Here is a 57671-nt window from a genome sequence, read left to right as displayed (position 1 = left end):
CGATAAACGCAATAATGCCTAACATAAGGATGTTGTTCCAACGTCTACGACGTGAAGGGGAAACTCGCATAGTGTCTGACTTCTCTGCCTTTAACTGACTCAAAAGTAGCAGAAAAGGGGTAGATAGGCGAGAGCTGTAGAGCTAACGTTGATTGACAATGGTTAAGGTGTCAACTCTAGCTACTCGCAGGGCGAAGCCCGAACTCGGAACGCAGTGCTCTAGAGGACGAAGTCCGTTCCCGGAGGGCGTAGCCCGTTCCTTCTCTCCAAAATAAAAAACCCAACCATATTGCTATGATTGGGTTTCTAATTCACGCTTCCCAGAGGAAGTTCAAAAAAGCATCAATTACTTGATTTTCGCTTCTTTGTACATAACGTGCTGGCGAACTACTGGATCAAACTTTTTGATCTCAAATTTGCCTGGCATGTTACGCTTGTTCTTATCAGTCGTGTAGAAGTGACCAGTACCTGCAGAAGATACTAGACGGATTTTCTCACGTACGCCTTTCTTTGCCATTGTCTATTTCCTCTTAAACGTTTACGCCGTTTGCACGGATATCAACAAGAACAGCATCGATGCCTTTCTTATCGATGATACGCATACCTTTAGCAGATAGGCGTAGTTTAACAAAACGTTTTTCGCTCTCTACCCAGAAACGATGAGTTTGTAGGTTCGGCAGAAAACGACGCTTAGTAGCATTGCGTGCGTGTGAACGGTTGTTACCCGTTACTGGACGCTTACCAGTTACTTGGCATACTCGTGACATGAATGTCTTCTCCAAAATCGTTTCAGCTCGATATCAACCTTGGTGGCCGAACCTCTCTAGTTCTCAAAGAAGCTATTCTCAAAAGAATTTCGAGGTCTTATACCGCTATGGAAACCCATACAAGGCTATCAAAGGTCGCGCATTATACTAACTTGAGTAGCATTGCTCAAGACCCGAACAGATCCTTTTTACAGGTTTTCGTGATCTTTTTTAGGCAGAGCTGATAATAGTTCAAAAAAATGTCGGGCGATTGTAGCAGAATTCGGCGTTCCCACAACCAAAACTTAAACAAAATCACAGAAAGTGATAGTCACTAGCGACGAGATACGAGTTGCGAGTAAACAGCTTAGGGCTTTCAGGTGCTAATTTTGAGCGAGAATGTGTCGATAGATGAAGAAGATAACTCAATTCTATCGTTACTCGTTACTCGTTACTATAATCAAATCCATCCACGCTCCGCAAAGGACACCACCTCTCCATCTCCAACGACAAAATGATCGAGGAGACGAATGTCCACCAGCGCGAGTGCATCTATGATTCGCCGGGTGATCCGGCGGTCACTCTGACTCGGCTCGGCGATACCCGATGGGTGATTGTGTGCGACAATGATGGCGGCAGCATTATGCTCTAGGGCGCGCTTTACCACTTCTCGTGGATAAACAGAAGCGGCGTCGATTGTGCCTTGAAACAAGGATTCACCACAGATCACCCGATGTTGATTATCTAAAAACAGGACGTAGAACTCTTCACGCTGTTTGTCACGTAAAAGCCCACACAAATACAGCTTAGTTTGTTCGGGGCTGGTCAATACACTGCCTCTCTTAAGGGTTTCACTTAAATAGCGTTGAGTCAGTTCCAGCACGGCTTGAAGCTGAACATACTTGGCTGCACCCAAACCTTTTTGTTGACAAAAACTGTCCAAGTCGGCGGCAAACAAGGCTCGCAATGAACCAAACTGGTGAATTAAATGTTCAGAAAGTGCCAATACATTCATTCCTTGCGTGCCTGTGCGCAGAAAAATAGCCAACAACTCAACATCGGTCAGAGCTTGTGGACCATGAGAAAGCAGTTTCTCACGCGGCATAGACGCCTTAGGTAGCCCTTTCATACTTCCTCCAATCGGCATTTTCAGTTGGCGTTGACGCTATCAAACTCCTTGTTTAAAAAAGTATGCTTTTAGAGTGAAAAGGAGTTTCTAGAAAAGAGCAGTACCTAGAGAAAAGCAGTTCCTAGTGCCTAGATAAAACAGTGCCTAGTTCCTAGAAATCGACCTCTAGGAACTAGGCACTAGAAAACTAGGAACTCAACATTCAGCCGTGATATCTTACGGGCAGAATTTTTAAGGAAGATCATCATGCAAACACTCGCAGGTAAAAAGATCCTTTTAGGCATCAGCGGCGGTATCGCGGCTTATAAATGTGCCGAACTCACCCGTCGCTTGATTGAGCGCGGCGCTGAAGTTCAAGTGGTGATGACCCACGCGGCTAAAGAATTTATTACCCCGCTCACCATGCAGGCGGTGTCGGGTAAACCGGTCTCAGATAGCTTACTTGACCCTGCTGCCGAGGCCTCTATGGGCCATATCGAGCTGGCAAAGTGGGCCGATTTGGTTCTATTAGCGCCAGCCACCGCCGACCTCATTGCGCGTACAGCGGCCGGTATGGGCAACGACTTACTCACAACCCTTATCTTAGCGACCGATTCACCGGTTGCAGTCTCACCAGCGATGAATCAGCAGATGTATCGCAATGTCGCGACACAAGAGAACATAGCGACACTTGAGCGTCGTGGTATGCATATTTGGGGCCCGGCAGCCGGTGAGCAAGCTTGTGGCGATGTAGGCCCGGGTAGAATGCTTGAACCAATGCAGTTGGTAGAACGATGTGAACAATTTTTTGCTGACAAACCTCTCAAGGGCCAATCTGTGGTGATCACCGCCGGGCCAACCCGAGAAGCCATCGATCCTGTGCGTTACATTTCAAATCATAGTTCAGGGAAAATGGGCTTTGCTTTAGCACAAGCAGCCTATCAGCTGGGCGCTGAGGTAACACTTATTGCAGGGCCCGTCTCTTTAGCCACGCCCTATGGCGTCAAACGCATCGACGTAAATAGCGCGCAAAGCATGTATGATGTGGCCATGCAGCTGGCAAGTAAAAGCGATGTTTTTATCGGCTGCGCTGCCGTTGCCGACTATCGCCCAGCCACAGTCGCAGAGCAAAAAATTAAGAAAACCGATGATAGCGATCAAATGACCATCACTATGGTGAAAAACCCAGACATCATCGCTGCTGTAGCTGCTCTGAGCGAAAATAGACCCTTTACCGTTGGCTTTGCGGCTGAGACCCAAGAGGTCGAAAGCTACGCGCGCGGTAAGCTGGTTAACAAACGACTGGATCTCATTTGTGCTAACGATGTCTCTGTTGCAGGTCAAGGCTTTAATAGCAACGACAATGCAATCACCTTATACTGGAAAGAGGGTAAGCAATCACTTACTCTTGCATCAAAGCAACAAATTGCGCATCAAGTAATGATGACAGTCGCGGAAAAACTAGACGCATAAAGCGCACACTAAGCTCAATCGAGAATAGAATACTGCGACAAAGGATATGTCATATGTTCAGGTTTGAGCACTCCAGAGCTCAAACCCTTTTTATTCAGAATGGTAACAAAAGGAACAGGTTCATGGCCGGAACAAGAAAAACCAACCGCCGAGATGAAATTTTGCAAGCCTTAGCAGAAATGCTCGAGTCCAACGAAGGCGCTTCACGTATTACTACTGCAAAACTGGCGAAACAAGTTGGCGTTTCTGAAGCGGCGCTCTATCGTCACTTTCCAAGTAAAGCGCGTATGTTTGAGGGGCTGATCGAATTCATCGAAGAGTCGCTGATGTCGCGCATTAACCGCATTGTCGATGAAGAGAAAGACACCTTAACTCGGATTCGCCTGGTACTGCAGCTAATCCTAGCCTTTGCAGAGCGCAACCCTGGCTTATGTCGTATCTTATCGGGCCATGCTCTGATGTTTGAAAACGAACGTCTACGTGAGCGCATTAACCAACTGTTTGAACGCATCGAAACCTCGCTGCGCCAGATCTTACGTGAGCGCATGCTGCGTGAAGGTAAATCCTTTCCTGTCGATGAAAAAATCCTCGCCGCACAACTTCTCGGCCAAGTGGAAGGCAGCCTAAACCGTTTTGTCCGCAGTGACTTTAAGTATCAACCTACCGCGAACTTTGAAGAGTATTGGGCGCTATTGAGCGCACAAATTAAGTAATCGTTATGAATAAAGATCAGTACAAACAAGCCCCTCCATTTTCCATCTCGCTACTCCACCCTAAGTATTGGGGCGTGTGGCTCGGCTTTGGCTTACTTGCTCTGATTGTCAATGTTTTGCCTTACAGGCTACTGTATAAGCTGGGCCGCGGCCTAGGGCGCGTGGGGATGCGTTTCGCTAAATCGCGCGTCAAAATAGCCCGCCGAAATCTCGAGCTTGCTTTTCCTGATATGAGCGACGTTGAGATTGAGCGCATGGTGGAAGAGAACTTTAAAAACACCGGTATGGCTCTGTTCGAAACGGGTATCACCTGGTTTTGGCCGACTTGGCGCTTCAAGCGCATTTTGATAGCCAAAGATATCGAGGTGATGCACCAACTCGAACAACAAGGAAAAGGGGTGTTGGTGTGCGCTGTACATGCACTTAATCTTGAGATTACTGCGCGCGCTTTCGGGGCACTTGGCCTGCAAGGATACGGGGTGTATCGTCCGCATAGTAACCCAGCGTATGAATTCATCCAGTATCGTGGTCGTAGCCGTAATGGCAACAAATTGGTCTATCGTACCGACATCACCCGGATGATACGTGTGCTGCGCCAAGGACACCGTCTGTTCTACCTGCCGGATCAAGATTACGGCCACAACAAATCGGTGTTTGTGCCTTTCTTTGCCGTAGAGCAAGCATGCACCACTACTGGCACCAGCATTCTGGCCTACACCAGCAAATGCGCAATCGTACCGGGCTCAGGGTTTAGAAACTCAGAGGGTAAGTACGAGATTATCGCTGATAAAGATATTTCAGCCGACTACCCGAAAAAAGATGAGGTCGCAGCAGCGGCTTATATGAATAAATATGTTGAAGAGATTATCATGCGAGCGCCAGAACAGTGGATGTGGCTGCACAAACGATTTAAATCACTTCCTGACCACAGTCTGACCAACTCTCGTTACCAATAAAATAGGCGTCGCTGAATGAGCACCACAGAAAAAAACAGCACCGACAAATATCTCCACAACCCAAAGTTTGAATGGTCGTTTCTCCATCCTAAGCACTGGGGTACCTGGCTTGGCATCTTTTTCGCTGCGCTATTTTCTTTTATGCCCTATCGTTGGCGTGACGCCTTGGCACGCAAGCTGTCGGTGTTTGCAGTTAAGAAGAACGGCCGGGTGGTACGCCGTGCTCGAGTCAACTTAAAGTACTGCTTTCCCGAAAAAAGTGACCAAGAACGTGAAGCGATCCTTGCCGAAACATTTGTCAAGGCAGCGCAATACCTACTAGGTTACTCAGAGTTTTTAGTTCGCTCGACCAAACACAACCAAAACCGCGGTGTGATGTTGGGAGAGGAAAACCTGCTGCCTCTGCTTGAAGCAGGAGAGAACGTGATCATCTTGGCACCTCACGCCTGGGCGGTCGACTATCCAGGGGTCATGTTGGCCGCCAAAGGTTACAAAGTCACCACCATCATGAAGCCGCAACGTAACCCAATCGGTGACTGGTTGATGCAAGTTCAGCGGATGCAATACGGCGGGCGGATTTTCGCCCGCGAAGCTGGAGTTAAGCCATTTGTGCGCTCGATAAAAGATGGCTACCTCGGCTACTGGCTACCTGACGAAGACTTTGGCGCAGCCAATTCGGTATTCGTGCCGTTCTTTGCCACCGAGAAAGCGACCCTAAAAGGGTTTGGCAAGATGGCAAGACTATCCAAAGCCAAAGTCGTGCCCATTCTTCCTGCGTACAACGATCAAAGCGGCAAGTATGAAGTCCACATTTTACCGGCGTTAGAAAACTTCCCAACCGGAGACGAAGAAACCGATGCGCGTGCGATGAACCAAGCGATTGAAGACTTGGTACGCCCTCGCCCAGAGCAATATATGTGGAATCTATCGCTGTTAAAAACGCGCCGAGATGGTCGTGAGATTTACGATAACTCGCACTATGGTGATCGGGATGATATAGAGAGCTAGCGAGCGACGAGAGACGAGAGACGAGAGACGAGAGACGAGAGACGAGAGACGAGAGACGAGAGACGAGAGACGAGAGACGAGAGACGAGAGACGAGAGACGAGAGACGAGAGACGAGAGACGAGAGACGAGAGACGAGAGACGAGAGAAAATTTAAGGGTTGACGAATAAACGTCAACCCTTTTTTAGGCTCGCACAAAATGGGAGACAACTTTCAATTCACTCACCACGAGTACCTCTCGAAGCAAGCGTTATTTGCCGTTAAATCCCATACTGAGCGCGGTAAGCTTTCACTGCTTGCAAATGCTCAGGATCGGTTCCTTTCTCTTCCAAGAAGGTCACCAAGTCCGTCAAGCTGACAATCGAGATAATCGCGCAGCCGAAATCGCGCTCTACTTCCTGAATCGCCGACAATTCACCTTTACCTTTTTCTTGGCGGTCGATTGCCACCAACACACCGGCAAGGTCAGCACCATTGGCTTGGATAATTTCCATCGATTCACGAATCGCAGTGCCCGCAGTGATCACATCATCGACCAGCATGATGCGCCCTTCTAGTGCACTGCCGACGAGGTTGCCACCTTCACCGTGATCTTTCGCCTCTTTACGGTTGAAGCAGTAAGGCGTGTCGATATCATGGTGATCGGCGAGTGCCACTGCAGTGGTCGTCGCGATTGGGATGCCTTTGTAGGCAGGGCCGAACAACACATCAAACTCAATCCCAGAATCCGCTAAAGCCGCTGCGTAAAAGCGGCCTAAGCGCGCCAAATCACGACCGGTATTGAAAAGACCAGCGTTAAAGAAGTAAGGGCTCTTACGGCCTGATTTCAAAGTAAACTCACCAAATTTTAGGACTTGTTTCTCTAAGGCAAACTCAATAAATTCACGCTGGTATGCTTTCATTATTCTCTCTCTTGATAGTGGTTACTAGAAGCTAATCCCTAGTTCCTAGAATTTCGTCTCTAGGCGCTCGAAACCAACTCCTTGCATCATTACAACAGATTCTGAATCTCGCTCGTGCCTCGCTGTTCAGAATGACAATATTGAACTCGTCATTCCAGAAGTGAGGCTCGCGCTATCTGGAATCTGGGTTACAACTGCCCCTAGGAACTAGGAACTAGGAACTAGGAACTAGGAACTTAAAAAAATAGCCCCCAATTGGGAGCTATCTAAATCAACTTTCTAACGCCGCCTTCTGCGCTGCGACGATCGCGCTAATGCCGACTGTCGCCGACTCCAGCATTTTCATTAGGTCATCGTGGGTGAAGGGTTCGCCTTCTGCGGTGCCTTGCACCTCGATCATGCGACCATCTTCAGTCATCACCACATTCATATCGGTGTCGGCTGCTGAGTCTTCGACATATTCAAGGTCACACAGAATCTCTTCGCCAAGCTGGCCCACAGACACTGCTGCCACATGACCTTTCATTGGGTTAGCTTTAAGCTTGCCGTTGTCTACTAAGTATTGGAACGCATCGGCCATTGCCACACTGGCTCCCGAGATAGACGCGGTACGTGTACCACCGTCGGCTTGTATCACGTCACAATCAACCGTGACCATAATCTCACCCATGGCTTCCAAATCCACCACAGCACGCAAACTGCGCGCGATCAGGCGTTGGATTTCCATGGTACGACCACCCTGCTTACCACTCGACGCTTCACGACGCATGCGCGAGTGAGTCGAACGTGGCAGCATCCCATACTCTGCGGTGACCCAACCCTTGCCCTGGCCTTTCAACCAACGCGGAACATTCTCTTCTACCGTGGCATTACACAGTACCTTAGTGTTGCCAAACTCAACCAATACTGAGCCTTCAGCATAGGCAGTGTAGTTGCGAGTGATTTTAATCGGGCGAATCTGATCCGCCGCGCGGTCGTTTGGACGCATGGGTATCTACCTTATTAATAGGGGGAGACGTTTTGATTGGAGCAAGATTATAGCGAAGTTTGCCTAGCAAAGCTATCGGCCTTAGAACTGTGCTACTATTGGCAAGCGTTATTTTCACAGATGATAAACAGGAAAATTCGATGATCTATAGTATGACGGCCTACTCACGCAAAGAAGTGAAAGGCGACTGGGGCAGCGCTGTATGGGAAATCCGCAGTGTCAATCAACGCTACCTTGAAACTTACTTCCGCCTGCCAGAACAGTTTCGTGGCTTAGAGCCTGTGCTGCGTGAGCGTTTTCGCAAGCGCCTGGCGCGCGGCAAGGTAGAATGTGCTTTACGTTTTGAAGCCAACCCTGCAGCCAAAGGCGAACTGACCATTAACGAAACCTTAGCCAATCAGGTGATCAAAGCCGCCGAACAGGTGATGCACATGACCGGCGAGTTGAGCCGTATCAACCCTTTCCAAGTAATGAATTGGCCTGGGGTGATGGAAGCGCAAGAGCAAGATATGGATCAGGTCAACAAAGACTTGCTGTCAGCCTTCGATGACGCCATCAGTGACTTTATTGAAGCGCGCGGTCGTGAAGGAGAAAACATGAAAGCACTGATAACCCAGCGCCTTGATGCGATTAGTGCAGAAGTGACCAAAGTGCGCGCCCGTATGCCTGAAATCCTAGAGTGGCAACGTGAGCGTCTATTCTCTAAGTTCGAAGAAGCCAAAGTTGAGCTCGATCCTTCTCGTGTTGAGCAAGAGCTGATCTTGTTGGCACAAAAGTCGGATGTGGCTGAAGAGCTGGATCGCCTCGATTCACATGTGAAAGAAGCCAACAATATTCTCAAAAAAGGTGGAGCTTGTGGCCGCCGCCTTGACTTTATGATGCAAGAGTTCAACCGCGAATCGAACACGCTCGCTTCAAAATCGATCAGTACCGACATCACCGCCTCAGGGGTTGAGCTTAAAGTGCTGATTGAACAAATGCGTGAACAGATCCAAAACATTGAATAAGCACTTTATGCATCGACAAGAGCCCACTTGGGCTCTTGTCCCAGAATGTAAATTTATGCTACTCTTCGCGTCCACTTTTCTGACCTAAAATCACCAACTCAGGTAAAACCATAGGTCAGTGCTATCTTTATATAAGTCAGCACCCCTTGCCGACTGTCATCAAACCAACTGTGAGAATGTCCCTATGGGTAAAGGCACTCTATATATCGTTTCTGCACCGAGTGGTGCGGGTAAATCGAGTCTGATTTCAGCCATGCTAGAAACCAACCCTACCTACGCGATGAAAGTGTCGGTCTCTCATACAACCCGTGGTATGCGCCCTGGTGAACAAGATGGTGTTCATTACCATTTTGTCCAGAAAGAGCACTTTGAAGATCTGATCGAGAAAGGCGAGTTTCTTGAGTACGCCGAAGTGTTTGGCAACTATTACGGCACCTCACGTGTTTGGATTGAAGACAATCTCAACAAAGGCATTGATGTGTTCTTAGATATTGACTGGCAAGGCGCCCGTCAAATTCGTCAGCAGATGCCACAAGCGAAAAGTTTGTTTATCCTACCGCCGTCGAATGGTGAGCTTGAGCGCCGTCTTAATGCTCGCGGCCAAGACAGTGAAGCGGTGATCGCCAAACGTATGGCTGAGGCAAAATCAGAAATCTCTCATTACAGCGAGTACGACTACGTGATCGTCAATGATGATTTCGATAATGCTCTAATGGACTTTAAAGCCATCATCCGCGCCGAAAGATTGAAGCAAGACAAGCAAGCTGCTAAATATAAAGGCATGCTGGATGCGCTTTTAGCGGAGTAAGTTCTAGACACTTGGAACTGACACCCTGTATAATTTCTCGTCATTCAAAATTTTTTGTTAACTAATTTGGAGTTCTCATGGCACGCGTAACTGTTCAAGACGCTGTTGAAAAAGTCGGCAACCGTTTCGACCTAGTTCTCATTGCGGCACGCCGCGCTCGTCAAATGCAAACTGGCGGCAAAGATTCACTAGTGCCAGAAGAGAATGATAAGCAAACCGTTATCGCTCTACGCGAAATCGAAGAAGGGCTTATCACTAAAGAGATCCTTGATGCACGTGAGCGTCAAGAGCAGCAAGAGCAAGAAGCCGCTGAACTGGCCGCAGTAAGCAGCATCGCTCACAACCGCTAATCAGACCTTCTCTTTGATCACTATCTTCCGGGCCTAAAGTTTGTATCTATTCGATAGCCTAAAAGACGTTGCCCAAGAATACCTAACAGAGCCTCAAATTGAGGCTCTGCGTCAATCTTATGTGGTAGCGAAAGATGCCCATGAAGGGCAAACCCGCTCAAGCGGCGAACCCTATATCATCCACCCTGTTGCTGTTGCTCGTATTCTGGCCGAAATGCGCCTAGATATTGAGACCTTACAAGCAGCGCTACTGCACGACGTTATTGAAGACACTGAAGTCACCAAAGAAGAGCTTGAAGCGCAATTTGGCAATACGGTGGCAGAGCTGGTGGATGGCGTTTCTAAGCTGGACAAGCTTAAGTTTCGCGATCGCAAAGAAGCTCAGGCAGAAAACTTCCGTAAGATGGTGCTTGCCATGGTACAAGACATCCGCGTTATTCTGATCAAACTGGCTGACCGCACCCACAACATGCGTACGCTTGGCGCCCTGCGCCCAGACAAAAAACGCCGTATTGCCCGTGAAACCTTAGAAATCTATTCACCACTGGCACACCGCCTAGGTATCCACAACATCAAAACTGAGCTTGAAGAGCTAGGTTTTGAAGCTCTGTATCCAAACCGCTACCGCGTACTAAAAGAGGTCGTTAAGGCCGCGCGTGGTAACCGTAAAGAGATGATTCAGCGTATCCACAGTGAGATTGAAGGTCGTCTTGAAGAGGTCGGCTTGAAAGCACGCGTGGTCGGCCGTGAGAAGAACCTGTTCTCCATCTACAACAAGATGAAAACCAAAGAACAGCGTTTCCACACCATTATGGATATTTACGCGTTTCGCGTGGTGGTTGAAGATGCTGATACCTGTTACCGAGTGCTCGGCCAGGTTCACAGCTTGTATAAGCCACGTCCTGGGCGAATGAAAGATTATATTGCGGTACCGAAAGCCAATGGCTATCAATCGCTACATACTTCGATGGTAGGCCCTCACGGTGTGCCAGTTGAAGTGCAGATCCGTACCGAAGATATGGATCAGATGGCTGACAAAGGTGTCGCTGCGCACTGGTCGTACAAAGGCAATGGTGAGCGAACCGGTACTACAGCGCAAGTTAAAGCTCAGCGTTGGATGCAAAGCCTACTTGAGTTGCAACAAAGCGCAGGTAACTCATTCGAATTCATAGAAAACGTAAAATCGGATCTATTCCCAGACGAAATTTACGTATTCACGCCGAAAGGTCGCATCGTTGAGCTCCCGGTTGGGGCGACTGCGGTCGATTTTGCTTACGCGGTCCATACCGATGTGGGTAACACTTGTGTAGGTGCACGTGTTGACCGCAACCCATACCCGCTGAGTAAATCACTCAAGAATGGTCAAACTATCGAGATCATCAGTGCACCAGGCGCTCGTCCGAACGCGGCATGGCTTAACTATGTGGTGACATCGCGCGCACGTACTAAGATTCGTCAAGTGCTGAAAACCATGCGTCGTGAAGAGTCGATTACCCTTGGCCGTCGTCTCCTCAATCACGCTTTAGGTGAACTGTCGCTGTCTGATATCAGTGAAGGCAACGTCAATCATGTTCTGGCCGATCTCAAAGTCAAATCTGTCGACGATCTGTTAGCAGCGATTGGTCTCGGCGAGTTGATGAGTATTGTGATTGCTCGACGCTTGCTTGGCGATGCGGATGAACTCACTGAGACCGAAACCACCAACGCGGATGGTACACCGAAGAAGAAGCTACCGATTCGTGGCGCAGAAGGTATCTTGCTAACGTTTGCTAACTGCTGTCACCCAATTCCAGACGATCACATCATCGCCCACGTCTCACCAGGCCGTGGTTTGGTCGTACACCGGGAAATGTGCCCGAATGTGCGCGGTTATCAGAAAGAGCCTGACAAGTACATGGCGGTCGAATGGTCAGACGATTACGACAAAGAGTTTATTACCGAAGTCACCGTCGATGTGCAAAATCGTCAAGGGGCTCTAGCTGAGTTGACTAACGTTATCTCTAAGACCGGCTCAAACATTCACGGTCTATCGACGGAAGAACGCGATGGTCGGTTGTATACCGTCACCGTACTACTCACCACCAAAGATAGGGTTCACCTTGCGGGTATTATGCGCAAAATTAAAGCCATGCCTCAGACGTTAAAAGTCCGTCGCCGCAAAAACTAAATCTTCTTTGTCTCCGTATAACAATGTCCTTGAGGCCTCAGGCTTCAAGGGCATTTTTAAATCAATACCTTAGCGTCATCTACATATCGCATTACCATTATGAACTTAGAACGTTACAACCGAATTCAGCAAGTCCTGAAAGCACGTCAAGCAGACCTCACTCTGTGTCTGGAAGAGGTACACAAGCCAAACAATGTCTCTGCGGTGATCCGCTCCGCTGATGCCACCGGGATTCATAAGATTCACGCCGTTTGGCCAAACGAAATGCGCACCCTCAGTCACACCTCGGCAGGTGCTCGCAACTGGGTCGAAGTAGACACTCACGACAGCATCGAAGACGCGATTGCCGAATTGAAAGCCCAAGGTATGCAAGTGCTGGTGACCAACCTTTCTGATACAGCGGTCGATTTTCGTGACATTGACTACACCAAACCGACGGCCATTATTCTAGGCAGTGAAAAAGTGGGCGCCTCTGAGCAAGCGAAAAAGCTGGCCGATCAAGATATTATCATTCCTATGGTCGGTATGGTGCAGTCGCTCAATGTGTCGGTCGCCAGCGCTGTCATTCTGTATGAAGCGCAGCGTCAACGCCAAGCGGCTGGCATGTATGACAACGAAGTGAGCTCAGTCGACCCAGAAACCATCCACCGCCTGCTGTTTGAGCGCGGTCACCCGGTGCTAGCCAAAGTCGCCAAGCGCAAAAAACTGCCCTATCCACCGCTTGATGAGCAAGGACAGATCATTGCCGATGATGATTGGTGGGCGGAGATGCAGAAGAAGTAAAGTGGCGAGTGGCGAGTGGCGAGTGGCGAGTGGCGAGTGGCGAAAAACTTTGAACGACAAACTTCCATAGTCAAATAATCATTTCTCGTAACTCGCAGCTTCATACTCGAAGGGCGAAGCGCGAGCTCTCCCCATTTTTCCCTGTACAAAAACACAGCTCAATGGTTAACTATCACTAACTTAGTGAATGACTTATCGAGCGTTTTTATGTCCCAACTGCTGTCTGCTATTCCTTTAACGTCATTGACCGGCGTTGGTGCCAAAGTGGCCGAGAAATTAGCAAAAGTTGGGCTAATGACTGTTCAAGACCTGCTTTTTCACCTTCCTCTGCGTTACGAAGACCGTACCCGTATCTATCCGATGGTAAAACTGCACGCTGGTTTATGGGCTGCGGTTCAGGGCAAAGTGATGAGCGTCGATACCCTGTTTGGCAAACGAAAAATGCTGACCGTCAAAATCAGTGATGGTAACGGCACTATTACGCTGCGCTTTTTCAACTTTACCGCCGCGATGAAAAACAACTTTGTCGAGGGTAAAACGGTCCACGCCTATGGCGAAGTCAAACGCGGCAGCTATGGGTTGGAAATCGTTCATCCTGACTACAAATTCTATGCACCACACCAACAGCCAGACGTCGAGCAAACCCTGACGCCAGTGTATCCAACCACCGATGGGCTTCGCCAAGTGACGCTGCGCAATTTAACTGACCAAGCCTTGGCGTTACTCGATAAAGCGGCGGTACAGGAGCTGCTGCCCCATGGGCTGTATGACAATCAGATTACTCTTGCCGACGCCTTACATACCATTCATCGTCCACCACCAAGCTTAGACTTAGAGCAGTTTGATAACGGCAAACATCCGGCGCAAGTGCGTTTGATTATCGAAGAGTTACTGGCGCAGAACTTATCCATGCTCGCGGTGCGCAGTAAAGGCCAGCGAGACAGTGCCTTACCCTTGGCAGCGCGCGATACGCTCAAACAGCAGCTCCTCAATAGTCTGCCCTTTACTCCAACGCAAGCTCAAACTCGCGTAGTCCAAGAAATAGAGCAAGACTTAGCGAAGCCTCATCCTATGATGCGTTTGGTTCAAGGCGACGTTGGCTCGGGCAAAACCTTAGTCGCCGCGCTAGCCGCACTGCGCGCATTGGAGCATGGTTATCAAGTGGCGTTAATGGCGCCAACAGAACTACTGGCCGAGCAGCACGCTATTAACTTCTCTGCGTGGCTAGAACCGATGGGGATGAAAGTCGGCTGGCTGGCGGGAAAACTCAAAGGCAAAGCAAAGCAGGCCCAGCTAGAACAAATTGCCAGCGGTGAGGCACAAATGGTCGTCGGTACCCATGCGCTGTTCCAAGAGCATGTGGAATTCCACCATCTGGCGCTGGTCATTATCGATGAGCAGCACCGTTTTGGTGTCCATCAGCGGCTTGAGCTGCGCGAAAAAGGCGAAAAACAAGGCGCTTTTCCTCATCAGCTGATCATGACCGCCACCCCCATCCCACGCACCTTAGCCATGACCGCTTACGCCGATTTGGAAACGTCAGTAATTGACGAGCTGCCGCCAGGGCGCACCCCAATCCAAACCGTCGCCATTCCCGACACCAAACGTGACGAGATTGTCGAACGGGTACGTCATGCCTGCTTAAATGAAGGTAAACAGGCGTACTGGGTGTGCACCTTAATTGACGAGTCGGAAGTGCTGGAAGCACAGGCAGCGGCCGATACCGCTGAAGAGCTGCAACGCAAACTGCCGGATGTAAAAATCGGCTTGGTTCACGGGCGAATGAAACCTGCCGAAAAGCAAACAGTGATGCAGGACTTTAAAGACAACAAGCTGCATTTATTGGTCGCTACCACTGTGATTGAAGTTGGGGTAGACGTGCCCAATTCGAGCTTGATGATCATCGAAAACCCAGAACGACTTGGTCTGGCGCAACTGCACCAGCTTCGTGGCCGAGTGGGTCGAGGCAGTGTCGCCAGCCACTGTGTGCTGCTCTATCACGCTCCGCTGTCTAAAACCGCACAAAAGCGACTAGGCGTTCTACGTGAGAGCAACGATGGGTTTGTGATTGCGCAGCGCGATTTAGAAATTCGTGGACCAGGGGAGTTACTTGGCACTAAGCAAACCGGGATGGCCGATTTTAAGATTGCCGATCTAGTACGAGATCAGAGCCTAATCCCCGAAGTTCAACGTATTGCACGCCATATTCACGACCGTTATCCCGACAGTGCCGCTGCTATCATCGACCGTTGGCTCGGCGACCGGGATGTGTATTCGAAGGCATAGCGAGTGGCGAGTGGCGAGTGGCGAGTGGCGAGTGGCGAGTGGCGAGTGGCGAGTGGCGAGTGGCGAGTGGCGAGTGGCGAGAAAATCTTGGAAGGTTGACATTAAGGCGTCAACCTTTTTCCGCATTTAAGACGTAAGTCCCTAACAACAAACTCTGTATCAGATACCTACTCAGCAGTTATAACGTGCACCTCTCGAAGGGCGAAGCCCGATCTCGAAGCGAAGCGCTCTAAATTCTCGCAGGGCGGAGCCCGCTCTCAATCCTTAACCTGCAAAATCCCATCCCATGGCAGGTTTTCATCACCTAACACAATAAAGTTTGGGTTCTCCAAAGTATCGCGCTCGTTGTAAGACAAAGGGTCGAGGTGAGTGCTAAGAATGCGCCCCCCCGCTTCTTCGACAATACATTGCGTCGCGGCCGTATCCCACTCCCCGGTCGGGCCAAGGCGTAAATAGCAATCGACCGCACCTTCGGCCACTAAGCACGCTTTAAGTGCAGCTGAGCCGAGTGGGACGAGATCGTAATTCCACTCACTGCTCAAACGGCGGGTAATGCGGTTAATGTCTTGACGGCGACTGATCGCCATCGCGATTGGGCTGGATTGACCATCATGACTGTGAGTTTTGATCCGCACATTTTGGTCAAGATCCGGTATCTTCCAGGCGCCTTTACCATGATAAGCGTAGTAAGTAACCCCAGACACAGGCCCGTACACTACCCCCATCACTGGTTTGTTGTTTTCCACCAGCGCGATAATGGTGGCAAAGTCGCCACTGCGAGCAATAAATTCTTGAGTGCCATCGAGTGGGTCCACCAACCAGTAACGACGCCATTGAGAGCGCTGCTCTAAGCTAATATCTGCATCTTCTTCAGACAATACCGGGATCTCGGGTGCCAGCTCAGAGAGCTTTTCCGTTATCAACTTGTGGGCTGCGATATCAGCACTGGTGACCGGTGTTTCGTCACTTTTGGTATACTCTTGGTACTCTTTTTTCTCGTATATTTCGAGGATAAGTTGCCCTGCGGAGCGGGCAATTTCTATCACAGCGGGTAAATGATGAGAGAGATCTTTGGTTATTGGCATAAACATTCCTTATTGCGCTGCGCAGTGACCTCTAGCGGGTCTGATTCGATGTAAGATTACGCAAGGCAAGCAGCAGCGCGGTAATACTGCGCGCTTCACTAAAATCTAGGTGCGTTAGCAACTCTTCTGCCTGAGCAAGGGGCCAACGGACCACGTCTAACGGCTCAGGCTCATCACCTTGTAATTGTTCTGAGTATAGATCTTGAGCGATAAATAGGGTCATTTTACTCGAGAAATAAGACGGCGCTAAAACCACTTCTTTTAGTGGTGTCAGCGTGTGTGCGCCGTAACCGATTTCCTCTTTCAGCTCACGCACTGCCGCTTGTTCGGCGCTCTCACCTGGGTCTATCAGCCCTTTAGGAAACCCCAACTCATAACGCTCAGTGCCAGCGGCATATTCTCGAACCAGCAACAGATCACCTTGTTCGGTCACCGGCACCATCATCACCGCATTGCGACCACTCGGTTTCATTCGTTCATAGGTTCGTTGCTCACCATTGCTAAAACGCAAATCGAGCGCTTCAATCGCGAACAATCGAGATTGCGCGACCGTGTGTTTGGCCAGAATATCTGGTGGAGTCCTTTTTGCCACAAGTTTGCTCCTTAGCACCGAGAGAGTTCTTAATATATGAGAAAACAACCGGGTTTGAAATCAAAAAAAAGGGTTCGCCTTGAAGCCAACCCTATGTATTTCATTCGGTTAAATGAAGTATACCAAACAGCATAAATATCTGGTCATTCTTGCTGGTTAAAATCGCTGATAGCGTCGTTATAGATTTTGTAGGTAGGTCAACTAGCTAGCTGCAATCTATGCCTTGCTCTCAGCAATTTTTCCTGCGCAATTATCTGCTCACCTATTTATCCCGTTTGGTATTAGTAATAAGAGTGCTCACCACGGTCGTGCTCGGTTGCATCACGTACCGCTGTTAGCTCGCCGGCAAACTGTTGCAGCAGCTCTTTTTCGATGCCCTCTTTCAGCGTAACGTCGACCATAGAACAACCGTTACAACCGCCGCCAAACGCAACAATCGCCACACCGTCATCCGTGATTTCGACCAGATTTACGTGACCACCATGACCAGCTAACTGAGGATTGACTTGAGTTTGGATCGCATATTCAACGCGCTCAACTAAAGGCGCATCATCAGCGACTTTGCGCATTTTGGCGTTCGGTGCTTTCAATGTCAGCTGTGAGCCCATTTTGTCCGTTACAAAATCGATCTCTGCATCTTCAAGGAAAGGCAAGCTCAACTCATCAACGTAAGCGGAGAAGCCCTCGAAAGCGAACTCTGTGTCTGTCGATTCAATCGCTTCTTGCGGGCAGTAAGAGACACCACACTCTGCGTTTTGCGTGCCAGGATTCACAACGAACACACGGATGTTGGTCCCTTCTGGCTGCTGGCTGAGCAGGTTAGCAAAATGTTTTTGGGCAGTTTCAGTAATAGTAATTGTATTTGACACGACGAATACCTGAGTAATTTTGTAGGCTATTAGTTGACCATTCTACTCCTGAAAATTCATAGATCTAGCCTTTTGCAAAAATTCGGCTAACTCGATGGCTCTGGAGTGCGGCAAATGCAGTAAATATCGACATTTTTCACCCCAGCATCAAGCAATAATTTGCACAAATGATGCACGGTCGTGCCTGTGGTGACCACATCATCCACAATCGCTACTCGGTTCACATTGGGTAGTGATGTCAGGGCAAATGCGTCGCTGAGATTATCCAAACGCTGCGTGCGAGTTAGCCCTTGCTGCGGGCGCGTGACGCGAGTGCGAGAGAACACGTTCGCTAAAGGAATAGCGAGTTGCTTGGACAGGGCGTGGGCGAGACGTTCACTTTGATTGAATCCACGCCTAGCGCAGCGCTGCCAATGCAAAGGGACATAAGTGATAAGCTCGGCGGGCTCGGTGACTTGAGGACTGAGCAGCTTTGCCAGTTTGTCTGCTTGCCAGAACTGACGCTGATACTTCAACCGCTGAACATAACTTGCCAGCGGCGCTTGGTAATCACCGACACAATAAAGCCGCTGCCAGAGCGGGGGATGGGTTAAGCACTGGCCACACTGCTCCGGCTCACCAACACAAGGCAAACCACAGCGCTGACAACGCTCTATCGGCGCAAAGTAAGCCAAACACGCGTGACAGAAACTGGCAGACTGCGCCTGCGCTTGTATCGGCAGCAAACATAGCTCGCAATGGCTGGGCAACAGGTCCGCGATGTATTTGTGGAATATTTGCGCTAACATGAGCTCGCTTGAAGTGGGCATCAGCCACAGTGTGACACGCAGTCGAATCAAGAAAGGATGAATAAAGTGCAACAAAGTGAGAGCAAACAGCCGGGGCTGTTTTGGCAAGTGAGCGGCCAAGGACAAGATCTGGTCTTAGTGCACGGTTGGGGAATGAATGGCGCAGTATGGCAACAAAGTGTCGACGCGCTCAGTCAGCACTACCGTGTGCATGTCGTCGATCTGCCCGGCTTTGGACACAGTCATCACACCGAATTTATCGGCATGGAAGACTTGACCAAGCAAGTGCTTGAGGGTGCACCGCAACAAGCAATTTGGCTCGGCTGGTCACTGGGCGGACTGGTAGCGACACATATTGCCCTGAATCATCCACAGCGAGTCAGCAAACTGATCACGGTAGCAAGCTCACCCAAATTTGCCGCGCAAAAATCTTGGCGCGGCATTCAACCTAAGGTACTCAATGCCTTTACCGAGCAGTTGGTCGACAACTTCCAATTGACCATAGAGCGCTTTATGGCGCTGCAAGCCATGGGCAGCCCCTCTGCGCGCCAAGATGTTAAGCAGCTCAAGCAAGCCGTGTTGTCACGTCCAACGCCAAACCCTACCTCCTTGCTCTCGGGCTTAAACCTGCTCGGTGATCTTGACTATCGCCACCGTTTGAGTGAGCTAACCATGCCGATGCTGCGCTTGTATGGCCGTCTTGATGGGTTAGTGCCAGTCAAAGTGGCCAATGACGTCGATAGCCTTAATCCACGGAGCCAAAGCCATGTGTTCAGCGCCTCTTCACACGCCCCTTTTATGACCGAGTTTGAATCCTTCTGCGAGCAAGTGCAGCGATTTATCGGCAGTGAGGCGACATTGTGTAACTCAATGTCAATCAACAACAATGCGTAAAATCAACTAAACATTTAGCAAAGCTGGTCGATAAATAGACTAACCGAAAGAGTTGTGACTCTGCCGGTTGGGCGTGAGGAGATTAAACGATGCTCGTATCACCGACGAACGTAAGTGTTCCACTCATCGCCCCATCGGTTAATGTGCAAACGGAGCAAGCAGCGCGCGACAATAAAGTTCGTGAGCCGGTTGCCCCGACCATTGCATTGACCAAGAGCAACGCAGAACGGAAAGTGACTGCAGATGAAAAACGGCGCAAGCAGTCGTCATGGGACCCCTCAGAGCATCCCAGCTATGAGACGGAACAGAGTGGCGAGTCGGTGTCGATTTATCAGGAAGAGCCTCAAGATACACTCGACAGGCTATTTCAATTGCTGGCACTCGATAGTTATAGCGAACATCAAGGTAAAGGCTACGCCATGCGCTTTCGCTTGCCGAAACGCATAATCGATGCGGCGATAACAGAAGGGACAATGGAAAAGCGGCGGACCGTGATCAAGTTTCATTACGGCGACGCTGTGGCCCCCAACACTCCCTCTGATGTCATTGCGGTGTTGTAGTACGTCATCAACCCTTAACGGCTGATGGCGTAATGCCCGAAAAAAATCCCCGTCAGTATCGCTACTCACGGGGATTTGTTTTTTTTACTATACTTATCGGCGATTAGCGATTAACGTTTCGCTTTGGCAAAAGCCGCAGCAAAGGCGCCACCCATTGCGCTATTGCCTTGAGACTCGTCGCGACGACGCGGCTTTTGCGCTTGGCGCTGCTGATCTCGCGGCGTACTTGAACGCTGCGAGCGGTTATCTTGCCCTGGTTCATCATTCAAACGCATCGACAGACCAATCCGCTTACGCTGTACGTCCACTTCCATCACTTTCACTTTGACGATATCACCGGCTTTAACCACGTCACGCGGGTCCGATACGAAGCGATCAGTCAGCGCCGAAATATGCACTAAACCATCTTGGTGCACGCCAATATCGACAAAGGCACCAAAATTGGCCACGTTCGACACCACGCCCTCCAAAATCATCCCCGGTTCGAGATCAGACACTTGGTTGACCCCCTCGGCAAAGGTCGCGGTTTTGAACTCAGGTCGTGGATCGCGACCAGGTTTATCCAGCTCTTTGATAATGTCGGTGACGGTCGGCACACCAAAATTATCATTGGTATAGTCGACCGCATGCAGAGTACGAAGGAACTGAGTGTCACCAATCAGAGCTTTGACATTCTTTTGATTCTTCTCTGCGATCGCTTTGACCACCGGATACGCTTCAGGGTGAACAGCAGACGCATCGAGCGGATTCTTTCCATCCATAATGCGCAAGAAACCCGCACACTGCTCAAAGGCTTTTGGCCCCAAGCGCGCCACTTTTTTCAAGGTCGTACGACTGTCAAAACGGCCGTTGGCATCGCGATAGTCAACAATATTCTGCGCCAGGGTGTTAGACAAACCGGCCACCCGTGTCAACAAGGCGGGAGAGGCGGTGTTCACATCCACCCCAACTGCATTCACACAGTCTTCGACCACCGCATCCAGTCGCTTGGCCAACAGAGATTGGCTCACATCGTGCTGATACTGACCGACACCAATTGATTTCGGGTCAATTTTCACCAACTCAGCCAGTGGGTCTTGCAAACGACGCGCAATCGACACGGCGCCGCGCAGCGACACATCCAAGTTTGGAAACTCTTTTGCCGCCAGCTCAGACGCAGAGTAAACCGAGGCTCCCGCTTCACTGACCATGATTTTTTGCACCTTGAGATTGCCGCGCTTAATCAGGTCCGCAACAAAGCTATCGGTTTCACGTGATGCGGTGCCGTTGCCAATGGCAATCAAGTCAACCTGATATTTTCGCACCAACGCATCCACAACCTGAGCCGACTTATCATATTGCTTTTGTGGCGGGTGCGGATAAATGGTGTCGGTGGCCAGCACTTTACCGGTCGAGTCCACCACCGCGATTTTACAACCAGTACGTAAACCTGGGTCGAGGCCTAGCGTGGCACGTGGACCCGCTGGTGCCGCCATCAGTAAGTCTTTTAAGTTGCTGGCAAACACGTCAATCGCTTCAATCTCGGCGCGCTCTTTCATTGCCGCCATCAGCTCGGTTTCCATATGCATCGACACTTTGATTCGCCACGCCCAACTGATCACCTGCTTACGCCAACTGTCTGCCGGAGCGCTACTCAGCGAAATGCCGTAATGATCGCTTACCAAGGTTTCACAGTGTGACTGTCGAGCCCCCTCTTCTTGGTGAGGGTCGGCATTGATCGCCAAGGTTAAGAAGCCTTCGTTGCGACCACGTAGCATCGCCAGTGCGCGGTGAGACGGCACTTTACTCAGAGGCTCGTTGTGTTCGAAGTAGTCTTTAAACTTCTCCCCAGCTTGCTCCTGCCCTGCGACGACGCGCGATACCAGTTCAGCATTGCGGTTAAGATAATGACGAATTTTCTCCAACAGGTTGGCATCTTCAGCAATGCGCTCCATGATGATAGCGCGAGCGCCATCGAGCGCCGCTTTACTATCCGCAATGCCTTGGTCTGGATTGATGTACTTGGCCGCTTCCGACTCAGGTTCAGTCTGCGGATGATGCCACAGTTGCTCCGCTAAGGGCTCAAGACCCGCTTCAATCGCGATTTGGCCTTTAGTGCGACGTTTTGGTTTATAGGGAAGATACAGGTCTTCAAGTCGCGTCTTGCTGTCTGCTTGTTCAATTTGAGCAGCGAGCTCATCGGTAAGTTTACCTTGGTCTTGAATTGACTTGAGAATGGTTTGACGTCGCTCTTCAAGCTCTCGCAAATAGGATAAGCGGCTATCGAGATTACGTAGTTGGGTGTCATCTAACCCTCCGGTGACCTCTTTACGATAACGGGCGATAAACGGGACAGTGTTGCCGTCATCAATCAGAGTGACAGCAGCGGTAACTTGCTCAGGGCGAACACTCAGTTCTTGAGCAATCAAATGACAGATAGCTTGGCTCATCCGTTGAATCTCTTTTTCGTTTTTTATTGTTAGCTATATTGGGGCCACGAGGCGAAAAGCCAATGCTTTTTGTCTTATCGCTCAAGGTTGCACGATTGTTTAATCAATTGGTTGGCATTTGTGTGAAATCTGTGTCAAAACTAATGTGAAATCAGAACTTAAGCTCGCTAAGCTTAACTAAGGTCATTCATACCCACTCCCTTAACGTGTCGATGGTATCGCTATGAAAAAACTGTTTTTGGCTTTCACACTGCTTGCTCTCACTTCTGTGCCCGGTTTGGCACTGGCCGATAGTCGCCTTCAAGACGCAAGCATCAATGCAACCACTAACGCCCCTGTCTATACGCTCGACGATAAACTGGTGCTAGGACGCGTCGAAGATGTCTACCTCAATAGCATTGATGAGCTGCAGCAAGTGCCTATCGTGGGGAAAATCGACACCGGAGCGGATACCACTTCGATCCACGCCACCAACATTCACGTGACCAGTAACCATGCCGAGTTTGAGACCTTGCAAGATGACGCTCTGCTGCAAGCGTTGGTCGAACATCCTGATATAAGCACCGTTGAATATGATGATTGGGATGGCGAGCTGTTTGCCCCCTACCAAGTGACAGTCAGCTTTGACCTCTCTCATCCTTACGATGGTGAACAGGTTGCCGTGAGCTTACCTCTGACACGAGTGGGTATGATTCGCAATCGAACCCAAACCAAGCCGATTATTCGCCCGACCGTTACCTTGCCGATGACCATCGCAGGCATCACTGTTGCAACCGAGGTTAACCTCACCGATCGCAGCCAGTTTTCGGCACCTATCTTGATTGGTAAAACGTTCCTTGAAGACAATGCTTGGGTGTTTGCTGGGTTCGATTACCTTCAGCAGCAGCAACAAGCGCTGTTGATCGGAAAGAAAGAACAAGTCAAGGTAGCTGGGATCACGCAAAAGCTCACTTATTCACTGACCAATAACTATAGCGTGCTCAATGCGGCTAACATCAAAGTCGATCAAAGCGCACAGCAAGTTACATTTGATATCAATGACCCCCAAGGCAACACCAGCACCTTGACGCGCCCACTCGTGCGGATGCTCAACGTCAGTGGTGAACCACGCCCGATGGTTTACATCCCGGTCAGTTACCCAGATAAGCAGCGCCAATATTGGCTGGTTTACCTCAGCGACCGCAGTAAATTGAGCAGCCAAATTCGCCTCGGTAAAGAGACATTGAATCGCCACTTTATGATTGATACTGGTGCTGAGTCACTGCTGAGCGGATCGGGCACTCGCTTTAATCCGAAATCCAAAGCCTTGCAGGTGTCGGGCCAAGAAACACTGACCCTCGATGGTGTCACCCTCTCGGCGGAGCCATCACTGTTTGTGAAAACGCCACTGCTCAAGGTGCCCAGTTTTGAAATCTATCAAGACCGAGGCAAAGATTGGGTCACCTACTATCTTTCAACGTCAGAGGGGGATGCGAAACAGTTCTCTAAACCGATCAACAAAAAACTCAAAGTCGGCGACACAGTACGTCCGGTGGTATTTGGTACTTTTGTCATCCACGGTCAAGAGGTGGAACTTCCCTATGCCATCGATGTACTCGATAAAGACCAAATCGACGAACACTTTATTATTGGTCAAAATATGTCGCCAGATGGTGTACTGATCAATTCGCGCAGCGACCACTTACTCGACTCCTACCCCTTGTTTAAAGCCGGCCATATTGAGGTGGCGCAAATCGATCAGCTGAGCTTTCCAGTCAAACTCGACACTGGCGCTGACGTCACTTCGATCAACGCGCAAAACATCAAGCTGTTTAAACAAGCGGGTCAACAGATGGTCAGCTTTGATTATCACAACGACTTAGGCATGCAGCAAACCTTTACCTTACCTGTGGTTGATACCATGACCATTACTGCCAAAGCCGGTGAAAAACCAACGGTGCGCCCAGTGGTGGAGATGTTCGTCAAGCTCGGTAAGCTTGAGAAAAAAGTCAGAGTCAACTTGCAAGATCGCAGCCGATTCCACTACAGCATGATTCTAGGCAAAAACTTTCTTCAATATGGCGCTGTCGTCTCAAGCGACGAAAACTACATCTTGACCGAAAAGCCTGCCGGGGAAAAATAGCTCACATACCAATCGCATTAATTAGATGTTCAGATAATGGGTGTGATTAGTAGACAACGTCCCGCGCAATGCGGGATGTTGCACGCTCACTGGTAGCGAATGCTATTCACAAACCACTCTTTTTCCCCTTGTGGGGTCCGGACCACAAACTCATCGTCGACCGCTTTCTTTAACAGGGCGCGTGCCATCGGTGAGTCGATCGAAATATAGCCTTTCGCGTCGCCATAGATCTCGTCTGGACCAACAATGCGAAACGCTTTAACTTCGCCAGCGTCGTTCTCAATTTCTACCCAAGCGCCGAAAAACACCTTGCCCTCTTGTTGCGGTGAATAGTCGACGACTTTGACTTGCTCTAAACGCTTGCGCAGATACCGTACGCGGCGATCTATCTCTCGTAGCCGCTTCTTGTTGTATTGATAATCGGCGTTCTCACTTCGGTCACCCAAGCTGGCAGCCCAGGTTACTTTCTTGGTCACTTCGGGACGCTCCTCTTTCCATAAGAAATCGAGCTCTTTCTTAAGTCGATCAAAGCCTTCGCGCGTTATTAGGTTTGTTTTCATAATTCTGACGTTAATCAATTGCAGTTAGCCCATACATTAGCTAAAAAGGAAATAAACGTTAACAATTCTTTGCGCCAATCCCGCTCGAACGGTGTTACATTTCAAGCTGCGCCAAGTGCCGCGTCTGCGGTTAGCTCGCGCAAGCTGATTGAATAGGTGGACCATTACATGCAAGAAAATCACAAGATCTTAGTTGTTGATGATGATGCACGACTTCGTGCCCTACTTGAGCGCTACTTGTCTGAACAGGGCTTCCAAGTGCGTAGCGTTGCCAACAGTGAGCAGATGGACCGCCTACTGACGCGCGAGACTTTCCACTTAATGGTGCTGGATCTGATGCTACCGGGCGAAGATGGCTTGTCTATCTGTCGCCGATTGCGGAACGCCAACAACACCTTACCGATCCTGATGCTGACCGCCAAAGGCGATGAAATCGATCGCATTGTCGGTTTAGAAGTGGGCGCCGATGACTACTTACCGAAACCATTCAACCCACGAGAGTTACTGGCACGCATCAAAGCCGTGCTGCGTCGCCAAACCACAGAGCTTCCCGGCGCTCCGAGTAGTGAAGAGTCGATTGTTGAATTTGGTGACTTTCGTTTAAATCTGGGCACGCGCGAGATGTTCCGTGGCGACGAAGCCATGCCGCTCACCTCTGGTGAGTTCGCGGTGCTCAAAGCCTTGGTCACCAACGCGCGTGAACCGATGTCGCGTGATAAGTTGATGAATATGGCTCGTGGTCGAGAATATTCGGCGATGGAGCGTTCCATTGACGTTCAGATCTCACGTTTACGCCGCATGCTTGAGGTCGACCCAAGCAAACCGCGCTATATTCAAACGGTCTGGGGACTGGGCTATGTGTTTGTCCCAGATGGCAAAGAAGCTTAACGGCTTATCGATATCAGAGTGCGAGCCTAGGCTCGCACTATTTTTATCCGCACTTGTTCAAGGTAGGTGCCATGCGTATTCGCAGCTCATTTACTCAATCGATTCTTATCTTTCTCACCCTACTTATCGCCAGTCAGGTTTACTCCTACTACGCCGTATTTAACTATGCTCTGATGCCGAGTTTGCAACAGTTCAACAAGATTCTCGGCCATGAGATTAATCTGATGCTAGACGACTCGGCCAATCTGGAAGATGGGTTAAACATGGACGGACCGCTGCGACAGCGCGTGTTGGAGCAACTCGGGGTGACCATTCATGCTGAAGACAGTCCGATGGCTCAGGAGTATTACGACGCCATGACCATCGACCTGATGAGCGAAGAGATGAGTAACGAGCTCGATTCGGTCACCGATGTGCGAATGATGCTTGGTAAAGAGAGCTATATCTTGTGGATGAAAATTGATTCTCTGCCGGGCTCGCTGCTGCGCATTCCGTTGTCTGAGTTACAAGAAGAGGACTTCACTCCGCTGTTTCGCAACAGTTTGATCATGGCTATGTTGATTGTCGCCGGAGGCTGGCTGTTTATTCGTCTGCAAAACCGCCCGCTGATCGCACTGGAAAAAGCCGCTAAGGGAGTAGGTCGAGGTGAAATCCCACCGCCGATCCCAGAAAAAGGCGCCTCTGAGATCCGTTCGGTCACTCGAGCCTTTAACCAAATGTCGAAAGGGATTCAAGCCCTTGAAGAAGACCGAGCGCTATTGATGGCCGGCATCAGTCATGATCTACGCACCCCATTGACGCGAATTCGGCTGGCAACCGAAATGATGTCTCCGGAGGACAGCTACCTCGCTGAAGGGATCATCAGTGACACCGAAGAGTGTAATGAGATCATCAGTCAGTTTATGGATTACCTAAAGCCGGTCAACAAGCAGTCGTTTGTCACTGTTGATCTCAACGACATCGCCGAAGATGTCGCCTCTTCGGAGGGGGGCTACGAAGTACAGATCGAGACCAAATTCCACCAGCCACTCAAACCCACCTTGGGCAGCCCAATTGCGATTAAGCGCGCGGTCAGCAATTTAGTGGTCAACGCGATTCGCTATGGTAACGGTTGGGTACGAGTGAGTACGGGTATTACCGCCGACAACAAGCTGGTTTGGGTGTGTATTGAAGACAATGGTCCGGGCATCGAGCAGAGCCAAATTGGCAAGTTGTTTGAACCCTTTACTCGCGGCGATACTGCGCGAGGCAGCGAAGGCACCGGACTTGGCCTTGCGATCGTCAAACGCATCCTCAGTCAGCATAGTGGCTCGGTCATCGTCAATAATCGCAGTGGTGGTGGTCTCAAGGTGCAAATTAGTTTTCCTGCGATGAAGTAATACCAAGCAGGCAAACAAATCGGGCAGCGTGTGCTGCCCTTTTTTATCTCAACTACCAGCGCCCCTGATAACTCAATGGGTACTTACCTTCACTGTCTGCCTGAGTAGGCAACCATTGCAACTGCTGCTTCAGATTTTCAGGAAATGAGGCCTCAGGTTTAAACCATGCCGACAGCGTATAGCTGTGGTTTGCGTTGAGCTGAGCGGTAAAGCCACTGCTGACGTCAGCACTGTTCTGCTCGCCCTGCGCCGTCATCACATTCTGCTGACAGCTCACCTCGGCCACCACTGGACCGATGTTCAGCTCCGCCATCGGGGTAACCAGTTTATCGGTGTTCCACACCAATGTGCCCTCAGCGCGCTGACAATAGGGATCGGCGTAGTGGAAGTCGCGTAAACTCAGCTCTAGCTGACCGGTTAAATCGAGCGGTATCGGCAAACTTGGCGCAAATTGCATCGCTTGTTCGACCGGCATCGAGGCAAGCAAATTTTGTGCGTACGCGCCTTGGGTTGAGTAACCGACTATGCCACGGCCTTGCACGCCTATGTCGCTACCGCGCCCGAAGCGCACCTCGGCTTCTAGCTTGCCCGCTAGTAATTTGGTGACATTAAGCTGCCAAGTTACCGAGCCGTAATTTTGCTGTTGCCACTTCAGTTGATGCACGGAGCCTTGCCACAAGGTTCCCTCGACACCAGTCAGGGTCAGTGGTGTCGGCAACGGGGCGTACATGAGTATAAATTGCGCGGGCAGATGAACCAGCGCGCTAGTGGCGAGAATCGACATCAGCAACAGTGCCGAGAAGATGATTTTTTTCACGCGGTTATCCTCTACCGAGCTGCAAGCGATTAATCTCGACCATACCATCGCGCTCGGCTTTATCGATATCTAAAAACTGCACGCCAATACCATGGGTTTCCTGCAAAAAAGCCAGCCAATTGACGAACTGGTTGAAAGGCATAGGCGCAACCCAAACTTGAAATGCCTCACCGCGCGGCTGCACTCGAATCAGCTCAACATTAAAACGACCAACGCTCGAAGAGACCGCCTGATTGATCGGCAGGCTCGACACGGGTTGCCCACCTTGGCCTCGCAATTGGCTAATCTCATCGGCTTTATCTTTCACCCAACTCAGCAGCTGCTTTTCGGTTTGAATTCGCATTTGAGCTTGAGCAGCACGCTCACTCACTGGTTGCACCACGCCCCAATAGAGACCGCCAACCAACAGCAGCAGGCCACACACAACAACCAGGCGCTGTTCACGCTGAGAAATACTTAACCACCACTGCTGTAAGGTATTGATTAATTGCTTCATATTCACCACCTCACAAAGGCTTTAACACAAATGAGCCGTTGACCACGTCACCAGAGCGATTCAACTGACCTTGCTCAACCGAAAACTGCTCAGACAGCAGTTGCGTGGCGCGCTCAAAGGTTTGAAAGTCTTTACTCTGTGCTTGCAAGCGGACTTCATTACGGCCGCTGTCATATTTAAAGCTGGTTAACGACAGCGCCGGAACCTCAGATAGCATCGGAGTCATCTCGACTAACAGCTCCAGCAGGGCATTATCTGCACCGCCCCCCGCTAGCCGTGACGCTTCACGTTCCATTTCACGCTTCAAATAACTGACGGTCGGAATTCTGGTTTTACCCGGCAGTGATTGACGAAAAATCCGCTCGCTTTCGGCGCGGTACGCTGCCGCTTGCGCTTCGTAGTTTTGGATCTTAAGCACATTGTCGACCACGACCACAGCCAACAACAAACTCGCAGCGATCGCGACCTTTTGCCACACTTTCCAGTAGCGATGAAAAGAAGACTTAGGTTTAAACTGCCCGGTCAGTAGGTTGATTTTGCTTGTCAGCGCTTGCTGAGCCAGCAAGGCCATCACTAAACTCGGCTCAGCATGACGCCAGGCTTGCTCAGGCGCTAATTCAAGTTCAGGCAAGGGTGAGTAGGCACTTAACGGCAAGAATGTATCGTCTTGCTTGACCCAGTCCGACTTGGCCACTAACGGCAGCCAATCTGACTCTACCGCCATGCCTAGATAGGGCGATTTCTTTAGTAGCCAGCTTCCATTCAGCTCAACCGCACTGATCCCGTCACAATCGGGTAAGGCCAACGCATCGGGCATCACTTTCACTATCTGGCAGCCAATATCACGCAGCTTCGTCAGCACACTCTCAAACCAGCTACTGTCGACCGCACATACCTGCGCTCGGCCTTGCGCCTTATGCAAAATGGTAAAATGCAATTGATCCACATCTTGCGCCAAGTCGTCTTCCAGCACATAAGGCAACATCGCTTCAAGCTGACGATTTGCCCCAGCGGGAATGGCAATATCGGCCAGCACTAGACTGTCGCTGGCCAGTAGGACCAAGGTGCGACGCTGCTCAGCATACCCAGCCAACTCGGCTAACTCATGGCTACTCGCAAGCTCGCCGCTGGCAATCACTTCCTTTTGCACTTCAGACCACACTAGCCATTGCACAGCTTGGTCTGAATTGTTACTCAGTCGAACGATCAGAAACTCGTTCACCGATACCTCCGAAGCGACGGCGAATAACCGTCGCAGTTTCTTTATTGTTACTGTAAAGCAAGCTACGCAAGCGAACTCGGGCTTCAGCGACGATGATTTCAGCATCCAGTTCAAAGAACTGACTGGTGACCGCCAAATACCCTTTAGCTTTATCTCGCGACTCCGCATTCACGCTGCTTAGTGCACTTTCACTTAAAAAATCATCCACACTCGCCCAGCCATCAAAAGGACGTTGCTCCAGAAGCTGCTGAGCTGCATCAACGCTCAGCACTGGATAAAACAGCGCCGCTAACAAAGCGCTATCCTCAGGCGCGATGGTATTGATATTGAGGCGCAAGTCCGCCACCGGCAGCGCACAAATGAGTGGCGCGACTTTTTCCATCACCTCGCCCGAGACTTGTTGAATCGCCCTTAGCTCTGAGCTATCTGCGACTAAACTATTGGCGCTCATGTACGCAGGCGACATAGATTCGTAAAAGCTGTCTTCCACACCCAAGCTTGAATTGACGCTGTTATTGCTGTCGACATATTCCCACAAGGATTGAGCTATGGTTTCAGCCTGATAGCTGTCCACTTCTCGCACTTCGAGTAAACGTTGCAACACTTCAACCAAGTATGGCGTACTACTCGACCCCGTTTGGGCGAGGGCCAGTGCGTTCAAGTTAAAACACGCTTGCTTATCCAGCAATCGCCCGGTCATGGTGCCATAATCAAGCGGATAAGTTTGCTGCTCAATCGCCCAAGGCTGCGATAAGTTGATGGTATCGGAGTCGCGAAAACTCTGCTCGAGCCCAACTTTCGCCAGCGCTTCCGCCCCCAGACTGTACCAGTAGGCCTGTTGATAATTAAGCTGATTGTTAGCGCGGCGAAATTGACCAAACAGCCGATCCGCCATACTCGCCGCAATACTCACCATCACCGCCAGCAGCAGTAGCACGATGATTAGCGCGACCCCGCGCTGTTTAGCTACTGCCATCGCTACTGCCCTCACTGGGCTCTATCGCCCCGCCACCGGTTAGGTAAATGCGCTCAATTTCCCCGTAGTCTTCCAAGGTCAGCTTCACCGCCACTGCCTCAGGTAGCGCAAGCTTGGTTTGCCAGGTGTTTTGCCACTGTTGGCCATCAAAAAAGCGCAGTTCAAACCCTTCAACCTGCTCCAGCAGCGGCATCACTACTGGCTCCTGCCCCGCTGGGGTATCAACATAGCGCCAAAATACCCGTTCAAGCTGAGCCTCTTTGATGCGATAGCCGACTTTGCTCACTTCACCGCGAGGAAACTGCTGCTGTGGGTTGTGCCAGCCAGATCGGACAAACATCACACCTTTAGCATCGGAGTCGAGCAGATAGTCTTGCCAGTGCACCAGCAGCGGGTCGGGATCTTCACCATTGGTGCGCGACTGACGCAGCGCCATCTGGCGAAAATCGTTATCCATATACACTAAGGCGCGTTGCAACGATTTGAGTCGCTCACTGCGCTCAAGTGATATCTCATTGCTGCGCTGGACCTGATTGAGAACCTGATACGCGCCGACACTTAAGCTGGCGAAGATGGCGATGGCCACCAACACCTCAATCAGGGTGAAGCCTTGTTGCCGGAAGCCGAGTTGCCGAGCACGCTTAGTTGGGGACATAACTTCTTACGCTGACCACAGGATCGCCTTTTTCACTGGTGGCGACTTTGACATCAAACGCCTGCAGCATATCGCCTGCTGTCGGCACAGGCTCGACCTGCCAGTACCAGTCTCGGTTCGCCAACTGCTCTCGACCTTTTTGCTTACTCGGCTTATTGCCTGCGAGCAGCACCTTGGCCATCTGATTGTCAGCCACCATCGCAGCAAATGTCTTCTCTTCAACAAAGCTGAGGGTATTGATGTGCTGGCTTACCGAACGAATCGTGGCGATGGCTGCCGTGGCAAAAATCGCCAGTGCCACCAACACTTCGAGCAAAGTAAAACCGCGCTCAGTCCGTGTCATCGCTCTCTCCCGGTGCTAGTAGCACAATCTGGCCATTTTCTTTGGCCACCACACGCCACGCGTCTTGCTCGCTATCTCCTTGTTGCGGGTAAATAGCGACAGAAAACGGCGTCACTTCACCACTCGACATGATAAAAATCTGTGGTTTAGGCAAATTTTTCGCATCACTTTGCTCAGCGAACATCTGCTCGTCAAACAAGCTACCTGGGTTAAACAGGCGCTGCTTGTCGTTCCACACATCACCGCCTAAATCGAATTGCAAGGCAAGATTTGATGCCAGCTGTAACTCAGGTTTTATCTGCCGATCATCGAGTGATGTCCACCCTTCGCTGTCCAACGCCATAAAGCGCAGCAACGACGTTTTATCATCGATATACAAACCAAAGTCTTTTCCGCTCAGCATCGACTCTTCATTGAGTAGCGACACCCGATGGTAGAGTGACTGCGCCTGTTTCTTAGCGCCGTCTTCGGCGCTCACGGGCAAAGTGGAGATCACGGCCACCGAGGCCAGCGACATCAGCACCAACACCAGCAATATTTCAAGCAGGGTAAACCCCGAGTCACGCCCCATATCAGGTTCCGCTATCGATTACTGGAAGTCTTGAATGTTCCAGTTACCAATATCCGCATTGGCACCCTCGCCCCCTTCTTGGCCATCGGCTCCTAGGGTAAAGATATCCACGCTGCCATTATCACCTGGGCTCAGGTACTGATAATCATTGCCCCAAGGGTCTGTCGGTAGACGCTTGATGTAACCGCCACTGCGGTAATTGCGCGGCTCTGGGCTTGATGGCTTAGTCACCAGCGCTTGCAGACCTTGGTCGGTCGAGGGGTAAACGCTGTTGTCGAGTTTGTACATGTCGAGCGCATTTTCCAGCGCTACGATGTCGGTGATGGCTTTCTGCTGATCCGCTTTCTCTTTGTTGCCCAGCAAGTTAGGCACCACAAAGCTGGCAAGAATGCCCAAGATCACCACGACCACCATCACTTCCAATAAGGTAAAGCCAGACTGTTTGTTGTTTCTTTTGTTCATTGTTTTCTCCACAAGCGCAGCGCGATTAAAACCGCGCTATTATGAACTCATTAAGTTATTCATTTCTAAAATCGGCATTAAGGTTGCCATCACGATAAACAGCACCAACCCCGCCATTAATGCAATCAATACCGGAGTAAATATGCCAAGCGCAATATTGACCGTCGATTCAAAACTGGCGTCTTGGTTATCAGCAGCGCGAGTCAGCATGCTTTCCAGTTCACCACTCTGTTCACCACTGGCTATCATATGCAGCATCATAGGAGGAAACAGTTTGGTTTGTTCCAGAGCACGACGTAAGCTCGCCCCTTCACGGACATTCTCCGTCGCCACTAACACTTGCTGTTTGACATAGTGATTGGACATCACATCAACCGCGACGCGCATCCCTTCCAAAATCGGAATGGCACTCGACGTACAGATGGATAAGGTACGGGCAAAACGCGAGGTATTCAGACCGCGCGCTATCTTGCCCACCATCGGCATGGCAATCACTTTGCGATCCCAGCTTAAGCGCACCTTAGGTTGACTCAAGGCAAACTTCAGCAAGTAAAGCGCCATAATAAACGCCACCAGAAGATAGACGCCATAGCCCTGAACAAAATCACTGGCGGCGAGCAAGATCTGGGTCGATTGCGGCAGCTCTTGGCCCATTTGGACAAATTGGCCGACAATTTTCGGCACAACCGCCGCTAACAAAAACGCAACGATACCTACCGCAAAGACCACCAGCACCACAGGGTAGATCATCGCTTGCAGCAGTTTCGAGCGCATCTTTTGTCGATTTTCAGCATAGTCGGCTAGCCTTTCAAGCACCGAGTCGAGGTGACCGGACTTTTCACCCGCTGCGACCATAGCGCGAAACAGCTCGTCAAACACATGCGGAAAATCGGCCAAGCTGTCTGCCAAAGTGTAGCCTTCGGTCACCTTAGCGCGCACCGCAAGTAACATGGTGCGAATACGCGGTTTTTCCGATTGCTCCGACACCGCTTTTAAACACTCTTCCAGCGGCATTCCTGATTGCACCAGGGTGGCCAGTTGGCGAGTAATCAGTGCTAAATCTGGGGTACTCAGCCCACGCTTAAACTGTAGTCCGCCACTTTGACGACGTTTAGCGGCTTTCTGTCTGGTTTCGCTAACCTCAACCGGAATCAAGCCTTGCTCTTTGAGACGCGCACGCACTTGGCGAGCGTTATCGCCCTCTATGACCCCTTTTTTGCTCTTTCCTTTGGCATCCAGCGCCTTGTATTCAAATGCCGCCATTAGCTGTCCCTGGTCACTCTCAGCACTTCTTCTATCGAGGTCACGCCAGCAAGCACTTTATTTAACCCATCTTGACCAATGCTTGGGGTGCGAGCGCGGATGGCTTTTTCTATCGCCTGCTCGCCCGCTTCGCTGTGAATTAAGCTTTGTACCGCCTCATCGACCAGCAACAATTCATGGATCCCGGTACGCCCACGATAACCTTTGAAATTACACTGTTCACACCCACAGGCGCGATACAGCGTTAGCGATTGTTCAGCGGTCATATCGAACAGCTTTTTGGGTTTTTCATCTGCTTGGTAAGGGGTTTTACAATCTTGACATAGAGTGCGCACTAAGCGCTGTGCCAGCACCCCAAGCAGCGACGAAGAGATCAAAAACGGTTCGATCCCCATATCTCGCAAGCGAGTAATCGCGCCGACCGCGGTATTGGTATGCAGGGTCGACATCACTAAGTGGCCAGTCAACGAGGCTTGCACCGCGATTTGAGCGGTTTCTAAGTCGCGGATCTCCCCCACCATCACCACGTCTGGGTCTTGACGCAGAATCGCACGCAAGCCACGGGCGAACGTCATATCGACTTTAGGGTTGACTTGGGTCTGACCAATACCATCAATATCGAATTCAATCGGGTCTTCGACTGTGAGGATGTTGCGCTCGTTGCTGTTGATTTCGCTTAACCCCGCATACAAGGTGGTCGACTTACCCGACCCGGTTGGGCCAGTGACCAAAATAATGCCATGCGGGCGCTGAATCATCTGCCTAAACGCCTCGTGATTAGCCTCGGTCATACCTAAGCTGTGAAGGTCGAGTCGTGTCGCGTTCTTATCTAACAAACGCATCACCACCCGCTCTCCGTGCGATGAGGGCATAGTCGATACACGTACATCAACCGCACGACCACCAATACGCAAAGAGATACGTCCGTCTTGGGGAACGCGCTTTTCTGCAATATCTAACTTGGCCATCACCTTGACGCGTGACACCAACAGCGGGGCCAGTTTGCGGCTGGGCGCTAGGACATCACGCAGCACACCATCGACCCGGAAACGGATTGATAGGCTTTTTTCAAACGTCTCGATATGAATATCCGATGCCCCTTCTTTGATCGCCTCGCCCAACATGGCATTGATCAATTTGATGATGGGCGCATCGTCTTCTGACTCAAGTAAGTCTTCATCATGCGGTAAATCTTCGGCTAACGAGAAGAAGTCATCGCTATCTGCGCCGATGTCTTCCATCAATTGACGCGCCTCTGAGGAATCACGCTGATAGGCTTCAGTGAGCTTACGCTCGAACCCATCAATGTCCATCGCCTGCAACGTCAGTTTGCGGGTGCACACTCGCTTAACCTCAAGCAAAGCGGGCATCGACACCGGCTCGACGTAATACAGCAGTAACGCCTCCCCTTTTTGCTCCAACACCATTTTGAAACGGTTGGCAAAACTAAACGGCAGACGTTTTAACTTCGATGTGACCAGCGCGTCCATTACTCGGTTTCCATCTGATCGAGGAAAGCTTGGATTTCAGCCGGATGGCGAATCTCGTCGCCAAACTTTGGCAGCACAGGAATATGCGCGTCATCCATCAACTTGAGACCTTGGTCCGCTTTATACAACTGCTCTGCGCGAATAAAGTTGTATTTGCGTTGGGTGATGCCATCAGCCGTCATACCATCGCGAATAATGGTTGGCTTAATAAATACCATCAGGTTTTTCTTCTCAACTTGGGTACTGGTTGACTTAAATAAGTGACCCAGATAAGGAATATCGCCCAGCAGCGGCACTTTAGACTCACTTTCAAGCGCACGCTCGTCAATCAGCCCGCCCAGCACAATCATCTGACCATCTTCGACCATCACCGAGGTGTTCAGCTGGCGCTTGGCAAAGCGTACGTCCACGGCGCCATTGGCTCCCAGCACGTTTGACACTTCTTGTTCTATATTGAGCTGAACTGAATTGCCTTCATTGATTTGTGGCACCACTTTCAATTTGATTCCAACCTCTTTGCGATCCACCGTCTGAAATGGGTTGTCGTTATTGGAACCCGCGGTAGAGCCCGTGATCACTGGCACTTCTTCACCGACGATGAACGAGGCTTCGCCATTGTCCATCACGGTAATACTTGGTGAGGAGAGAATATTGGAGTTGGAATCGGTCGACACAGCGCTAATCAGTGCCGTCCAGTCGCCCATGACCACACTTAGCGCAGCGCCATTAACGCCGCCCAGCGCAGTAGCCAGTGTAGAGTAGTCGCCTCTAGTGGTGGTCTCTTCGTAATATTTGATCGCGCCGGTATTGGCGTCACGAATCGGTTTTTTCTCCACCTTGTCTTTGGCTTCTTCTAAACCGACCATCACCTGACCGATCGGTGCACCCGCGTTGCCATATTGGATCACCCCACCACTATCAAGCGATCCCCACTGCACGCCAAGATTAATACCATCCCCTTCTGCCATTTCGACAATCAGCGCTTCAATCAACACTTGCGCGCGGCGAATGTCGAGCTGAGAAATCACGTCTTGCAACGCAATCATAATATCCGGCGGCGCTGTCAGTACCAGGGCATTGGTTTCTGGGTGCGCGGCGATCATCACCTCTCCGCGGGTTGAGCTCGAGCCTTGCTTAGAGCCGCTCGATTTTTCCGCTTGCAGATTATCCGATACCCCTTTAAGCACATCGACTAAGTCTTCGGCTTTGGCGTACTTGAGGTAAACCACACGGTTATTGCCTTTGGACGCCATTTCGACGTCCAACTGCCTGATCAGCTTGCGCAGACGATCGCGCACTTTGGGATCGCCTGAAATCAAAATCGAGTTGGTTCGGTCATCCGCCACCAGCTTAGGTTGCAAAAACTCTGGCGTGCTCTTGGCATCTGCCGATTTGTTGAGCGCTTCAACGATGCGCACCATCTCTGCGGCGGAGGCATTGGCTAAGTCGACCACTTCGATCTCTTTGTCGCCCGCTTGGTCGACACGCTTGATAATATCGGCCAAGCGGTTGACCACCGCAGCACGGCCGGTGATCAAAATGATGTTTGCTGGGTCGTAATGCACCACGTTACCCGCTCCGGCATTGTCGTTGAGCTGACGCAGCAGCGGCGATAACTCTCGCACCGAGACGTTGCGTACTGCGACGACGCGAGTGACCACTTCGTCACCCTTAATGTCGCCATCGCCAACCACTGGTACCGCAGAGGTTTTCGCGTCTTTCGACTTGATGACTTTTAAGATGCCGTTATCCATCTCAATCACAGCAAAACCATACACTTCAAGTACGTTAAGGAAGAAGCTGTAATATTGCTCCTCACTGAGCATATCGTAGCTGCGCACATCCACCTTGCCGCGCACAGAAGGGTCAACAATGATGGTTTTTTCTAAATTGCGTCCAACAATATTGATGAATTCTTGAATGTCGGTGCCCTTAAAACTGGCACTGAAATCATTGGCCGTCACCATCATAGGTGAGGCCAGTAAGCTTCCCGCTAAAAGCCATGCGCTTTTGTTAAGCCAATGGTTCACTGTGTACTCCTTGAGTCAACGACTGCTTGGTCGCTGTCTTATAATTCAATATAGATTTCATAGGGTTGACCGTCTCTTTCTACGGTCAAAGTCAACTCGGTCAGCTGAGAAAGATTGCGAAATATCTCCCCCATCACCGCAGGGTCGGTCAAATCCATGCCATTGATTGACAACGCAATATCCCCCGATTGTAAGCCGACTGACTCAAATAGCGCATCGTCTTTGCCCGGCGTAAGGCGATAGCCAATAATCGCTTCATCCTGCTTGATTTGCGACATGCGCACGTATTGGAAAATCTGTTTCGGGTCTTGGCTTATTTCCTGCTGGATTTTTTCCAGCGCATCGCCCGAGATTTGAGTTCGGGTCACGCCCTTAGTTTCTTGGTTAGCTGGCGCAGGCTGACTGAACTTAAGCCCTTCCAGCATAATGGTTTCGTTGCGTCCGGAGTTATCTACGATCACTCGGTCTGCTTGCACTTGCACCAGCTTGGCTCGTGTACCCTCAATCACTTCGTTAATCCCGTAAGTGGCTTGTTGGCCACGGTTGGCGATCACCGCTAAGCTTTTATTTGGATTAGAACTGGTCACGACCCCGACCAACACCACATTGAGACGACTTTTCGGCGCATCTTGCACTTTAGGCTGTTTCACAACTGGAACCGAGTTCTGATATTGGCCAAAAATGTGGCCATTTTGCAGCTGCGACAGATCGAGACGCGACGCCGTGCTCTCTTCTGGTGCGCCGACTTTTGCCGGCTGCCATACGGAGATGACAGGTTGCTGCCAAGGGTGCCAGATCATTTGGCCTGCGATCCACGCACAAATCGACAGCAATACCAGCATGACGATATAACTCACTCGGTGCTGTACACGCACATCCTTGAACGTATCAGTTAACTGATATAGTGCATTTACACTAATTTGTTTCACCCACTGTCCTTATTGATTGATTTCTCTAAAAGATACGTATTTATTTACCACGATGACTTGGTGCGTTTTTTCCGCCAAAGCAGGAAGCGAAGATTGTAGCAAAACATGAAACAACCTATACATTAAACCGTGGTACGTCACTTTAACCGCGCATAATTTTTATGATTTCGCTTGAAAAATGCCACACACGTCACCATTGTTACAGCAACTGACTGGAATCAACGCCAATTATCTTATTCGTTACCCAACAACCTTAGAGAGAAACAATCACCATGGGTTCCCAAACAGAAGCAGTGAGACTCGATAAATGGCTATGGGCCGCACGTTTTTATAAAACGCGCTCCATTGCTCGCAATATGGTCGATGGTGGCAAAGTTCACTATAATGGCCAGCGCAGTAAACCGAGCAAGGCGGTGGAACTAGGTGCGGTGATCACTCTAAGGCAAGGGCATGAAGAGAAGACTGTGGTGATAGAGAAAATCTCTGACCAACGACGCGGCGCTCCAGAGGCACAAATGCTCTACTCAGAAACGGCTGAAAGCGTCAGTCAACGCGAAGAAAATGCAATGCGCCGCAAACTGCACGCCCACAATCCAAGTCCAGACCGTCGTCCTGACAAAAAACAACGTCGCGACATCATTAAATTCAAGCACCAATAAAGCTGGAAAAATTAACGAGGACCCGCCACATGGCAAGCAATGTTTTGAACCGCTACTTATTTGAAGATCTTTCAGTTCGTGGTGAGTTGGTACAATTGGATGAAGCTTACCAACGTATTATTTCTAGCAAGGATTACCCAGCACCACTGCAAAAACTGCTTGGTGAGCTTTTGGTTTCAACCACACTGTTAACCGCGACGCTTAAGTTTGAAGGTTCAATCACTCTGCAGCTGCAAGGCGATGGTCCGGTATCACTAGTGGTGATCAACGGCGACAACGAGCAAAAAGTTCGCGGCGTTGCACGCTACGAAGGCGACATCGCAGACGACGCCAACATTCACGACATGATGGGTAAAGGCTACCTAGTGATTACTATCGACCCGAAAAAAGGTGAACGTTACCAAGGTATCGTTGGCCTTGAGGGTGACTCTTTAGCCGAGATTCTCGAAGGCTACTTTGCCAATTCAGAACAGTTAAAGACACGTCTGTGGCTGCGCACCGGTGACCAAGATGGCAAAGCTCATGCTGCTGGGATGCTGATTCAAGTGATGCCTGACGGCACTGGCAAACCCGAAGACTTCGAGCACCTAGAGCAACTAACCGAAACGGTAAAAGACGAAGAGCTGTTCACCTTAGAAGCCAACGAGCTGCTCTACCGCCTCTACAACCAAGAGCAAGTTCGTCTATTTGAACCTCAACCGGTTGAATTTCATTGTGGCTGTTCACGCGATCGCAGTGGCTCTGCCATCGTTACCATTGATCGTACGGAAATTAATGACATTTTGGCCGAGGTTGGCTCAATTTCTTTACATTGTGATTACTGCGGCACGACTTATACGTTCGACGAGGCACAAGTTTCCGAGCTTTTCCGCGAAGCCGGATCGGGCAATAACACGCTGCATTAATTTTTGCGGCACAGCAACCCTGTAATTTACCTATCAAAAGGCTCGCACATGCGGGCCTTTTTGTGATCAATCCCGCGCTATACCTAGCCTCAGCCGTAATAAACTAACCTGTTAATTTTAATCGAATATTAATGCTTTTGCCCTAGCGCAAAGCTTTGCGCACACGATAAACTAATCGCGCCAATATGTGATGCGTCGCTTAATCCCCCATGAAAAATACGGATATTTTTTGAGCTATATCCCTGTTTTCTCGAAAGCCCATTGCTAGCATGGTGAGCAGATAAAATTAAAAAAATCATTACAAAATCCCTACAAAATATTCCTAATAAGGAGCACCTATGACCGTTATGGAACATACAAAGGCTGCAACAATCGATCTTACCAAACACGGACTTCACAACGTTAAAGAGGTGGTACGCAACCCAAGCTACGATGTGTTGTTTGAAGAAGAAACTCGCGCGGATCTCGAAGGCTACGAAAAAGGCGTAGTGACTGAGCTTGGCGCTGTCGCAGTCGACACCGGAATTTTTACCGGACGCTCACCAAAAGATAAGTACATCGTTAAAGACGCAACCACAGAAGAGCACATGTGGTGGACATCCGATACGGTGAAAAATGATAACAAGCCGATCACCCAAGAAGTGTGGGACGATCTTAAGCAGCTTGTCACTAACCAGTTGTCTGGCAAACGCGTGTTCGTGATTGATGGCTACTGTGGTGCCAACCCAGATACTCGTCTCAGCATTCGTGTGATTACAGAAGTGGCGTGGCAAGCACACTTCGTTAAGAACATGTTTATCCGTCCTAGCGAAGAAGAACTCGCGACATTCGAGCCAGATTTCGTGGTCATGAATGGCGCTAAATGCACCAACCAGAAGTGGAAAGAGCACGGTCTGAACTCGGAAAACTTCACGGTATTCAACCTCACTGAGCGCACCCAGTTGATTGGTGGTACTTGGTACGGCGGCGAGATGAAGAAAGGTATGTTCGCGATGATGAACTACTTTTTGCCGCTCAAAGGCATCGCCTCGATGCACTGTAGTGCCAATATGTGTAAAGAAAATGGCGAAGTGGCGATTTTCTTTGGCTTGTCTGGTACAGGTAAAACCACGCTCTCTACCGACCCTAAACGCGCATTGATCGGTGATGACGAGCACGGCTGGGATGACGATGGCGTCTTCAACTTCGAAGGCGGCTGTTACGCGAAGACCATCAAACTCTCCAAAGAGGCCGAGCCAGACATCTACAACGCCATTCGCCGCGATGCACTGCTAGAGAACGTCACCGTACGCTCTGATGGCTCGATTGACTTCGATGATGGTTCAAAAACCGAGAACACTCGTGTTTCTTACCCCATTGAGCACATTGAGAACATCGTTAAACCTGTGTCGAAAGGCGGCCACGCCAACAAGGTTATTTTCTTGTCAGCCGATGCGTTTGGAGTACTACCACCAGTCTCCAAATTGACGCCAGAGCAAACTAAGTACCACTTCCTATCAGGCTTTACCGCTAAACTTGCTGGTACTGAGCGTGGCATCACTGAGCCAACACCGACCTTCTCGGCTTGTTTTGGTGCGGCGTTCTTGACTCTTCACCCAACTAAGTATGCAGAGGTGCTGGTCAAACGTATGGAGCAAGCGGGCGCAGAAGCTTACTTGGTGAACACAGGTTGGAATGGCAGCGGCAAGCGTATCTCTATTCAAGATACTCGCGCGATCATCGATGCGATTCTCGATGGCTCAATCGAGCAAGCCGAGACCAAACAGATCCCTATCTTCAACTTAGAAGTGCCTGTCGCGCTGCACGATGTCGATCCATCAATCCTCGACCCTCGTGACACCTATGTGGACCCACTACAGTGGGAAAGCAAAGCCAAAGATCTGGCGACTCGCTTCATCAATAACTTCGAAAAATACACCGACAACGCAGAAGGCCAATCATTGGTGGCTGCAGGTCCACAGTTAGATTAGTGACCTACCTAGAAGTTGTTTAGCTAAGCCCCTCTTTCGAGGGGCTTTTTGTTGCTTGAATAGCAAAACTCATTCAAGCTAGAAAAATATTTGCATGAGTGAGCACAGGAGGGTAATTGTGAAAAAAGCACTGTGGTGGCTAGTTATGATAACGTTCTCTGGTTTGGTGCTATCGTTACTGACTTTGTATGCTTTGCTGCAAAGCCGCTACGCCGCGCAGACGGTCACAACTTTGTTCAATCAGCTCACTCCCTATACGCTCAGCACGACCGAGGCTCACTATCAGCCGCCACTACAATTGACCTTAGCTAACGTTGAGTTGAGTGATACCAACCGCACCCTACAACTGCCTAAACTGACTCTTTGGTTAAGCCAGCAGCCTTGGCAACAAGGTAAGCTGACGTTCGACTCAATCCTGATCGAAGGCGCCAATCTACAACTCGATCAATTGCAGCACCCGATCTTCAATCAAATTCAGCTCCAGCAGTTAGCGCTCAAGAACGTCGACCTCAGCGCACCGAAGTGGTCTGCCCGAGATGTAAGCGTGCAGCTCAATCAGCCGCAGTGGCAACACAGCGAACAAACCATCCCTTATGCCGATATCCAGTTCGCCGCCAAACAGCTTTATATGCAAGGTGAGGCCCTGGATGACCTATTGGTCGATATGCGCTACCGAGCCAACAACAGCACTATTTTCGGCAGCTCGTTTACTTGGCGAGATGCCAATTTCTCTGGTCAAGCCGAGCAGTATCAGTACGGTTGGTCATTGGTCAATGTCACTATAGATAAACTCACGCTACCGGCTGAAACGCCTTTAGAGCGACTGCTGACCACATTGGGTAATTTGCAATTGCCGATCAGTCATATCAACAGTCTCGACATTCTTGGTGGCTCGTTCAATTTCCAAGGGTGGCGCTTTGAAAACCTAGACGCTTCACTAGAAAACCTGATTCTTAATCAAACACTTTGGCAGCAAGAATTGGGCTATGCCTCTTTTGATGCCGAGAGTATTACCGATGGCCGCTTGCTGCTAATCTCGCCCCGCGCCAAACTGGGAATGACCGGCGGCAACTTACTGATTGATGAATTTGACACCGATTTCAAGCAAGGACGGATTCAATTGCAAGGAGAAGTGTCGCCACAGGGCGTTCATTTGGACAAGCTTGATATCAATGGCGTGAAATGGCTCGAACAAACTGAGCAGTTGCTCGCTGATACCCGTCAGTTGATGGCACCACTGCAAAGCCTGAGCATAGATCAACTTGAGGTCACCAATAGCCAACTGATCCAAGTCGAACACAAACCCTACTGGCAAGTTTCTGGGCTTAATATCGAGGGCAGCAATCTAAGCCTGATCAAGCAAGCGCAATGGGGACTATGGCAAGGTTCAGTTAGCCTCAGTGCCCACAGTGCCAACCTAGATAGCTTACTCACGACTCAAGCAAAGGTCAGCTTGAGCGCCGATAACGACAGGCTGACCTTATCACGGGCCTTTGTGCCCCTTGAGCAAGGATATATTGAAGCTCGTGGTTGGTGGGACCGAGCTACTGTGAGTGCGCCCTGGCAGATAGAGCTGCACGCGGACGGCCTGCCTCTGCAACACTTTTGGCTTGAGCAGAGAGTGCCGTTTGAATTAACTGGTCTGGCGGAGATGGATATGACGCTCTCTGGCTTATCCGGTGACTACGCAATGTTGGCGCACAGCCTCAGTGGTCAAGCGAACATCAGTATCCGTCAGGCATCGATTAACGCCAGCGCCGCCGATGGTGAACAGCAATTTGAGCAGGATTTTGCTTTAGATGAAGTGGTGGCCCACGCCGACCGCGGTCGTATCCGCGTCCAAGGTCAAAGTGATCCGGTGCAGTTGGCCGGTGAGTGGGATCTAACCAAGCCAGCGTTTGCCAGCTTATTGCTGCAGAGCCGACAGCAGTGCGCTGAGTTGTGGTCAGACATTCTCTCTCATACCAATGTGATCAAGTCCGTCTGCGCTCCCGCAAAGTCACCGGCCAACAGCAATTAATCGTCGCTACCGAGTACCGCTTGATAGTCAGGTATCAGCATATAGGTACCGATAAACTCGACCGCTGGCACGTCACCACTCTGAATGGTGACATGAATGACAATGCGCGCTTTTCGCCCCGCCGCCAGTCGGTCTAGATCACCACTAATCCCGTCGAGCGAGGTTGACGCGACCGGGCTTTCGGTCACCGGGTGACGGTAGCGAATCCGGCTGTCGGCCAACACAATGTCTCCGGTGAGGTTGCGCTCTTTCATCAACAGCCAAGTCATCCCCCAGCCGGTTAACGTGGCTAAGGTGAACGCCGAGCCGGCAAACATGGTGTTGTGTGGATTAAGGTTTGGGTTGAGCTGCGCGCTGCACTCAAATTGATATCCAGTGTACTGATTGATTTTGATCCCCATCTTGTCACTGATCGGAATCTGGTTTTCCCAGCGCTCCTGTAGCTCAGTACACCACTCAGGTTTGCGCAGTACATCGGCCATAGGATCAAGGTGTTTAACCATTTGTTGGTGGCGGACAGGGCCGCGCTCATCGGTCAGCTCTCCGCGTCGCTCAAAACCACTCTTCTCATAAAATGAGATCGCATCTTCGCGAGCGTTACACACTAAGCGTTTAGCCCCTTCTTGACGCGCAAGTGACTCTAGAGCCACCAGCACTAACGACCCCATGCCTTTGCTACGACGATTATTTTTTACCGCCATAAAGCGAATCTGGCCTTCACTGTCTGGGGTAATATACAGCCGACCGATCGCCATTGGTCGGCCGCGTCCATCAACAATCATGCGATGATGGCTCATCGGGTCATATTCATCGCGCTCGGAACCTATCGGCATCTGCCAAGGCTCTCTCAGCATCTGCCAACGAAAGTGATAGTACTTATTGAGTTGATTATCCGTCTTCGGCGTGATCAGCTTAAACATAAAAATCCTTTTTTAGTTTTGGCGGCGTGATGAGTGCAACGCAGACATTGATTATACCTGTAGCCAGAAGGTGACCGGGCCATCATTGACCAAAGAAACCTTCATATCGGCCGCAAACCGGCCACGCTCAGTCGGCAACACTTCGGCACAACGGTCAGAAAAATAGTCGTACAATCGCTCGGCATCAGCAGGGTGTGCGCCACGAGAAAAGCCGGCTCGCGTCCCTTTTTTGGTATCAGCGGGCAAGGTAAACTGCGACACCACCAATACCTTACCTTCGATTTGTTTCACATTGAGGTTCATTTTGCCCTCTTGGTCTTCAAACACTCGATAAGTGGTCACACGTTCCATTAGTCGCTTGGCCTTGGCTTCATCGTCGTCTTTTTCGACACCGAGTAGAACAAGCAGACCTTGATCTATCTCGCCGACCACTTGACCGTCTACTCGAACGGCCGCCTCACTCACTCTCTGAATCAGTGCTATCACTGGTTTTCCCTTTTACTATTAATCGATTGCGTGATGGTGCTGAGTGTACCATTTCTTGTGGTAATTCTCTCCATTGCTCTCTTTCACCAAGCGCAGCGGTCACCTCGGCACCGACGAGTACAATCAGCCAACATAAATAGACCCAAACGAACAGAATTGGGATTGCCGCTAATGCGCCGTAGATGAGTTGATATGAAGGAAACTGAGTAATGTAGGCGGCAAAGCCTTTTTTGCTTGCTTCAAACAGCAGCGCAGCAACAATCGCCCCGAGCGCCGCATGGGATAAGCGCACTTTTTTATTCGGCACCAACAGATACAAGCCAGCGAAGGCAAAGAAAGACAACCAAAATGGCAACCAGCGCAGTAACTGGTTGTACACGCCGCTCAGCGCCTCATGATCGATAATTTTCAGTGAGGTGACGTAGGAAGTCGCCGCGATACTGGCACCGACTAAAATAGGCCCCAAGGTCAACACCATCCAATACATAGAGAACGAAAATACAGCGCGACGCTTTTTACGCACTCGCCAAATATAGTTGAGATTCTTGTCGATGTTAGAAATCAGCATCAAAGCGGCGACAAATAGAAAACCGCCCCCCACCGCACTCATTTTGCCGGTATTGGCGACGAACTCGAGCAGCGCCCCTTTCACCGCATCGCCGGCGGCTGGAACAAAATGGGTAATAACAAAGTCTTGAATCGCATCGCCGGCGTTTTCAAAAATCGCAAAGGATGAGAGGACAGATAACAGCACCGTTAACATCGGCACAATCGATAGCAAAGTAATGTAGGCCAAGTATCCAGCGTTAACATTGACTCTATCATGCTTCATTCGTGTAAAAAGATAACGCGCAAACAGGATCGCTTGGGTTATCAAGGGTTCGATTTTCAACTTGTCACTCCCCACTATATCCGTCATCCTAACAGGGTAATTTTAAAGGAAAGGATCCCATCATGCCGTACTTACTGGTGTTTGTATTGTCGATTTTTACCCTAACAGGGTGTCAGTCTGCTTACTACTCTGCAATGGAGCAAGTGGGTTATCACAAACGTGACATCATGGTGGATCGCGTCGAAGATGCCAAACAATCGCAGCAAGACGCCCAACAAGAGTTTAGTAGCGCTCTAGAAGCCTTATCCGTATTGACCCAATTTGATGGCGGCGAGCTTGAGACCATTTACAACGACATCAATGACAAATATCAAGACAGCGAAAAGGCCGCGCAAGAGGTGAGCGACCGCATCCAAGCGATCGAAGATGTGTCGGACGCACTGTTTGCAGAATGGAAGAATGAACTTGAGCTCTATACCAGCAGTAAACTGCGCCGCGCCAGTGAGCAAAAACTGCGTGACACCCAAACCTCTTATAACTCGATGCTAAAAGCGATGAAGCGTGCCGAAGCGAAAATGACGCCGGTACTCAACACCCTGCGTGACAACACCTTGTATCTCAAGCATAACCTCAACGCCAGCGCCATTGGCTCGCTGCAAGGCGAATTTGCCAGCTTGGAACAAGATATCCAGTACGCGATCAGAGACATGAACGAGGCGATCGCCGAATCGGATAAGTTCTTGCAAAAACTCAATCAAAAGTAAGCTCAATCAAAAATAGACTAACTACCACATAAAAAAAGCCCCGAGCATAACTCGGGGCTTTTTATCATGGGTGTCAGCAACGATTATTTTGCTGCACGTGAAGCACGTTTACGGTCGCTTTCCGTTAGGAACTTCTTACGGATACGAATGCTTTCAGGTGTGACTTCAACTAGCTCGTCATCATCGATGAACTCAAGCGCTTGCTCAAGAGTCATGATGATTGGCGGAGTCAGAACCTGCGCATCATCGGTACCAGAGGCACGAACGTTGGTCAGCTGCTTACCTTTCAGTGCGTTGACCGTTAGGTCGTTGTCACGGCTATGAATACCAATCACCATACCTTCGTACACTTCTACGCCGTGACCGATGAATAGACGGCCGCGCTCTTGCAGGTTAAACAGTGCGTTGGTCAGTGCTTTACCCGCCGCGTTGGCAATCAGTACGCCGTTGATACGTTGACCGATGTTACCGCCTTTGTGTGGGCCGTAGTGATCAAACGTATGGTAGAGCAGGCCAGAGCCTGACGTTAGCGTCATGAACTCAGTTTGGAAACCAATCAGGCCACGAGAAGGCATGATAAAGTCCATACGTACACGACCTTTACCGTCTGGAGACATATCTTTCAGTTCACCTTTACGTAAACCGATGTTCTCCATGATGCCGCCTTGGTGCTCTTCTTGAACGTCAATGGTCACGGTTTCAAACGGTTCCATCAACTGGCCGTTCTCTTCTTTAATGATAACTTCAGGACGCGATACTGCTAGCTCGAAACCTTCACGACGCATGTTTTCGATCAGGATAGATAGATGAAGTTCACCACGGCCTGATACGCGGAACTTGTCTGGATCGTCAGTTTGCTCGACACGTAGCGCAACGTTGTGAACCAGTTCCTTCTCTAAACGCTCAAGGATGTTACGTGATGTCACGAACTTACCTTCTTTACCCGCGAACGGAGAAGTGTTCACCTGGAACGTCATGGTTACTGTTGGCTCATCAACAGAAAGAGCTGGAAGCGCTTCTACAGCGTTTTGTGCACAGATAGTGTCTGAGATTTTTAGCTCACCAAGACCGGTAATAGCGATGATGTCACCCGCGTTTGCTTGGTCAACTTCGTGACGCTCTAGGCCCAAGTAGCCCATGACTGTGCCCACTTTACCGTTGCGAGTCTTACCGTCTGCACCGATAACCGTCACTTGTTGGTTTGGCTTAACAGAGCCGCGAGTGACACGCGCAACACCGATAACACCCACATAAGAGCTGTAGTCTAGCTGAGAGACTTGCATTTGTAGTGGGCCGTCTAGGTCAACATTTGGCGCGTCAACCACATCAACGATGGTTTGGAATAGCGGTTCCATGTTCTCGCCCGTTTCGCCTTCTTCAAGAGAAGCCCAACCGTTAAGTGCCGATGCGTAGACCACTTTAAAGTCTAGCTGGTCGTCAGTGGCACCTAGGTTATCGAATAGGTCGAACACTTGGTCCATTACCCAATCAGGACGCGCACCCGGACGGTCAATCTTGTTGATAACAACGATTGGCTTTAGACCGTGAGCAAACGCTTTTTGGGTAACAAAACGCGTTTGTGGCATTGGGCCATCAACCGCATCAACGATAAGCAGTACTGAGTCGACCATCGACATGATACGCTCAACTTCACCACCGAAGTCCGCGTGTCCCGGAGTATCAACGATGTTGATTCGGTAGTCATTCCAGTTAATTGCTGTGTTTTTAGCAAGAATGGTAATACCGCGCTCTTTCTCGATATCGTTTGAGTCCATGACTCGCTCTTCAGCTTCACCGCGAGACTCTAACGTACCTGATTGCTGGAGTAGTTTATCAACCAGTGTTGTTTTACCGTGGTCAACGTGCGCGATGATCGCGATATTTCTTAATTTATCAATCTGTGGAGTAGCCATGGATTTGATTCGCTCGAATAGGCAGAAGCACGCCGAAAACACAATCACTGTGTTATCCGCGCCCTTACTTGATTAAAAAAACGGCCATAATGTACCAGATTTTAGCGAAAAACCCAGAAATATGTGATCTGATTCGCCTCATGTGGCGAGATATTTTTTGATTGAACGCAATAGTGCGGCGAGTGTGGAGAAATCCCGATTGACATAATGAGCAATTCTAGGCTGAATGGAGGACGATGGTTGTTTACTCTTGGTGCAAATCTATAACTCGCACCAATACAGTGCACAATAAAGATCATTTTGGTGCAACCGCATGCACCATTTTAACACCTAGCCCGCTAATTTATTGAAATTAATGGATTAATTTTTTTGGCATGGTTTTGGCTTTAACTCAATCAGCATCGATTAATAAGTTTGCAATGTAATTAATCAATGCTGGACTCAACATGAGCACCAAGCTAAACCGCTTTAACAACACTGGAGGTTATCCAAGATGTCAGTAGAAAACGTTCTATCGCTGATCCAAGAAAACGAAGTTAAGTTTGTTGACCTACGTTTTACAGATACAAAAGGTAAAGAGCAGCACGTATCGATTCCTGCTCACCAAGTGGACGCAGACTTCTTTGAAGAAGGTAAGATGTTCGATGGTTCATCAGTTGCTGGCTGGAAAGGCATCAACGAATCTGACATGGTAATGATGCCAGACGCGTCATCTGCCGTTCTTGACCCATTCACAGAAGACGCAACGCTAAACATCCGTTGTGACATTCTTGAGCCTGCAACTATGCAAGGCTACGACCGTGACCCTCGCTCTATCGCTAAGCGTGCTGAAGATTACCTACGTTCGACAGGCATCGCAGACACAGTGCTTGTTGGTCCTGAGCCAGAGTTCTTCCTATTTGACGACGTTAAGTTTGCAACCGACATGTCTGGTTCATTCTTCAAGATCGACGACGTAGAAGCGGCTTGGAACACAGGTACTGACTTCGAAGGCGGTAACAAAGGTCACCGTCCAGGCGTTAAAGGTGGTTACTTCCCAGTAGCGCCAGTTGACTCTTCTCAAGACATCCGCTCTGCAATGTGTCTCATCCTTGAAGAGATGGGCCAAGTAGTCGAAGCGCATCACCACGAAGTAGCCACTGCGGGTCAGAACGAAATCGCAACTCGCTTTAACACGCTAACGGCAAAAGCGGACGAAATCCAAGTTTACAAGTACGTAGTACACAACGTTGCGCACGCATTTGGTAAAACAGCGACATTCATGCCTAAGCCACTCGTTGGCGACAACGGTTCTGGTATGCACGTTCACCAATCTCTAGCGAAAGACGGTGTTAACCTGTTCGCGGGTGACAAGTACGGCGGCCTATCTGAACTGGCTCTTTACTACATCGGTGGTGTTATCAAGCATGCGAAAGCAATCAACGCATTTGCTAACGCATCAACTAACTCGTACAAGCGTCTTGTACCAGGCTTCGAAGCGCCAGTTATGCTTGCTTACTCTGCACGTAACCGCTCGGCTTCTATCCGTATCCCAGTGGTACCAAGCCCTAAAGCACGTCGTATCGAGCTACGCTTCGGTGATCCATCAGCGAACCCATACCTATGTTTCGCAGCAATGCTAATGGCGGGTCTTGACGGTATTAAGAACAAGATCCACCCAGGCGAAGCGATGGATAAAGACCTTTACGATCTACCAGCAGAAGAAGCAGCTGAAATCCCAACAGTGGCTTACTCACTAAAAGAAGCGCTAGAGTGCCTAGACGCTGACCGTGAGTTCCTAACTGCTGGCGGCGTATTCTCTGATGACTTCATCGATTCTTACATCGCACTTAAGTCTCAAGATGTTGAGAAGGTTAACATGACCACTCACCCACTTGAGTTCGAACTGTACTACTCAGTATAACGGTTACTCAGTTGCGCTAAACAGCGCTATTACATAAATCCAAGGCTCACCTCGCAGGTGAGCCTTTTTGTTTTTGGCCACTCCCCCTTTGACGCTAGAGTCGTTATTCTGCATTGAACAAAAAGGGGGGGATGCGAATGACTCATCGCTGGTTACTATATGTAATCGCTTGCTTTTTCTGGTCGGCTCAAGCGAAAACCATCTATACTTGGCAAGATACACAAGGCATAACCCATTTCAGTGATATCCCTCACCCACAAGCAACCACATTTCACCTTGCAGATACGCAACCCGCGACAAAACCACCGGCGCCGACCGGCGCATCGCAACATCCCAAACGCGTTGCCAGTACACCACTAGAACTAACAATACTCTCTCCGTTAAATAACCAAGCAATACGCAGCAACAATGGCGCTCTGACCATAAAGGCAAAGCTGAATCGCCCACTAGACGATGGCGAGACCTTGAGGCTACTACTCAATGAAGAAACCGTACTCACTCCAGAACAAAGCCTTGTCTGGCAGTTACGCGAACTCCCGAGGGGGAGTCATCAGATTCAGTTAGAGGCATTTCAATACGGCAAGCTTATTGCATCTTCACAACCTATTACGGTGCATTTATTGCGAATAACCGCCATTTCGGTGAAATAAACAGCGTTAACGCACAGCATAACGATGTTTTACCTTCTGTTATTAGTGGTAATGCGCCATACTTGAATTTTCCATCGCACCATTTTGGTGCAGTGCACAGTTCAGGTTCAAGGAAAGGGTATAGCAGTGGATAGCGAACTCAACGAACTCATCTTAAATCATCAAGTAACCGCGATTCTGATCATGAATGAGTCGTTGCAGGTCCGTTATGCCAATCCATCGGCCGAGCAGCTGTTCTCTCAGAGTGCGAAACGCATTGTCGATCACCCTCTTTCTCACCTAATTCAACATGCCTCGATGGATTTGGCGTTGTTGTCACAACCGCTGCAAAGTGGCCAGAGCATTACCGATAGCGATGTGACATTTGTCGTTGACGGCAAACCGTTGATGCTAGAAGTCACCGTTAGCCCCATCTCGTGGAACAAAGAGTTAATGCTACTGGTGGAGATGCGTAAAATAGGTCAGCAGCGCCGCCTGTCACAAGAGCTAAACCAGCATGCTCAGCAGCAAGCTGCTAAGTTGTTGGTTCGCGGCTTGGCCCATGAAATCAAAAACCCGCTCGGTGGTCTGCGCGGCGCGGCGCAGCTTTTGGAACGCGCATTGCCCGACGCCAGTTTAGGCGAATATACCCAAATCATCATCGAGCAAGCAGATCGGCTCAGAGCCCTGGTGGATAGATTATTAGGGCCACAAAAACCGGGTAAGAAGAAACCGGCCAACTTGCACCTGATTCTGGAAAAGATTCGCCAATTGGTCGACTTAGAGGCGAATCAAAGCGTGAATATCGTTCGCGATTACGACCCTAGCCTGCCTGACATCATCATGGACGCTGACCAAATAGAACAAGCGCTGCTCAACATCGTCAGTAACGCAGGTCAAATTCTTAAAGACCAAGTGGATGGTCAAATAACAATACGCACCAGAACAGTGCATCAAGCCAATATTCACGGCCAGCGCTGCAAATTGGCGGCGAGAATCGAAATTATTGATAACGGTCCCGGTATCGCTACCGATCTGCAAGACACGCTGTTTTATCCTATGGTCAGTGGCCGTGAAGGAGGAACAGGCTTAGGTCTCTCTATTGCACAAAACCTTATCGATCAGCACCAAGGTAAGATAGACGTAGAAAGCTGGCCTGGTCGCACAACATTTACTATTTATTTGCCGATTCAAAGTTAGTGGCATTGCTGTAAGGAAATCATTGTATGAGTAAAGGATACGTTTGGGTCGTCGATGACGACAGCTCTATCCGCTGGGTCATGGAGAAAACCCTCTCTTCGGCGAACATCAAGTGTGAAACCTTCGCCGACGCGGAAAGTGTGCTTATGGCGCTGGAGCGTGAAACTCCGGATGTGCTGGTGTCCGATATTCGCATGCCAGGTATTGATGGCATTGAGCTGCTCAAGCAAGTTCATCAACGCTCACCTGACTTACCTGTTATTATAATGACCGCTCACTCAGACTTAGACGCCGCGGTCAATGCTTATCAAAAAGGCGCCTTTGAGTATTTACCCAAGCCGTTCGATGTCGATGAAACCTTAACCTTGGTAGAGCGAGCCATAACTCACCGCCACGAGCAAAAACAAGAGCAAGCGTCACTGAGCGATGATAGCTATACACCGCCAGAGATCATTGGTGAAGCACCGGCCATGCAGGAAGTGTTTCGTGCTATCGGCCGCCTCTCTCGCTCATCGATTTCTGTGCTTATCAACGGCGAATCGGGCACGGGTAAAGAGTTGGTCGCGCACGCACTGCATCGACACAGTCCGCGCGCGAGCAACCCTTTTATTGCCCTCAATATGGCGGCCATTCCCAAAGATCTGATTGAATCCGAACTGTTTGGCCACGAGAAAGGCGCCTTTACCGGAGCCAACAACGTCCGCCAAGGTCGCTTCGAACAAGCCAATGGTGGCACACTGTTTCTCGATGAAATCGGTGATATGCCGCTAGATATTCAGACACGCTTACTGCGCGTTCTCGCCGACGGTCAGTTTTATCGCGTTGGCGGTCATTCACCAATTAAAGTCGATGTACGTATTGTCGCGGCCACCCATCAAAACCTTGAAAAATTGGTACATAAAGGCAAATTCCGCGAAGACTTATTCCATCGCCTCAACGTGATTCGTATTCAAATCCCAGCGCTGCGCGAACGTAAACAAGATATTGAGAAACTGACACTGCATTTCTTAGCGCTCGCGTCTGAAGAGCTTGGGGTCGATGTCAAAACCCTTCATCCAAGTACGGTAGAAACACTCAATCGCCTTAACTGGCCGGGTAATGTGCGCCAACTGGAAAACATTTGTCGTTGGTTAACAGTTATGGCCAGCGGTAGCGAAGTTCTGCCCAGCGATCTCCCAAGCGAACTGTTGGAGGAGAAAAACCACAACGAAGCAGTCTCAGGCGGCTCATGGCAACAACAGCTAGCAGGGTGGGCGCGCAATGCGCTATCACAAGGCGACACTGAACTACTCTCTTTTGCCTTGCCGGAGTTCGAAAGAATTTTGTTGGAAGCGGCACTGGAGCACACTAATGGCCACAAACAAGATGCGGCCAAAGTGCTAGGTTGGGGCCGTAACACGCTGACCCGTAAGTTAAAAGAGCTCTATTGATAGAGTGCAAGCGGTTCAAGCTAAATTTGAAGACAAGGTTAAAAAATGATTAGAAATTAGGGATTAAACGCTAAAAAACATCAGCAAACTGGCTTAATTTTATTAAGATATATAAAGACCCTCTCGCAATTATTGATGAAGTGATGCCAGCAACGACGCAAATTACCCTAAGAACAGCGGTTGTATTGCCTTTTGTACTGATATTTATCTTTACTATCGGCATCATCGTCACGGTACAAAAAAATAATTACCAAGAGATGGTTGTCGACATCAGCGACAAGCAGTTAACGGCACTGACAGACAATGTTAATTTGGAGCTCGGCCGTTTTCTGCAAGAGCCATTTCAAGCCAGTCTCGCACTGAGCCACTCGATTGGCTTCAATCGCTTATACCAGCGTGGCGATACCAGCGCCATAGAGCAGTATTTTCTCACCTCGTTTCGCAACCTATATCAAACCATCCCACAACTGGACGTAATTGGATTTGGTGGTGAGGGGGCGGAATATGTCGGCTTTCGCAAAGAGCCCAACCAAGGCTACACCTTAATGATACAAGACCAGCGCACGCAAAATCGTCTGGTGATCTATCGAGGACAAGTGGTCAGTGAGGACATACGCTCCGTCATCGATGGCTATGACCCGCGTATTCGCCCTTGGTATGCCCCGGTTGCACAAGCGCTCACCCCAATGTGGTCCTCTATCTATGCCAATGCCGATGAGCGCCAAGAGATCACCTTATCGGCATTAACCCCGGTATTTTATGCGCAAGACTTTCAGGGCGTAGTGGTGACAGACATCAAAATCGACACCTTCAACACATTCCTGCGTAACCAACAGAATAAAACCAGCGCGACTCTCTATCTGGTCGATGATAAGCAGCGTCTGGTGGCGCACTCTACCTCTGGGAGCGTCGTTTCATGGGGGACAGAGTTCAGCAAAAAAGGGGACAGGTTGCTGGCCACGGAAAGCGACAACCCGATCATCAAAGCGCACGCGACACACAACGCCCAGCACAAGCTGTATCAACAGAATCAGGTCCAGCGCTTTACTTTAGATATCAATAACGAACGTTACTTCAATCATCTCACCCCTTACACCGATGCCTACGGTTTAAAATGGTATATCGGCGTGGCAATTTCTGAGTCGAATTTGCTCGGCAACTTGCCCGAAACGCAGCGCAATAGTTGGATCATCGGCATCATTGCCAGTTTTGTCGGCATCTTGCTCGGCTTGGTTGCGTTTAACCGTGTTGTGGCACCCATTACATCCACCGCGGCGGCCGCTAAGCGCCTGGCGAAAGGAGACTGGGAAAGCCATATGCCTAAGCCTGGTGGCATCTATGAAACCAGCCTGTTGGTTTACGCATTTAATGAGATGGCCAACAACCTTAAAGTTTCATTCAAAGCCCTGCGTTCACAACTGCTCTATGACTCACTGACTAAGCTGTATAGCCGAGAAGGACTGATTGATACTTGCGATAAACTGCCAACCCTTGATGGCACGCTGCTCATTATCGGGATCAACAAATTCCGTGATATCAACGACAGCTTAGGTCACTATCAAGGCGATCAGTTACTGGCGATCATCTCTCAACGCTTACAGGCTCTATTTAGTGAGCAAGATTATTTAGCGCGAATTGGCGGTGATGAATTTGCCATCTACTTACCCAAAGCACAAAGCCATGAACAATCTCTGCTCATCGCCAATCGCATCTTGCAGGTCTTTGCCGCTCCATTCCCAATGGAGGGGAACAGTGTCGTGGTCAGTATCAGCATAGGTATTGTTGAACAAGGCCCCACCACCAATATGACTCAATGGCTGCGTAACGGTAGCATCGCTCTGAGCAATGCTAAGCATGAAGTCACCAATATCAGCTACTACCGCCCAGAAATGGCCGATGTATCGCGCAAACGGACCTTGATGCAAGCCAAAATCAAAGACGCGCTGGAACGGGATGAATTTATCCCTTTTTACCAACCCTTAGTCGACCTTAACAGCGGCGAGATCATAGGCGCAGAAGCATTGGCTCGCTGGCTTTCGCCAACATCAGGATTAACGCCACCGGTTGAGTTTATCCCTATTGCAGAAGAAAGTGGCTTGATCGGAGCGATAGGCGAGACGATTTTGCGCCAAGCATGTAAAGATGCGGTGCAAGGTATCAAAGAAGGCAAGTGGACCAAAGCCTTCCACATGCACGTCAATCTCTCAGTTAACCAGCTATCTCAGCCAGACTTCATCGATTCTTTAAAGCAGATCCTCGACGAGTCGCAACTAAGCCCTAATAACCTCACCTTAGAGCTCACCGAGTCGCGCATAGTCGATAACGATCCCATCACGCTTGAGAACATGCAAGCGATCCGCAACTTAGGTGTACACATTGCTATCGATGATTTCGGTACGGGTTATAGCTCGCTTGCCTACTTACATAAGCTGCCGTTTAGCTGTCTAAAGATCGACCGCACCTTCGTCAATAAGCTGTCTGCCGATAATCTCGATACCTCAATCGTCGCCGCTATCATCAACATGACCCGCAGTATGAAAGTCAGTATTGTCGCTGAAGGTATTGAAACCCCTGAACAAGCGAAAATGCTGGTGCAACTTGAATGTCCCCTTGGCCAGGGCTTCCTTTATAGTCGCCCTGTCCCGTATCAAGAATGGCCAACAGATTTGGTTAACATGAAATAAAAACCAACATTTATGGCCGGTTTTATGCGCTTAGTCTGCTGACACTCCCGCTATTGATTCTTATACTTAGCCCAATTGACTTAACTGGAATGATGATAATGATAACCAAGAACCTTCCACTGACAGACTTACACCGCCACCTTGATGGTAATATCCGTACGCAAACTATTTTGGATCTGGGACAAAAATTTGGTGTCGCTCTTCCTGCCTACGATGTTGAGTCTTTAACCCCACACGTTCAAATCGTCGAAGCTGAACCTTCATTGGTTGCCTTTTTGTCGAAGCTAGATTGGGGTGTCGCGGTTCTTGGAGACCTTGATGCGTGTCGCCGCGTGGCATATGAAAACGTAGAAGACGCGCTGAATGCGCAAATCGACTACGCTGAACTGCGCTTCTCTCCTTACTACATGGCGATGAAACACAAACTGCCAGTAGCGGGTGTAGTAGAAGCGGTGGTCGATGGCGTTCAAGCAGGTGTGCGCGACTTTGGCATCAAAGCCAATCTTATCGGTATTATGAGCCGCACTTTTGGCACCGATGCGTGTCAGCAAGAGCTAGACGCAATCCTAACTCAAAAAGACCACATTGTTGCCGTCGACTTGGCAGGAGATGAGTTGGGTCAACCTGGCGATCGCTTTGTTA

General features: G+C 49.9%; 54 protein-coding genes (2 of these 54 cut by a window edge). 26 read left to right on the top strand and 28 right to left on the bottom strand.

The features are described from left to right. The 4 genes from MTO69_RS00540 to radC form a co-directional block, all read right to left on the bottom strand. Positions 1 to 70, bottom strand: partial view of a hypothetical protein gene (locus MTO69_RS00540; RefSeq protein WP_248330174.1) — the 5' end (the start) only. 419 nt of this gene lie to the left of the window's left edge; only the first 70 of its 489 coding nucleotides appear in the window; its start codon is at positions 68 to 70; its stop codon lies off the left edge, out of view. A 276-nt stretch (positions 71 to 346) separates the two neighbouring features. Further along, positions 347 to 517, bottom strand: coding sequence for a 50S ribosomal protein L33 (gene rpmG / locus MTO69_RS00535; RefSeq protein ID WP_004410866.1), 171 nt, complete (start codon positions 515 to 517; stop codon positions 347 to 349). Between the two features lie 13 nt (positions 518 to 530). Continuing rightward, positions 531 to 767: a 50S ribosomal protein L28 gene (gene rpmB, locus MTO69_RS00530; RefSeq protein ID WP_004743834.1), complete on the bottom strand. Its 237-nt coding sequence runs from the start codon at positions 765 to 767 to the stop codon at positions 531 to 533. A 439-nt stretch (positions 768 to 1206) separates the two neighbouring features. Further along, positions 1207 to 1893: a RadC family protein gene (radC, locus tag MTO69_RS00525; protein ID WP_248330172.1), complete on the bottom strand. Its 687-nt coding sequence runs from the start codon at positions 1891 to 1893 to the stop codon at positions 1207 to 1209. A gap of 228 nt (positions 1894 to 2121) precedes the next feature. Here radC and coaBC point away from each other — a divergent pair, with 228 nt between their 5' ends. The 4 genes from coaBC to lpxM all read left to right on the top strand — a co-directional run bounded on the left by coaBC (position 2122) and on the right by lpxM (position 6004). Then, positions 2122 to 3327: a bifunctional phosphopantothenoylcysteine decarboxylase/phosphopantothenate--cysteine ligase CoaBC gene (gene coaBC, locus MTO69_RS00520; RefSeq protein WP_248330170.1), complete on the top strand. Its 1206-nt coding sequence runs from the start codon at positions 2122 to 2124 to the stop codon at positions 3325 to 3327. A gap of 122 nt (positions 3328 to 3449) precedes the next feature. Then, positions 3450 to 4040: a nucleoid occlusion factor SlmA gene (gene slmA, locus MTO69_RS00515; protein WP_248330168.1), complete on the top strand. Its 591-nt coding sequence runs from the start codon at positions 3450 to 3452 to the stop codon at positions 4038 to 4040. A 5-nt stretch (positions 4041 to 4045) separates the two neighbouring features. Beyond that, positions 4046 to 4996, top strand: coding sequence for a Kdo(2)-lipid IV(A) acyltransferase (locus MTO69_RS00510; RefSeq protein WP_248330167.1), 951 nt, complete (start codon positions 4046 to 4048; stop codon positions 4994 to 4996). 15 nt (positions 4997 to 5011) lie between these two features. Continuing rightward, complete coding sequence (gene lpxM / locus MTO69_RS00505) at positions 5012 to 6004, top strand: lauroyl-Kdo(2)-lipid IV(A) myristoyltransferase (protein WP_248330165.1); 993 nt, start codon at positions 5012 to 5014, stop codon at positions 6002 to 6004. A 259-nt stretch (positions 6005 to 6263) separates the two neighbouring features. Here the strand turns inward: lpxM and pyrE are convergent, their stop codons facing one another. Beyond that, entirely contained in the window at positions 6264 to 6905 is a 642-nt protein-coding gene (pyrE, locus tag MTO69_RS00500) for an orotate phosphoribosyltransferase (protein ID WP_248330163.1), read from the bottom strand. Positions 6906 to 7176: 271 nt separating this feature from the next. After that, positions 7177 to 7893 carry a ribonuclease PH gene (rph, locus tag MTO69_RS00495; protein WP_248330161.1) on the bottom strand — a complete coding sequence of 239 codons (717 nt, stop codon included), beginning with the start codon at positions 7891 to 7893 and terminating at the stop codon, positions 7177 to 7179. A 140-nt stretch (positions 7894 to 8033) separates the two neighbouring features. Between rph and MTO69_RS00490 the strand changes: the two genes are divergently transcribed. The 6 genes from MTO69_RS00490 (at position 8034) to recG (ending at position 15294) form a co-directional block, all read left to right on the top strand. Beyond that, positions 8034 to 8900 (top strand): YicC/YloC family endoribonuclease, encoded by an 867-nt coding sequence (locus tag MTO69_RS00490; protein WP_248330159.1) that lies wholly within the window; start codon positions 8034 to 8036, stop codon positions 8898 to 8900. Positions 8901 to 9084: 184 nt separating this feature from the next. Further along, positions 9085 to 9708: a guanylate kinase gene (gene gmk / locus MTO69_RS00485; RefSeq protein WP_248330157.1), complete on the top strand. Its 624-nt coding sequence runs from the start codon at positions 9085 to 9087 to the stop codon at positions 9706 to 9708. A gap of 77 nt (positions 9709 to 9785) precedes the next feature. Beyond that, positions 9786 to 10058 (top strand): DNA-directed RNA polymerase subunit omega, encoded by a 273-nt coding sequence (rpoZ, locus tag MTO69_RS00480; protein WP_248330155.1) that lies wholly within the window; start codon positions 9786 to 9788, stop codon positions 10056 to 10058. A gap of 40 nt (positions 10059 to 10098) precedes the next feature. Further along, on the top strand, positions 10099 to 12225 hold the full coding sequence (spoT, locus tag MTO69_RS00475; RefSeq protein ID WP_248330153.1) for a bifunctional GTP diphosphokinase/guanosine-3',5'-bis pyrophosphate 3'-pyrophosphohydrolase: 2127 nt from the start codon (positions 10099 to 10101) through the stop codon (positions 12223 to 12225). Positions 12226 to 12324: 99 nt separating this feature from the next. Next, complete coding sequence (trmH, locus tag MTO69_RS00470) at positions 12325 to 13008, top strand: tRNA (guanosine(18)-2'-O)-methyltransferase TrmH (RefSeq protein WP_248330151.1); 684 nt, start codon at positions 12325 to 12327, stop codon at positions 13006 to 13008. 207 nt (positions 13009 to 13215) lie between these two features. Beyond that, positions 13216 to 15294, top strand: a complete 2079-nt coding sequence (gene recG / locus MTO69_RS00465; protein WP_248330149.1) for an ATP-dependent DNA helicase RecG — start codon at positions 13216 to 13218, stop codon at positions 15292 to 15294. Between the two features lie 257 nt (positions 15295 to 15551). Here the strand turns inward: recG and cysQ are convergent, their stop codons facing one another. The 4 genes from cysQ to MTO69_RS00445 all read right to left on the bottom strand — a co-directional run bounded on the left by cysQ (position 15552) and on the right by MTO69_RS00445 (position 18628). Further along, a complete protein-coding gene (cysQ, locus tag MTO69_RS00460; protein WP_248330147.1) occupies positions 15552 to 16379 on the bottom strand; it encodes a 3'(2'),5'-bisphosphate nucleotidase CysQ in 828 nt (275 codons plus the stop codon). Between the two features lie 31 nt (positions 16380 to 16410). Further along, a complete protein-coding gene (gene nudE, locus MTO69_RS00455) occupies positions 16411 to 16971 on the bottom strand; it encodes an ADP compounds hydrolase NudE (protein WP_248330145.1) in 561 nt (186 codons plus the stop codon). A gap of 281 nt (positions 16972 to 17252) precedes the next feature. Then, positions 17253 to 17840: a Fe-S biogenesis protein NfuA gene (nfuA, locus tag MTO69_RS00450; protein WP_248330144.1), complete on the bottom strand. Its 588-nt coding sequence runs from the start codon at positions 17838 to 17840 to the stop codon at positions 17253 to 17255. A gap of 86 nt (positions 17841 to 17926) precedes the next feature. Then, complete coding sequence (locus MTO69_RS00445) at positions 17927 to 18628, bottom strand: ComF family protein (RefSeq protein WP_248330142.1); 702 nt, start codon at positions 18626 to 18628, stop codon at positions 17927 to 17929. Positions 18629 to 18685: 57 nt separating this feature from the next. Here MTO69_RS00445 and bioH point away from each other — a divergent pair, with 57 nt between their 5' ends. Both bioH and MTO69_RS00435 read left to right on the top strand, forming a co-directional pair. After that, positions 18686 to 19522: a pimeloyl-ACP methyl ester esterase BioH gene (bioH, locus tag MTO69_RS00440; RefSeq protein WP_248330140.1), complete on the top strand. Its 837-nt coding sequence runs from the start codon at positions 18686 to 18688 to the stop codon at positions 19520 to 19522. 89 nt (positions 19523 to 19611) lie between these two features. Then, positions 19612 to 20082, top strand: a complete 471-nt coding sequence (locus MTO69_RS00435; protein WP_248330138.1) for an ATP-dependent Lon protease — start codon at positions 19612 to 19614, stop codon at positions 20080 to 20082. Between the two features lie 110 nt (positions 20083 to 20192). On the opposite strand, the gene MTO69_RS00430 is transcribed toward MTO69_RS00435, so the two are convergent. Further along, positions 20193 to 22511, bottom strand: a complete 2319-nt coding sequence (locus MTO69_RS00430; RefSeq protein WP_248330136.1) for a Tex family protein — start codon at positions 22509 to 22511, stop codon at positions 20193 to 20195. A 223-nt stretch (positions 22512 to 22734) separates the two neighbouring features. Here MTO69_RS00430 and MTO69_RS00425 point away from each other — a divergent pair, with 223 nt between their 5' ends. After that, on the top strand, positions 22735 to 24633 hold the full coding sequence (locus MTO69_RS00425) for a RimK/LysX family protein (RefSeq protein WP_248330134.1): 1899 nt from the start codon (positions 22735 to 22737) through the stop codon (positions 24631 to 24633). An 86-nt stretch (positions 24634 to 24719) separates the two neighbouring features. On the opposite strand, the gene greB is transcribed toward MTO69_RS00425, so the two are convergent. Next, positions 24720 to 25193, bottom strand: a complete 474-nt coding sequence (gene greB / locus MTO69_RS00420) for a transcription elongation factor GreB (protein WP_248330132.1) — start codon at positions 25191 to 25193, stop codon at positions 24720 to 24722. Positions 25194 to 25361: 168 nt separating this feature from the next. Here greB and ompR point away from each other — a divergent pair, with 168 nt between their 5' ends. Both ompR and envZ read left to right on the top strand, forming a co-directional pair. Then, positions 25362 to 26081, top strand: a complete 720-nt coding sequence (gene ompR / locus MTO69_RS00415; protein WP_176286571.1) for an osmolarity response regulator transcription factor OmpR — start codon at positions 25362 to 25364, stop codon at positions 26079 to 26081. A gap of 71 nt (positions 26082 to 26152) precedes the next feature. Next, positions 26153 to 27460, top strand: coding sequence for a two-component system sensor histidine kinase EnvZ (gene envZ, locus MTO69_RS00410; protein ID WP_248330130.1), 1308 nt, complete (start codon positions 26153 to 26155; stop codon positions 27458 to 27460). Positions 27461 to 27512: 52 nt separating this feature from the next. Here the strand turns inward: envZ and MTO69_RS00405 are convergent, their stop codons facing one another. Genes MTO69_RS00405 through gspC form a run of 12 tightly spaced genes read right to left on the bottom strand, consistent with a single transcriptional unit; the run spans position 27513 to position 38714 of the window. Continuing rightward, entirely contained in the window at positions 27513 to 28277 is a 765-nt protein-coding gene (locus tag MTO69_RS00405; RefSeq protein ID WP_248330128.1) for a type II secretion system protein N, read from the bottom strand. A 4-nt stretch (positions 28278 to 28281) separates the two neighbouring features. Then, on the bottom strand, positions 28282 to 28773 hold the full coding sequence (locus tag MTO69_RS00400; RefSeq protein WP_248330126.1) for a type II secretion system protein M: 492 nt from the start codon (positions 28771 to 28773) through the stop codon (positions 28282 to 28284). A 10-nt stretch (positions 28774 to 28783) separates the two neighbouring features. Next, positions 28784 to 29995: a type II secretion system protein GspL gene (gene gspL, locus MTO69_RS00395; RefSeq protein ID WP_248330124.1), complete on the bottom strand. Its 1212-nt coding sequence runs from the start codon at positions 29993 to 29995 to the stop codon at positions 28784 to 28786. Next, positions 29964 to 30971 (bottom strand): type II secretion system minor pseudopilin GspK, encoded by a 1008-nt coding sequence (gene gspK / locus MTO69_RS00390; RefSeq protein WP_248330122.1) that lies wholly within the window; start codon positions 30969 to 30971, stop codon positions 29964 to 29966. The genes gspL and gspK overlap by 32 nt, the downstream gene beginning before the upstream one ends. Continuing rightward, positions 30958 to 31626: a type II secretion system minor pseudopilin GspJ gene (gspJ, locus tag MTO69_RS00385; RefSeq protein ID WP_248330120.1), complete on the bottom strand. Its 669-nt coding sequence runs from the start codon at positions 31624 to 31626 to the stop codon at positions 30958 to 30960. The genes gspK and gspJ overlap by 14 nt, the downstream gene beginning before the upstream one ends. Continuing rightward, on the bottom strand, positions 31613 to 31969 hold the full coding sequence (gene gspI, locus MTO69_RS00380) for a type II secretion system minor pseudopilin GspI (protein WP_248330118.1): 357 nt from the start codon (positions 31967 to 31969) through the stop codon (positions 31613 to 31615). The genes gspJ and gspI overlap by 14 nt, the downstream gene beginning before the upstream one ends. Continuing rightward, on the bottom strand, positions 31956 to 32540 hold the full coding sequence (gspH, locus tag MTO69_RS00375; RefSeq protein ID WP_248330116.1) for a type II secretion system minor pseudopilin GspH: 585 nt from the start codon (positions 32538 to 32540) through the stop codon (positions 31956 to 31958). The genes gspI and gspH overlap by 14 nt, the downstream gene beginning before the upstream one ends. Positions 32541 to 32558: 18 nt before the next feature. After that, a complete protein-coding gene (gspG, locus tag MTO69_RS00370) occupies positions 32559 to 33002 on the bottom strand; it encodes a type II secretion system major pseudopilin GspG (RefSeq protein ID WP_248330114.1) in 444 nt (147 codons plus the stop codon). Positions 33003 to 33041: 39 nt separating this feature from the next. Further along, entirely contained in the window at positions 33042 to 34265 is a 1224-nt protein-coding gene (gene gspF / locus MTO69_RS00365; protein ID WP_248330112.1) for a type II secretion system inner membrane protein GspF, read from the bottom strand. After that, entirely contained in the window at positions 34265 to 35755 is a 1491-nt protein-coding gene (gene gspE / locus MTO69_RS00360; protein WP_248330110.1) for a type II secretion system ATPase GspE, read from the bottom strand. Before gspE ends, gspF begins: the two co-directional genes overlap by 1 nt. Then, a complete protein-coding gene (gene gspD / locus MTO69_RS00355) occupies positions 35755 to 37785 on the bottom strand; it encodes a type II secretion system secretin GspD (protein WP_248330108.1) in 2031 nt (676 codons plus the stop codon). The genes gspE and gspD overlap by 1 nt, the downstream gene beginning before the upstream one ends. Before the next feature lie 38 nt (positions 37786 to 37823). Continuing rightward, on the bottom strand, positions 37824 to 38714 hold the full coding sequence (gene gspC, locus MTO69_RS00350; protein ID WP_248330106.1) for a type II secretion system protein GspC: 891 nt from the start codon (positions 38712 to 38714) through the stop codon (positions 37824 to 37826). A 272-nt stretch (positions 38715 to 38986) separates the two neighbouring features. On the opposite strand from gspC, the gene hslR reads away from it, so the two are divergent. The 4 genes from hslR (at position 38987) to MTO69_RS00330 (ending at position 44268) form a co-directional block, all read left to right on the top strand. Continuing rightward, positions 38987 to 39373, top strand: a complete 387-nt coding sequence (hslR, locus tag MTO69_RS00345; RefSeq protein ID WP_248330104.1) for a ribosome-associated heat shock protein Hsp15 — start codon at positions 38987 to 38989, stop codon at positions 39371 to 39373. A 29-nt stretch (positions 39374 to 39402) separates the two neighbouring features. Further along, complete coding sequence (hslO, locus tag MTO69_RS00340; RefSeq protein WP_248330102.1) at positions 39403 to 40278, top strand: Hsp33 family molecular chaperone HslO; 876 nt, start codon at positions 39403 to 39405, stop codon at positions 40276 to 40278. A gap of 338 nt (positions 40279 to 40616) precedes the next feature. Next, positions 40617 to 42248 (top strand): phosphoenolpyruvate carboxykinase (ATP), encoded by a 1632-nt coding sequence (pckA, locus tag MTO69_RS00335; RefSeq protein ID WP_248330100.1) that lies wholly within the window; start codon positions 40617 to 40619, stop codon positions 42246 to 42248. Positions 42249 to 42366: 118 nt separating this feature from the next. Then, positions 42367 to 44268 (top strand): AsmA family protein, encoded by a 1902-nt coding sequence (locus tag MTO69_RS00330; protein ID WP_248330099.1) that lies wholly within the window; start codon positions 42367 to 42369, stop codon positions 44266 to 44268. Here the strand turns inward: MTO69_RS00330 and MTO69_RS00325 are convergent. Genes MTO69_RS00325 through MTO69_RS00315 form a run of 3 tightly spaced genes read right to left on the bottom strand, consistent with a single transcriptional unit; the run spans position 44265 to position 46593 of the window. Further along, positions 44265 to 45188: a bifunctional GNAT family N-acetyltransferase/hotdog fold thioesterase gene (locus tag MTO69_RS00325; RefSeq protein WP_248330097.1), complete on the bottom strand. Its 924-nt coding sequence runs from the start codon at positions 45186 to 45188 to the stop codon at positions 44265 to 44267. The genes MTO69_RS00330 and MTO69_RS00325 overlap by 4 nt on opposite strands. Before the next feature lie 51 nt (positions 45189 to 45239). Beyond that, entirely contained in the window at positions 45240 to 45674 is a 435-nt protein-coding gene (gene dtd / locus MTO69_RS00320) for a D-aminoacyl-tRNA deacylase (RefSeq protein ID WP_248330095.1), read from the bottom strand. After that, the gene (locus MTO69_RS00315; protein ID WP_432715638.1) at positions 45646 to 46593 is read right to left on the bottom strand and encodes a virulence factor BrkB family protein; all 948 of its coding nucleotides are present in this window, start codon (positions 46591 to 46593) and stop codon (positions 45646 to 45648) included. The genes dtd and MTO69_RS00315 overlap by 29 nt, the downstream gene beginning before the upstream one ends. Before the next feature lie 35 nt (positions 46594 to 46628). On the opposite strand from MTO69_RS00315, the gene MTO69_RS00310 reads away from it, so the two are divergent. Next, positions 46629 to 47270 carry a DUF2959 domain-containing protein gene (locus MTO69_RS00310; RefSeq protein WP_248330091.1) on the top strand — a complete coding sequence of 214 codons (642 nt, stop codon included), beginning with the start codon at positions 46629 to 46631 and terminating at the stop codon, positions 47268 to 47270. An 83-nt stretch (positions 47271 to 47353) separates the two neighbouring features. Here the strand turns inward: MTO69_RS00310 and typA are convergent, their stop codons facing one another. Beyond that, positions 47354 to 49183, bottom strand: coding sequence for a translational GTPase TypA (gene typA / locus MTO69_RS00305; RefSeq protein ID WP_248330089.1), 1830 nt, complete (start codon positions 49181 to 49183; stop codon positions 47354 to 47356). Positions 49184 to 49676: 493 nt separating this feature from the next. Here typA and glnA point away from each other — a divergent pair, with 493 nt between their 5' ends. From glnA to add, 6 genes are all read left to right on the top strand, one after another. After that, positions 49677 to 51086 (top strand): glutamate--ammonia ligase, encoded by a 1410-nt coding sequence (gene glnA, locus MTO69_RS00300; protein ID WP_248330087.1) that lies wholly within the window; start codon positions 49677 to 49679, stop codon positions 51084 to 51086. Between the two features lie 137 nt (positions 51087 to 51223). Next, on the top strand, positions 51224 to 51736 hold the full coding sequence (locus MTO69_RS00295; protein ID WP_248330085.1) for a DUF4124 domain-containing protein: 513 nt from the start codon (positions 51224 to 51226) through the stop codon (positions 51734 to 51736). A 126-nt stretch (positions 51737 to 51862) separates the two neighbouring features. After that, positions 51863 to 52915 (top strand): nitrogen regulation protein NR(II), encoded by a 1053-nt coding sequence (gene glnL, locus MTO69_RS00290; protein WP_248330083.1) that lies wholly within the window; start codon positions 51863 to 51865, stop codon positions 52913 to 52915. A 26-nt stretch (positions 52916 to 52941) separates the two neighbouring features. Beyond that, positions 52942 to 54345 (top strand): nitrogen regulation protein NR(I), encoded by a 1404-nt coding sequence (gene glnG, locus MTO69_RS00285; protein ID WP_248330081.1) that lies wholly within the window; start codon positions 52942 to 52944, stop codon positions 54343 to 54345. A 143-nt stretch (positions 54346 to 54488) separates the two neighbouring features. Then, positions 54489 to 57029, top strand: a complete 2541-nt coding sequence (locus MTO69_RS00280; protein WP_248330079.1) for an EAL domain-containing protein — start codon at positions 54489 to 54491, stop codon at positions 57027 to 57029. Positions 57030 to 57127: 98 nt separating this feature from the next. Further along, positions 57128 to 57671 carry the 5' portion of an adenosine deaminase gene (gene add / locus MTO69_RS00275; protein ID WP_248330077.1) on the top strand. Its footprint extends 461 nt past the window's final position, so 544 of the gene's 1005 nt are visible here — the first part of the coding sequence; the start codon lies at positions 57128 to 57130; the stop codon falls past the right edge of the window.

Origin of the sequence: Vibrio sinaloensis, from assembly GCF_023195835.1 — a bacterium.
GTDB classification, from domain to species: Bacteria; Pseudomonadota; Gammaproteobacteria; order Enterobacterales; family Vibrionaceae; genus Vibrio; species Vibrio sinaloensis_C.
This window is presented reverse-complemented; position numbering and strand designations above follow the sequence as displayed.

Excerpts from the sequence above, each read along its gene's own strand:
- rpmG (WP_004410866.1), bottom strand. The coding sequence starts at position 517 with ATGGCAAAGAAAGGCGTACGTGAGAAAATCCGTCTAGTATCTTCTGCA.
- rpmB (WP_004743834.1), bottom strand. The coding sequence starts at position 767 with ATGTCACGAGTATGCCAAGTAACTGGTAAGCGTCCAGTAACGGGTAAC.
- radC (WP_248330172.1), bottom strand. The coding sequence starts at position 1,893 with ATGCCGATTGGAGGAAGTATGAAAGGGCTACCTAAGGCGTCTATGCCG.
- coaBC (WP_248330170.1), top strand. The coding sequence starts at position 2,122 with ATGCAAACACTCGCAGGTAAAAAGATCCTTTTAGGCATCAGCGGCGGT.
- slmA (WP_248330168.1), top strand. The coding sequence starts at position 3,450 with ATGGCCGGAACAAGAAAAACCAACCGCCGAGATGAAATTTTGCAAGCC.
- MTO69_RS00510 (WP_248330167.1), top strand. The coding sequence starts at position 4,046 with ATGAATAAAGATCAGTACAAACAAGCCCCTCCATTTTCCATCTCGCTA.
- lpxM (WP_248330165.1), top strand. The coding sequence starts at position 5,012 with ATGAGCACCACAGAAAAAAACAGCACCGACAAATATCTCCACAACCCA.
- pyrE (WP_248330163.1), bottom strand. The coding sequence starts at position 6,905 with ATGAAAGCATACCAGCGTGAATTTATTGAGTTTGCCTTAGAGAAACAA.
- rph (WP_248330161.1), bottom strand. The coding sequence starts at position 7,893 with ATGCGTCCAAACGACCGCGCGGCGGATCAGATTCGCCCGATTAAAATC.
- MTO69_RS00490 (WP_248330159.1), top strand. The coding sequence starts at position 8,034 with ATGATCTATAGTATGACGGCCTACTCACGCAAAGAAGTGAAAGGCGAC.
- gmk (WP_248330157.1), top strand. The coding sequence starts at position 9,085 with ATGGGTAAAGGCACTCTATATATCGTTTCTGCACCGAGTGGTGCGGGT.
- rpoZ (WP_248330155.1), top strand. The coding sequence starts at position 9,786 with ATGGCACGCGTAACTGTTCAAGACGCTGTTGAAAAAGTCGGCAACCGT.
- trmH (WP_248330151.1), top strand. The coding sequence starts at position 12,325 with ATGAACTTAGAACGTTACAACCGAATTCAGCAAGTCCTGAAAGCACGT.
- recG (WP_248330149.1), top strand. The coding sequence starts at position 13,216 with ATGTCCCAACTGCTGTCTGCTATTCCTTTAACGTCATTGACCGGCGTT.
- cysQ (WP_248330147.1), bottom strand. The coding sequence starts at position 16,379 with ATGCCAATAACCAAAGATCTCTCTCATCATTTACCCGCTGTGATAGAA.
- MTO69_RS00445 (WP_248330142.1), bottom strand. The coding sequence starts at position 18,628 with ATGTTAGCGCAAATATTCCACAAATACATCGCGGACCTGTTGCCCAGC.
- bioH (WP_248330140.1), top strand. The coding sequence starts at position 18,686 with ATGAATAAAGTGCAACAAAGTGAGAGCAAACAGCCGGGGCTGTTTTGG.
- MTO69_RS00435 (WP_248330138.1), top strand. The coding sequence starts at position 19,612 with ATGCTCGTATCACCGACGAACGTAAGTGTTCCACTCATCGCCCCATCG.
- MTO69_RS00430 (WP_248330136.1), bottom strand. The coding sequence starts at position 22,511 with ATGAGCCAAGCTATCTGTCATTTGATTGCTCAAGAACTGAGTGTTCGC.
- MTO69_RS00425 (WP_248330134.1), top strand. The coding sequence starts at position 22,735 with ATGAAAAAACTGTTTTTGGCTTTCACACTGCTTGCTCTCACTTCTGTG.
- greB (WP_248330132.1), bottom strand. The coding sequence starts at position 25,193 with ATGAAAACAAACCTAATAACGCGCGAAGGCTTTGATCGACTTAAGAAA.
- ompR (WP_176286571.1), top strand. The coding sequence starts at position 25,362 with ATGCAAGAAAATCACAAGATCTTAGTTGTTGATGATGATGCACGACTT.
- envZ (WP_248330130.1), top strand. The coding sequence starts at position 26,153 with ATGCGTATTCGCAGCTCATTTACTCAATCGATTCTTATCTTTCTCACC.
- MTO69_RS00400 (WP_248330126.1), bottom strand. The coding sequence starts at position 28,773 with ATGAAGCAATTAATCAATACCTTACAGCAGTGGTGGTTAAGTATTTCT.
- gspK (WP_248330122.1), bottom strand. The coding sequence starts at position 30,971 with ATGGCAGTAGCTAAACAGCGCGGGGTCGCGCTAATCATCGTGCTACTG.
- gspJ (WP_248330120.1), bottom strand. The coding sequence starts at position 31,626 with ATGTCCCCAACTAAGCGTGCTCGGCAACTCGGCTTCCGGCAACAAGGC.
- gspI (WP_248330118.1), bottom strand. The coding sequence starts at position 31,969 with ATGACACGGACTGAGCGCGGTTTTACTTTGCTCGAAGTGTTGGTGGCA.
- gspH (WP_248330116.1), bottom strand. The coding sequence starts at position 32,540 with ATGGGGCGTGACTCGGGGTTTACCCTGCTTGAAATATTGCTGGTGTTG.
- gspG (WP_248330114.1), bottom strand. The coding sequence starts at position 33,002 with ATGAACAAAAGAAACAACAAACAGTCTGGCTTTACCTTATTGGAAGTG.
- gspF (WP_248330112.1), bottom strand. The coding sequence starts at position 34,265 with ATGGCGGCATTTGAATACAAGGCGCTGGATGCCAAAGGAAAGAGCAAA.
- gspE (WP_248330110.1), bottom strand. The coding sequence starts at position 35,755 with ATGGACGCGCTGGTCACATCGAAGTTAAAACGTCTGCCGTTTAGTTTT.
- hslR (WP_248330104.1), top strand. The coding sequence starts at position 38,987 with ATGGGTTCCCAAACAGAAGCAGTGAGACTCGATAAATGGCTATGGGCC.
- hslO (WP_248330102.1), top strand. The coding sequence starts at position 39,403 with ATGGCAAGCAATGTTTTGAACCGCTACTTATTTGAAGATCTTTCAGTT.
- pckA (WP_248330100.1), top strand. The coding sequence starts at position 40,617 with ATGACCGTTATGGAACATACAAAGGCTGCAACAATCGATCTTACCAAA.
- MTO69_RS00325 (WP_248330097.1), bottom strand. The coding sequence starts at position 45,188 with ATGTTTAAGCTGATCACGCCGAAGACGGATAATCAACTCAATAAGTAC.
- MTO69_RS00315 (WP_432715638.1), bottom strand. The coding sequence starts at position 46,593 with ATGACGGATATAGTGGGGAGTGACAAGTTGAAAATCGAACCCTTGATA.
- MTO69_RS00310 (WP_248330091.1), top strand. The coding sequence starts at position 46,629 with ATGCCGTACTTACTGGTGTTTGTATTGTCGATTTTTACCCTAACAGGG.
- typA (WP_248330089.1), bottom strand. The coding sequence starts at position 49,183 with ATGGCTACTCCACAGATTGATAAATTAAGAAATATCGCGATCATCGCG.
- glnA (WP_248330087.1), top strand. The coding sequence starts at position 49,677 with ATGTCAGTAGAAAACGTTCTATCGCTGATCCAAGAAAACGAAGTTAAG.
- MTO69_RS00295 (WP_248330085.1), top strand. The coding sequence starts at position 51,224 with ATGACTCATCGCTGGTTACTATATGTAATCGCTTGCTTTTTCTGGTCG.
- glnG (WP_248330081.1), top strand. The coding sequence starts at position 52,942 with ATGAGTAAAGGATACGTTTGGGTCGTCGATGACGACAGCTCTATCCGC.
- MTO69_RS00280 (WP_248330079.1), top strand. The coding sequence starts at position 54,489 with ATGCCAGCAACGACGCAAATTACCCTAAGAACAGCGGTTGTATTGCCT.